The following is a 57,671-nucleotide window of genomic DNA, read 5'->3' as shown; positions in this document are numbered from 1 at the left end:
CATGGCGTTCGAAGGTGGCTTCCAGGCGGCCCGCGGAGATCACGCCGATGCGATCGCAGATCAGCATCAGCTCGCGCAGGTCACTGGAGACCACGACCAGGGCCTTGCCCTGGCGGGTGAGTTCGGCCAGCAGGCCATAGATCTCGAACTTGGCGCCGACGTCGATGCCGCGCGTGGGTTCGTCGAACAGCATCACCTGGCAATCGCGTTCCAGCCAGCGCCCGATGACCACCTTCTGCTGGTTGCCACCGGAGAGTTCGCCCACCGGCTGGGTGCCATCGCTGCAGCGGATGCGCATGCCCTTGATATGGCGCTCGGCCAGGGCCGCTTCCCGCGTGCCACTGACCAGGCCCTGCCGGGCGACCTTGGCCATGTTGCCCAGGGCGATGTTGGCGCTGATCGGCTGGCTGAGCAGCAGGCCTTCGCCCTTGCGGTCCTCGGTGATGAGTGCGATGCCCTGGCGCACCACCTTGGCCGGCGAACCCAGGTCGACCGGCTTGCCGGCCAGGTGCACCGCGCCGGAATCGGCCTGATCGGCGCCGAAGATCAGTCGCAGGAGTTCGGTCCTTCCGGCGCCGATCAGGCCGGAAATACCATAGATCTCGCCAGCGCGGACGCTGAAGGAAACGTCCTGGACCTTGTCGGCGCGCGTGAGACCCTTGACCTCCAGCAGGGGCGGGCCGAAGCGGCGTTCGCCCATGTCGAGGTGCTCGCCGAGATCGCGGCCGACCATGAGGCTGACGATCTGCTCGGTGCCGTACTCCGCCATGGGCGCGTCGGCCACCAGCCGACCATCACGCAGTACCACCAGCTGCTGGGCGATGCGCTTGAGTTCTTCCAGGCGATGGGAGATGTAGACCAGGGCCACGCCCCGGGCGCGCAGGCGCTCGATCTGCTCGAACAGCAAATCCACCTCGCGCGAGGTGAGCATCGCGGTCGGCTCGTCGAGAATCAGCACCCGGCAATCGCCGATGAGGTTGCGGGCGATTTCCACCATCTGCTGGTGACCCACGCCCAGGTCGGCGATGGGGGTATCCGGATCTATGGCCTCCAGGCCGACCTGGGCCATGGCCAGCCGCGCCTGCTCGCGCAACTGGCGTCGGTCGATCCAGCCCAGTCGCCGGGGCAGGCGATTGAGAAAGAGATTTTCCGCCACGGTGAGGGTGGGCAGCAGGTTGAGTTCCTGCATGACCATCCGCACCCCCTGGGCTTCCGCCTCACGGCGGCTGCCCGGGGCATAGGGTCGGCCGAGGAAACTCAGCTCGCCGGTGGTGGGTTGCACCAGGCCACAGAGGATCTTGGACAGGGTGCTCTTGCCGGCGCCGTTTTCCCCGGTGAGCGCCAGCACCTGGCCGGCGCGCAACTCCAGGTCCACGCCGCCGAGTACCGGCTGGGCATAGGTCTTGCCGATGCAACGAGCGCTGAGGATGACCTCGGACGACATGGGGCTCTCCTTGGCTCAGGGCTGGGTGACGAGTTCGACCGGCGTCTCGATCACGCCGTCCTTGGCGCCGGTGGGCTCGCCCTTGACCAGCTTGAGCGCGGCGTCGATACCGAACACGGCCTGCTTGGCGGCGAACTGGTCGGCGGTGGCGAGGACGCGGCCGTCTTTCAGCATCGGGTGGATGGCCTTGATGTTGTCGTAGCCGACGATCTGCACCTGACCTTTCTTGCCGGCGGCCCGCACGGCGGAGACGGCGCCCAGCGCCATGCTGTCGTTGCCGGCCAGCAGGGCCTTCAGGTCGGGATACTCGTTGAGCATCGCCGCGGCGACGGCATTGCCCTTGTCGATTTCCCAGTTGCCGGACTGCACGCCGACGATCTTCATGCCGGCCGCTTCCATGGCGTCCTTGAAGCCCGCGGTGCGCTGCTGGGCGTTGGTGGTGGTGGAGACGCCTTCGATGATGCCAACCTGGTCACCCTGCTTGAGCTGCTTGGCGAGGTACTCGCCCACCAGCCGTGCGCCCTTGCGGTTGTCGGGGCCGACGAAGGGGATGTCCAGGGACTTGGACTTGAGCACCTCGGGATCCAGGCGGTTGTCGATGTTGACCACCTTGATACCGGCGTCGCTGGCCTTCTTCAGCACCGGTACCAGCGCCTTGGAGTCGGCCGGGGCGATGACCAGGGCATCGACCTTGGACACGATCATCTGCTCGACGATACGGATCTGGCTGGAGGTGTCGGTCTCGTCCTTGATCCCGTTCGAGATCAGGTCGAAGTCAGCAGAATGCTCTTTCTGATAGGTCTTGGCGCCATCTTCCATGGTCAGGAAGAATTCGTTGGCCAGGGACTTCATGACCAGCGCGACCTTGGGCTTTTCGGCGGCCGTGGCATGACTGGCGGTGAGCGGCAGGATCAGCGAAGCGGAGGCGAAAGCGATAGCCGCCAGCAGGCGGGCAGGGCGAAAGGCCAGCATAGGGGAATCTCCGAATTCTTATGGTTCTTGTGGTCGCGCAAACGTTTGCGCGTGATCGAGGATGTCCGCTTCGTTGGTAGCTGTCAACGCGAGCCACTACATGAATCGATTCAGCTCGCAGGGATGGCGGGTTGGCCCCGGCCACGCAGGCACCGGTATACTGGGCAATCGTATTCAACCAGGCGCCCGGCGCCCGAGAGTCTCTGCCATGTCCTTTTCCGAATCCGCCCTGAAGTCCCTCATCCGCGCCGTGCCCGATTTTCCCAAGCCGGGGGTGATCTTTCGGGACATCACGCCACTGTTCCAGTCGCCAGAGGGGCTGCGCGCTGTCATGGCGGAGCTGCTGGAGCGCTATCGTTCGGCAACCTTCACCCACGTCGGGGCGCTGGATGCGCGCGGATTCCTCATCGGCCCGATCCTGGCCTACGAACTGGGCAAGCCACTGGTGCTGTTCCGCAAGCAGGGCAAGCTGCCGGCCGAGCTGCTGACCGAGGTCTACAGCACCGAATACGGCGATTCGGTGATCGAGGTACACAAGGACAGCGTCAGTGCCGGTGATTCAGTGCTGCTGGTCGACGACCTCATCGCCACCGGCGGTACCCTGGTCGCCGCCGGCAATCTGATCCGCCGCCTGGGCGCCGAAGTCCACGAAGCCGCCGCCATCGTCGACCTGCCCGAACTGGGCGGCTCCAGGCGCCTGGAGGCCGCCGGCATCCCCACCTTCGCCCTGACGAGCTTCGCGCTGTCCGAATATTGAGTTTGCGTTGATCGCGGCCCTGGCGGTCCGCTGCCGCGGCCGCTCCTACAGGCGTACCGAACACCTGTAGGAGCGGCCCATGGCCGCGATAACGGCGCCGTACCTGACCGCAACGTCCTGCGGGTACCCAACTCCGTAGCGTGGAAAGCCGCGCAGCGCTTTCCACCTGGTGTGGTGCCCGTTCGTGGCCAAGGCTACGCCGTTGTCCGTCCTATGGTGATGCCTTTGCAGGCCTGACCGCATCGGCGGACCACCATGACTGTTACGGTTACTCAAATCGTAGGTTCGGTTGAGCGCAGCGAAGCCCAACAGCTCTTGCTCAGTGCCGGTCCCGTTGGGCTTCGACGATGGAGCCGTCTCAGCCCAACCTACTACGCTTTCTCGCAACCCTGGCAGCCTCTCGTCAAAGCCCAGCCGTAGGCTTTTTGGGCGCCAGCGGGTACAGATCCACCTCGTCCGCCAGCTTGGGCAGCTCGTCGAGGAAGGCGAGGGTGTGTGGCTGGTTGAAGTGGTCGTCCTGGGCGGCGAGCGAGATCCAGCGGGCCTGGACCACCCAGAGGTCATTGTCCTCGCTACCCTGGAATACCCGATAGTCCAGGCATCCCTCGTCCTGCACCGCCACAGCGGCGAGGTCCAGCAGGTGGGCGCCCAGCGCCTGGGAACGTTCGGGTTGGGCTCTGAACAGGGTGAGGCTGTAGACGTCCGCCATGGCGTGCAGGTCTCCTGGAGGTTCCAGGCTTCGACCCTGCAGGCGGGCGGACGTCGCGACCGACTCAGCGATTGATCAGGCTGAGGAATTCGGCGCGGGTGGCATCGCTGGCGCGGAACTGGCCAAGCATTACCGAGGTGACCATGGAGGAATTCTGCTTCTCCACGCCACGCATCATCATGCACATGTGCTGCGCCTCGATGACCACCGCAACACCGGCCGCACCGGTGACCTTCTCGATGGCCTCGGCGATCTGCCGGGTCATGTTTTCCTGGATCTGCAGTCGGCGGGCGAACATGTCGACGATGCGCGCCACCTTGGACAGCCCCAGCACCTTGCCCTTGGGCATGTAGGCGACGTGGGCCTTGCCGATGAAGGGCAGCATGTGATGCTCGCACAGCGAGTACAGCTCGATGTTCTTGACCAGCACCATCTCGCTGTTGTCGGAGGTGAAGAGTGCCTCGCCCACCACCTCTTCCAGCGTCTGCGTGTAGCCGCGGCAGAGGTACTGCATGGCCTTGGCCGCGCGCTTGGGCGTGTCCACCAGCCCCTCCCGGCCGATGTCTTCGCCGAGTCCGGTCAGGATCGAGGAGTAGTGCTGTTCGAGAGACATTTGGGTTCCTGTTTGTCGATAAGGAGGTTGGCGCTCGGATGAGACGTCACCCGAGTCGCGGAGTCACTCGTCGCGACCTTCGAGCATGGTGCGCTTGAGCAAGACATAAAGCGAGCCGGTGCCGCCGTGGCGGGGTAGGCAGGAGGTGAAGCCCAGCACCTGGGCGTGCTGGCGCAACCAGGTGTTGACGTGACTCTTGATCAGCGGCCGACGCCCATCCAGGCGCGCGGCCTTGCCATGGGTGATGCGTACGCAGCGGATCTCCAGGCGGGTGGCCTCGGCGAGAAAGTCCCAGAGGGTCTCCCGGGCTCTTTCCACGGTCATGCCGTGCAGATCCAGGCTGCCCTCGAAAGGGATCTGGCCGCTCTTGAGGCGCTTCAGCTGGGTGTCCTGGACGCCATCGCGGCCCCAGTAGAGTTCGTCCTCGGCGCCTACATCGATGACGAAGGCATCGCTCAGGCCATCCACCCGGGTCGTGGTCGAGGTCCTGGTCGCATCGGCCCGGCGCTGGGCGATCTGGCCCAGGTCGGCGCGCGACTTGCCGGTGTCGGCGCGATCCTGCCTGAGCGGACGGATCCCGCGGGTGAAGTCAGCGAAAGAGGCATCGTCGTCGTGCATGGCGTTCTCCGGTATAGGACGTCATTCTACCGGCGGGTCAGGACTCGTGCAGCAATCGGCTCACCGCGGCCAGCGCGGCCCTTTGCCGCTCGGGCCAGTCGCCGGCGATTTCCAGCACCGGCTGGCCGTGGGTCCGCAGCCAGTCGCGGCACTGGACGAAGAATGCCAGGCGCTCGGTGAGCTCCGGCTGGCAGCGCTGACCGTCGTCCTGCCAGGCGACGTCGCGCGGATCGAGCAGCAGGTGCAGGTCGTAGCGACGGGCCAGCAGCGCCGGCTCCAGCCAGGTGGGCGCCGCATCAAACAGCAGGCGACTCCACAGCAGGTTGCTCAGCAGATGGGTGTCCAGCAGCAGCAGGGCCGGCGCAGCGCGCCGTGCCTGGTCTTCGCGGCGCAATTGCTCGCGGGCGATGAGCTCCACATCCGCCAGGCGGGTGTCGGTGCCATGCTCCTCGCAGTATTCGCGAACGTACTCGTCGACCCGGACACCGCCGAATCTCTCGCTCAGTATCGTCGCCAGCCAGGATTTGCCACTCGATTCGGGGCCGGTCAGGACCACCACCTTCATCGTGCGGTCGCCAGGGCGCGGCGCCAGTCCAGCCAGCCATAGGCGGCGAGGCCGACGAAGACCGCATAGAGAATCGCGGTGGGGTAGAGGCCCTTGTAATAGAAGAGGCCCACATAGATGACGTCCAACACGAACCACAGCGCCCAGCATTGCAGCCGCTTCTGCGCCATCCAGAACTGGGCGACCAGACTGAAGCCGGTGAGCGCCGCATCCAGCCAGGGCAGGGCGGCGTCGGTATGGGTGCCCATTAGATAGCCGAGGGCAAGGCTACCCAGCGCACCTACGGCCAGACCCGCCAGCAGGGGCCTCGCCGCGAGCGAGCTGACCACCCGGCCCTGGTGCCGCTGGCCGCCTCTCAGCCATTGCCACCAGCCATAGAGCTGCAGCACGGCATATATGCACTGCAGCAGCATGTCGGAATACAGCTTCACGTCCAGGAAGATCCAGGCGTAGAGCACCACCATCACCAGGCCGATGGGCCAGGCCCAGATGTTCTGGCGGACCGTCAGCCAGACGGCGATCACCCCCAGAACGGCAGCCAGCAGCTCCACGGGCGACATGCCCAGCAGGGTGGTGAGGGACTCCAGAAACGACATGCTTCACATCCGGAAAGATTGAATTGGTCATTGTACGGCACCTAATGGCCGTCTATCGGTCTCTTCAACCGGTCTCGCTCTGGTAAGGTGCCGGGCGCTGACTTCAGCACGTGCTGTCTTGGGTACCGCGAAGGGCTGAGCCCTGCGGAGCGTCACGGTTCTAGCCCCGTTGCCGCCGGAGCCTGCAGCTCCGGCTACCTGCAAATGTTTCACTTGGATGGAGTAATACCATGGACCTATGGAGTGCCTTGCAGGCGCTGATTCTGGGGATAGTCGAGGGCATCACCGAGTTTCTGCCGGTTTCCAGTACCGGCCACCAGATCGTGGTGGCCGACCTGATCGGCTTTCGCGGCGATACCGTCATCGCCTTCAACATCGTGATTCAGCTGGCGGCCATCCTGGCCGTGGTCTGGGAGTACCGCTTCAAGGTCTTCGAGATCGTCACCGACCTGCCACGCAAGTCCTATGCGCAGCGGTTCACCGGCAATCTGATCGTCGCCTTCCTGCCCGCCGCGGTGCTGGGCGTGATCCTCGGCGACCTGATCCACGAATACCTGTTCAACCCCATCACCGTGGCCTTCGCCCTGGTGATCGGCGGTGTGATCATGATCTGGGCGGAAAAGCGCAAGCATCGCATCCGCGTGGAAGAGGTGGACGACATGCGCTGGCATGACGCCCTCAAGGTCGGCTGCGCCCAGTGCCTGGCGATGATTCCGGGTACCTCGCGCTCCGGTTCCACCATCATCGGCGGCCTGCTCTTCGGCCTGTCGCGCAAGGCGGCCACGGAGTTCTCCTTCTTCCTGGCCATGCCGACCATGGTGGGTGCGACCGTCTACTCGGTCTACAAATACCGCCACATGTTCGTTCCCAGCGATGCGATGATCTTCGCGGTCGGCTTCGTCACTTCCTTCATCTTCGCCATGCTGGCGGTGAAGGCACTGTTGAAGTTCATCGGCAACCACAGCTACGTGGTCTTCGGCTGGTACCGCATCGTCTTCGGACTGCTGATCCTGGCCACCTGGCAATTCGGCTGGATCGACTGGCACGCGGCCAAGGCCGCCGGGTGAAACCCGAGAAGGAACAGCAGAGCCGGCGCAAGCCGGCTCGTGCGTCTACGCAGAACGCTTCCCCCAAGGCTGCCAAGCGGGCAGGGCCGCTGACGCCCTACCAGCAGCGCGCGGCCATCGCCCGCCAGGACATGCTGGCGCTGCTGCAGATCGCGGTCTTCATCCTGCCCCTGGTAGGCATGCTGTCCCTGGCCTTCGGCCGTGGCGTGCTCTGGCCGTTGCCGCTCTATCTGATCGCGAGCATCGTCACCTACCTGCTCTACAAGCACGACAAGCAGCGCGCCCGCGACAAGGGCTGGCGCGTGCCAGAGCGCATGCTGCACCTGGGCGAATTGCTCGGCGGCTGGCCGGGCGCCCTGATCGCCCAGCAGCGATTCCGCCACAAGACCGTCAAGCTGAGCTTTCGGCTGGTGTTCTTCGCCATCGTCGCCCTGCACCAGCTGCTCTGGCTGGATGTGCTCTGCGGCGGCTTTCTGCATCGTCACCTGCGGCTCTGAGATCAGCCAGGCGGCATGGGTGCGAGTGATGGGCTAGGCTTGGCGGGCGAAAGCCCCCGTTGCCCAGGAGCCCCACGTTGCGAACCCCCCTGTCGATCCTTACGCCTCTCTTCCTGTCCCTGACTCTGGCCGCCTGCAGCCAGAGTCGCGAGACCTCCTTGCCCACGGCCCCCGAGGCCGGTTCCGGTTACCGCCCTGGGCTGGCGGCCAGCGAAGCCACCCGGCAGATGGCGGCGGCGGCCAACCCTCTGGCCGCCGAGGCAGGGCGGGAGATCCTGCGCCAGGGTGGCTCGGCCATCGATGCCGCCATCGCCATGCAGGCGGTCCTGACCCTGGTCGAGCCGCAATCCTCGGGGATTGGCGGCGGCGCCTTCCTGCTCTACTGGGACGGTCGCAAGGTCCAGGCCTACGATGGTCGCGAGACCGCCCCGGCGGGCGCCACGGAAAGGCTCTTCCTGCATGCGGACGGCAGCCCCATGGCCTTCGAGGAGGCGCGTATCGGCGGTCGTTCGGTCGGGGTGCCCGGGGTGCTGCGCGCCTTGGAGCTGGCGCATCGCGACCACGGCAAGCTGGCCTGGCAGGTGCTGTTCGAGCCGGCCATCCGCCTGGCCCGCGAGGGTTTCCCGTTGTCGCCGCGGCTGCACAACCAGCTTGTGCACGATCCCTTCCTCAAGCAGTCGCCCGGCATGGCCGCGCTGTACCTGGATGCCGGAGGGCAGGTGAAGCCAGTGGGCACCCGGCTGCGCAATCCCGAGTTGGCCGCTACCCTGGCGCTGATCGCCCGGGAAGGCGCCGGCGCGCTCTATCGCGGCGACCTGGCCCAGGCCATCGCCCAGGCCGTGCAGCAAAGCCCCAATCCTGGCAGCCTGGGTGTCCAGGACCTGGCCGGCTATCGCGCCAGGACCCGTACGCCACTGTGCACCGACTACCAGCGCTGGCGTGTCTGCGGCATGCCACCGCCCGCCGGCGGCATCACCGTGGCCCAGACCCTGGGCATTCTCCAGGCCCTGGAAGCCCGAGATCCGGCCTGGGCCCTGGCGCCGCTGCGGCCGGTGCCGACCGCTCTGCCGGCGGGCCAGGAGCCGCGTCCCGAAGCCGTGCATCTGATCGCCGAGGCCGAGCGCCTGGCCTACGCCGATCGCGCCCAGTACGTGGCAGATCCGGAGCTGGTGCCGGTCAACGTCAAGGGCCTGCTCGATCCGGGCTATCTGGCCAGTCGCGCCCAGCAGGTCGGTGAGCGCAGCCTGGGCAAGGCCGCGCCGGGTGTTCCGCCCGGACCCACCCTGGCCTGGGCGCCGGATCGCTCGCCCCTGCGCGTCTCTACCTCGCAGGTCGTGGCCGCGGACGCGTGGGGCGGCGCCCTGTCCATGACCACCACGGTGGAGAGCTACTTCGGCTCCCACCTGATGGTGAAGGGCTTCATGCTCAACAACCAGCTGACGGACTTTTCCTTCGTGCCCCGCGAGAAGGGCTTGCCGGTGGCCAATCGGGTCGAACCGGGCAAGCGTCCGCGCTCGACCATGTCGCCCACCCTGGTATTCGATCGCCAGAGCGGCGACCTGTTAGCGGCTCTGGGGTCGCCGGGTGGCTCCCAGATCGCCGGCTATGTGGTCAAGACCCTGGTCGGCTTGCTGGACTGGCAGCTGGATCCTCAGGCGGCGGCGGGTCTGCCGAATTTCGGTAGCCGCAATGGCCCTACCGAGCTGGAACGTGGCGAGACCACCCCGGCCTTGCGCCAGGCGCTGGAGCAGCGCGGACATCAGGTGCGCGAGGACGAGATGACCAGTGGCATCCAGGTCATTCGCCGGGTCGGATCTGGCTGGCAGGGAGGTGCCGATCCGCGGCGGGAGGGCGCGGCGCTGGGGGACTAGGCGGAGGCCTAGACGGTAAAGACGTTCTCACCCCAGCCTGCTCCCAGGCGGGGAGGAGGCGATTGGACGGGGTTGGGCGTTTCGGAGGAGGTTTGCAGGGAAGAAGACGCCGGACCGGATGAACGGGCCGGCGTCTGCGCCATCACGCCGGCTGGTCGAGTTGCAGCACGCGGGTGGTGCGCTCGCGCACTTCGCGTAGCAGCTCCGGTTCTTCCGCCAGCTTGTGGCCGAAGGCCGGGAACATGGTGCGCAGCTTGGCCTGCCACTCTTCGCTCTGATAACGGCTGGGGAAGCAGCGTTCGACCAGGGTCAGCATGATGGACACCGAGGTGGAAGCGCCAGGGGATGCGCCCAGCAGGGCGGCGATGGTGCCGTCGCCGGAGGCGACGATCTCGGTACCGAACTGCAGGACACCGCCTTTCTGCGGATCCTTCTTGATGATCTGCACCCGCTGGCCCGCCACCTCCAGGCGCCAGTCCTGCTTGCGCACGGCCGGGTAGAAGGCGCGCAATTCCTCGACGCGCTGGTCGAAGGACTGCAGCACCTGGCCGACCAGGTAGCGGGTCAGCGGCATGTTGTCTCGCGCCACGGCGAGCATGGGGCCGATGTTGCCCGACTTGATCGACTTGGGCAGGTCGAGGAAGGAACCGCGCTTGAGGAACTTGGTGGTGAAGCCGGCGAAGGGCCCGAACAACAACGACTTCTTGCCATCCACCACCCGGGTGTCCAGGTGCGGCACCGACATCGGCGGCGAGTTGACCCCGGCCAGGCCGTAGACCTTGGCCTGGTGGCGCTCGACGATGTGCGGATCGTCGCAGCGCAGCCATTGGCCGCTCACCGGGAAGCCACCGTAGCCGGCGCCTTCGGGGATGCCGGACTTCTGCAGCAGGGGCAGGGCCGCGCCACCGGCGCCGAGGAAGACGAACTTGGCGATCAGCGTGCGGGTGGCACCGGAACGACTGTCCTCGATGGTCAGGCGCCAACGCTGATCCGCTTCGCGGGTCAGGTCCACCACCTTCTGGTTGTAGCGGACCTGGGTGCCGGGGCGGGTCTGCAGGTGACCCAGCAGGCTCATGGTCAGGGCGCCGAAATTGACGTCGGTGCCACCGGCCACATGGGTCGCCGCCACGGCTTCGGTAGCCGGACGGCCTTCCATCACCAGCGGCATCCACTCGCGCAGCTTGGCGTGATCCTCGGAATACTCCATGCCATCGAAGCAGGCGTGGTCCTTGAGGGCTTCATAGCGCTTGCGCAGGAAGGCGATGTCCTTGGCGCCATGCACGAAGGACATGTGTGGCACCGGGCTGATGAAGGCGCGCGGCGAACCGAAGTGGCCTTCCTCGACCAGGTAGGACCAGAACTGCCTGGAGGCCTCGAACATGCCGTTGATGCTGAGGGCCTTGGTGACGTCGATGCTGCCGTCCGCCTTTTCGGGCGTGTAGTTCAACTCGCAGAGGGCCGCATGGCCGGTTCCAGCGTTGTTCCAGGGGTTGGAACTCTCCGCCGCGCCTACGTCGAGCAGTTCGAGGACCTCTACGGTACTCGTGGGCTCCAGCTCCTTTAGCATGACCGCCAGGGTCGCGCTCATGATTCCCGCGCCGACGAAAACGAAATCCGACTCTTCGTTACCACTGTGCATTCATCGTACTCCTGAGACAGTGTCTCGCTTTACACCTGAGGGAGAGCGGGCGTCGGAGCCCGACCTCGAGTTGGGCAACCCCCGGCTGGCCGCGAACGGACGGGCAGGGGTGGGCAACCGGTAGGGCATGGCAGTCAGTTGCGACAGCGGCCGTCCGGCAATGTTCTGATTTATTGAGTGGGGGCCAAGCGTCCTGGCGAGCCGGGGGAAGCCGGTGCCAGGCGGGGCGATCAGGATGCGACAGGGAACCCGTCGAGCGTGCCGGAAGGGGGCGCTACGTGTTACGAGACGTGGCAGGAGACTCCTGGTCTCCCGGCGCAAACGATAGGTGATGATCGCGGCGATCCTGGTCGAGTACCCGTTTCGGTGCGAAATGATACCTAGGGTAACTGCTTAGGGCACCATCTATTTTGCTCGTGTAGTGGGTGGCGCGACCCACTACACGAACCCCGGGGTCAGCCGTTGATGCCCTGGCTGCGCAGGTAGTCGTCGTAGCTGCCGCTGAAATCGACCACACCGGTCTCGCTCATGTCGAGGATGCGGGTCGCCAGGGACGAGACGAATTCGCGGTCGTGGCTGACGAAGATCAGGGTGCCCGGATAGTTTTCCAGCGCCAGGTTCAGCGCCTCGATGGATTCCATGTCCAGGTGGTTGGTGGGCTCGTCCATCACCAGCACGTTGGGCTTCTTCAGGATCAGCTTGCCGAACAGCATGCGCCCCTGTTCACCACCGGAGATGACCTTGATCGACTTCTGGATGTCGTCGCTGGAAAACAGCATGCGGCCCAGGGTACCGCGTACCATCTGCTCGCCGCCCTGAGTCCATTGGCCCATCCACTCGAACAGGGTGGCATCGTCGGCAAAGTCTTCGGCATGGTCCTGAGCGAAGTAGCCCACGTCGGCGCTGTCGGTCCACTTCACTTCACCGCTCTGGGGGGCCATCTCGCCCACCAGGGTGCGCAGCAGGGTGGTCTTGCCAATGCCGTTGGGGCCGATGATGGCGACTCGCTCGCCGGCTTCGATCTGCAGACCCAGCCGCTTGAACAGCGGGGTACCGTCAAAGCCCTGGGTGACGTTTTCCAGGGTCACCGCCTGGCGGTGCAGCTTCTTGTTCTGCTCGAAGCGGATGAAGGGGCTGACGCGGCTGGACGGCTTGACCTCGTCCAGCTGGATCTTGTCGATCTGGCGCGCCCGGCTGGTGGCCTGCTTGGCCTTGGAGGCGTTGGCCGAGAAGCGGCTGACGAATTGCTGCAGTTCGGCGATCTGGGCCTTCTTCTTGGCGTTGTCCGACAGCAGGCGCTCGCGCGCCTGGGTGGCGGCGGTCATGTACTCGTCGTAGTTGCCCGGGAACAGGCGTAGCTCACCGTAGTCCAGGTCGGCCATGTGGGTGCAGACGCTGTTCAGGAAGTGGCGGTCGTGGGAGATGATGATCATGGTGCTGTTGCGCGCGACCAGGATGCCTTCCAGCCAGCGGATGGTGTTGATGTCCAGGTGGTTGGTCGGTTCGTCGAGCAGCAGCAGTTCCGGATCGGAAAACAGTGCCTGGGCCAGCAACACCCGCAGCTTCCAGCCGGGGGCGACGGCGCTCATGGGACCGAAGTGCTGGTCCTGGGGGATGCCCAGGCCGAGCAGCAGCTCGCCCGCCCGCGCTTCGGCGGTGTAGCCGTCGTATTCGGCGAACTGCACCTCAAGCTCGGCCACGGCCATGCCGTCGTCTTCGCTCATTTCCGGCAGCGAGTAGATGCGGTCGCGCTCGGCCTTGACCTTGGCCAGCTCGGCGTGGCCCATGATCACGGTATCGATGACCGTGCAGTCCTCATAGGCGAACTGGTCCTGGCGCAGCTTGCCCAGGCGCACGTTGGGTTCGAGCATCACCTGCCCGCCGGTGGGCTCGAGATCGCCCCCGAGAATCTTCATGAAGGTGGACTTGCCGCAGCCGTTGGCGCCGATCAGGCCATAGCGATGGCCGTTGCCGAATTTGACGGACACGTTCTCGAACAGCGGCTTGGCGCCAAACTGCATGGTGATGTTAGCGGTGGAGATCAAGGGGGTACCTATCAGGGACTAAAGGCGTCGCCGGAACTGACGGTACCGATTCGATACCGACACCGAGCTTGGCAATCTTGCTCAGAACTGAACCTGGCCGACTCAGCGAGCGTAGGTGGAAAGGAAGTCTGGAGGAGGATTTCCAGCTGTAGGCCATGAAGCCGATGCTCATGCCGGACATTGGGTTCATTGTCGCATAGGTCCGCCAGTGCTGATAAGGCCGCTGTCGGGGCGAAAGGGCTGCTGCGACTCGCCATTGCGCCAGCGATGTTCGGACCGCTGGTGATGATGGTCACGGAACGACACTCGCCAGGACCCTGCTCATGCTGCACTGATGTCGCCATCCCAGGAGCAGGATATGTCCGAGCAAACGAAAAGCCGAATAGATGCTGGAGCACCGCGGGAAGAGTCGCCGCCTACGCTGGAAGAAACCCAGGCCCGGAATGCCGAGCTGCGGCAGCAGAAGATGGCGAAGGAACGTCAGCAGGCGCTGTCGCAGTGGTCGCGAACCGCTGAAGAGAATGGAAAGCAGGCGCCTTGAGCCTGGGACCATCGGTAATAGTGGCCACTGAACAGGTAACCCCGGTAGCGCCTCTAATACAGTGAGGCCAATATTGGTCTCACTGTGAGGTGACCCATGATCACAACCACCAGTCATTGGCAAAGATTCAGTTCGCCCCAGGCTCCCGGAATGATCGCGAGGGCGATGTTCGGGATCGACGCCCAGCTCGCCGCGTCGCAAGGTGGGCAGGCGACAGAGCCCGCTCCGGCTGAGCCATTGAAACCCGATGACACCGATGTCGCCGACCCATCTGTCCCCGCGCCTGACGATCCGTCAGCGCCCGAGCCTGGTGAAGCCGATGACCAGGAGCCAGCGCCCCGGTAGCCCCTACCCGAGCCGTGAAAGAGCCCAGCCTTGGTGCTGGGCTCTTTCACGAACGGCGGTGGGTAAGGGAGCGCCGCTAACGAGGGCGGCGGATCGCGATAGGCGCTGATAGGTAATTGCCAGGCTGACTCTATAGGCTTGCCTCGACGTGTTCTTCTCGGTTCAAACGAGCGCCTCGCTGAGGCATGGCCTCCAGGCATAAAAGCCTATGTTCTTTAGGTTTATGTCAGGGTGGCCTGGCTATTCTCCACATTCATCATGATGTCCCTTTCCATCAGCCATATAGGGCTAACCCTTCTCCAAAAATCGTAGAGCAACAAGGTTGGGTTGGGTGATGCAATCGGCAACGTCGAAAACAATCGGTATGCTGTAAGTGTAGGCTGCCGACCAAGCTATCCGTTTTATATAAGGCGAAGCGGTTAATAGGCAATGACATTCCTTGCTGGAGATTGCCGCGCATGAGCGACTACCGAAGAGCGGCTTATGCGGGTTGATCGCCGCTTCGTTATTCCTTGCCCGGCTTTTCCTTGAGATCAAGTAAAAAGCGGAACGCACTTTGAACGGTGGTCTGCCGATCCTGTATTTCAGCGATGCACAGCGTCAGCATATCCCTGAGCGCTTCTGAGTCAGAAGTGCCATGGCATTCGTAGATTTGCCGCAATAGCTGATTGATTGCATCTTGTTCGGCGGCGTATCGCTCCAGCAGCAGAAGGCCATGTGTCCGGTCCTGTTCGTTCATTCGACGTTCTCCGGTACCTGTTGATAGGGCTACAGAAACAGTGTCGCGACGGTTAGAAAATAGCCTGAAGCCAAGGCGCCGGATGGATGGTCAGGGACAGCACGGAAAGCGGTATGTCAAAAAGATGAAACGTTTCAGTAGTTTTACCCCGGGGGCTCCATGAACAGGCTGAAAAAGGCGTTGGAAATGCTGGATCCACCGGTGAAGCATTTCATCGAATACCGGGGTGAAGATGTTTTGCTGACGCTCCTGGATCCTAGGGTGCCAGCAAAGGTATCTCGCCTGATTGTCAAACGCACGGTGTTGAATGTCGAAGCACTTAATATCATGGTGCTGTACGCCGTCAACGAACTTCGCCTTAAAGGCTCCCATTTACCGTTGCAAGCCGATACGGTGCTCATTGGCGGTAAGGCTCCGTAATCCTGGCCAAGCGGCGAATTGCTAATTGACCATTACCTTCCAATCGCTTCTTATCGATATCGCCGTGTGCGCATACTCGTCATGGCCGGCAGGTCTTTCATCCGTCCCTGGCGACAGCAAGGGTTGTCGGTCGTATTGATAATGTCGCCTTGGCTATCCTCTTCAGCAGCAGCTCTGGACGGCTCGCGTCTACCGGGGTCTATCTGGGCTACCGTCGCCCGCTGAATTCTGCGTCTGCCCAGCAGACAGCTGCAGATCCTGTCTACGGTCTTCAAGGCGATGGTAGCGGTACCACCTGCCAGACGGCCTCGGTCAATTGATCCAGGGTCCAGGGTTTATGGAGGAAGGGCACACCGGCGGGAATGTCACTTCTCAACCCGGCATAACCGGACATCAGCACGAAAGGCACCCCGGGCCAGCGTTCATTGACGATCTTCGCCAGCTGGATGCCATCGATCACGCCTGGCATCCGCACGTTGGACACCACCACGTTGACCTGTTGCCAGTGCAGTTCGAGAAACTGCAGGGCGGCATCGGCAGTGCCAAAGGTCTCCACATGGAAGCCTTCCTGTTTCAGGACCTCACGGACCAGCGCTTGCAGCAGCAACTCGTCTTCCGAAACGACCGCGAGCAGATTCGAGGTGTGAGGGGGGCGGGCGTTGGTATCCATGGGCGACCTTTCCTGAGTGGAGAATCTCTTCAGTCTAGTCAGGCCTGGGCCTTGCGCCTGGCCAATCGCCAGGATCCGCGGCCGCACCTGCTGCCAAGCTTGGCGAAGCCTGCCCTAGAACGGCACCGGCCGCTCTGGCGTGCACCAGTCAGTTGCCTGCCATCCGGCGACGTGCGGTAGGGACCTGGATGAAACATCTGGCGCTGCCGACCTACTAATCTCTGAGACCTACCGGCACAGGAGCCACGGCATGATCCTTTCTCTCTCTCCCGCGCCCGACACAACCTCGCCGCTGGCCCTCTGGCTGGGTGGCGATCAGGCACCGCTCAACGATTCCGACATGGCCGACGAGGAAATCGATACCGAGATCCCAGACGAAGTGGTCGAGAACCTGACCGAACCCGCCAAGCCGCCAGCACCGATCCCGGATCCCGGTCCGCTGTAGGCGCTGCAGGGAGCCGACTGGCGACATCAGCTGAGTGATTAGCCGGTGCCTGGCGCTGGCGTTGCCAGCCGGTCAGGCTGGCGCCAGGTCCGGCCGCTCACGCAGTGCGCGGCGGTAGAGCAGGGCGCTGAGGCCCAGGCCGGCCAGGGCCATGAGGCCGGCGAACAGGAAGATGGCACTGAAGCCGAAGCCATTGGCGATGGCCCCCGCCAGCGGCCCGGTGATACCGAGCGCCAGGTCCAGGCACAGCGAGTAGGCGCCCAGCGCGGCACTGCGATTGGTGGGCGGTACCTTGACGATGGCCTCCACGCCCAGGGCCGGATAGACCAGTGACAACCCGAAGCCGGCCATGGCCGCGCCGATCAGCGCCATTTGCGGGGTGACCGCCAGCCAGAGCAGCAGCAGACCCAGGGTCTCGACGGTGAAACAGGCCAGGGCGACCCGAAAGCCACCCAGCTTGTTGATGGTGCCGGCGAACAGCAGCCGCGCACAGATGAAGGCTGCGCCGAAGGCAGTGAGGCAGAAGGCGGCGTTGGGCCAGCCATTGCTCGCATAGTAGAGCGTGACGAAGGTGGCGATGGCGCCGAAACCGACGGAGCTCAGCAGCAGGCAGAGACCGAAAGGACTGATCCGCCAGAACACCTTGTGAAAGGGCAGTCGCTCACCGGGAATCACTGGCGCCGGTTCCTTGTTCCAGGCCAGTGCCAGGCCCAGGGCGCCCAGCAGCGCGATGGCCACGCCCAGGCTCCACAGGCCCAGGCCGGCGACCATGGCCACGCCCAGCGGCGCGCCGATCGCGAGGGCGCCGTAGGCGGCGATGCCATTCCAGGAGATCACCTTGCTCACATGCTGCATGCCGACGCTGCCCATGCCCCAGCTCAGGCAGCCGGTGCCGATCAGGGCCTGTGACATGCCGAGGATGACCCGGCCGACGATCAGCAGGCCCAGGCTGAGGCCAGGCACGCTCTGCAGCGAAGTGGCCAGCAGGGTCAGCACGCCACAGGCGACGCAGCCGAACAGGCCGTAGATCACCCCGCGCTTGGCGCCGATGCTGTCGGCCAGCTTGCCGGCCAGGGGGCGGGTGAACAGCGTGGCGAGGTACTGGATACTGATCGCCAGGCCCGCGATCACCGAGCCGTAGCCGAGATCGTCATGCACGTAGCCCGGCAGGATCGCCAGCGGCAGGCCGATCGCCAGGAACAGCAGGAAGCTGAAGACGACGATCGAGACGATGCGCAGCGTGATGGCGAGCGAGGTAGCGGGAGGGGCGGTCGTGGTCATGGCTGTTCTCGAGAGGACTCGTCGAATCGGCAGAGGAGGCGGACGCTGAGGGCCAGGCCGGCGAGCGCGGCCAGGGCGGCGCAGAGAAAGCTGGCGGCATAGCCGAAGTGGGTGGCCACGGCGCCGATCAGGGGGCCGGTCACTGCCAGCGAAAGGTCGATGAATACCGAATAGCCGGCCAGGGCGGCGCCCCGGTTGGAAGACGGAACCCGCTGCACCGCTTCCACGGCGAGCGCCGGGAACACCAGCGAGAAACCGATCCCGGTGAGGGCGGCGCCCACCAGGGCGGTGGTCACGCTGGGGGCTAGCCAGAGGACGGCCAGACCGACCGCTTCCACCGCCAGGCTGACGATGGCGACGCGAAAGCCGCCGTGGCGGTTGATGGCGTTGGCACAGACCAGGCGCACACCGATGAAGAAGCAACCGAACACGGTCAGGCACAGGGCCGCGCCGCTCCAGCCCTGACTGGCGTAATAGAGGGTGATGAAGGTCGCCAGGGTACCGAAGCCGATGCCGCCCAGCGCCAGGCCAAGGCCGAAGGGCAGGACCCGACCCAGCACGGTGGTGAAGGGCAGGCGTTCGCCGCGCACCGGAACGATCGGCGGACGGGGTTTGGCGATGCGATAACCCATGGCAGCCAGCCCGATGATGCTGACGCCCATGATCCACAGCCCCAGGGTATCCACCAGGGCCACGCCCAGCGGCGCGCCTATGGCCAGGGCGCCGTAGCTGGCGACGCCATTCCAGGAAATCACCTTGGCGGTATTGGTCGGGCCGACCCGGCCGATCGCCCATGAGATGGCACCGGTGCCTGACAGGCTTTCGGCGCAACCCAGCACCAGTCGGCCGAGCAGCAGGGCGGTGAGGCTGACCCAGGGCCAGGCTTGCAGAAGCACCGAGGCCAGCATCAGCACGCCACTGAGGCCGCAGCCGAGCATGCCGTAGAGCACCGACTGCTTGGCGCCCACGGTATCGATGATGCGTCCGGCGTGGGAGCGCGAAAACAGCGTCGCCAGGTACTGACTGCTGATCACCAGGCCGGCGATGATGGAGTTGAAGCCCAGCTGGTCATGCACGTAGCCCGGCAGCACGGCCAGGGGGATGCCGATGGTAAGGTAGGCGATAAAGGTAAAGAGCACCGTGCCCAGGGTAATGCGGGTGGCCAGAGCGGGTGAGGGTACGGGCGGTAGGCTGGCGGTCGACATCGGACTCGAGAGGTTGTCTGACAATGTGGGATAGATTGCTTTCGTCCGGTAAAGGTCACATGCGATGACATTTTTTGTCCATGCGCGCGAGGAAGCGAAACGAGCGCCAGATCCTACTTGGGTCGGTTTCCTGCTGTTGGTCGCCATGCCCTGCTGGGCAGCGGAACGGATCGACGTGCGGATCGGTGAGCAGCGCCTGGCCGTAGAGGTGGCGACCACACCTGCGCAGCGGGCTCAGGGACTCATGGGGCGACCGCCACTGGACGCCCGCGAAGGGATGCTGTTCGTCTTCGCCGGGGATGACGAACGTTGCCTGTGGATGCGCGATACCCCCAGCGCACTGGCCGCCGCCTTCATCGACAAGAGTGGCAGGATCCTCAATACCGTCGAGATGCAGCCACTCACCGATACCCATCATTGCTCAAAGGCCCCGGCGCGCTACGCGCTGGAAACCCAGGCCGGCTGGTTTTCAGGGCATGGGATCAAGCCAGGCGCACCTGTACAGGGGCTGGAAAAGGTCGCGCCTGCCTCCCGGTAGTCCTTCGATGTGGTATCAGGATTATTTTATATTTTTCATATAAATCAATAAGTTATGTTGACTTTATAACCTTAAGTAGAATCTGCTTTTAATATGTTACTTTAAGTTTTTTAGGCGTATGAGTTGCCTGGCGGCCTCTGTGCCTGCACTGGCGGCTGGCGCCATATGGGTGTGCTGCACCTCTTCCCGTTGCTGGCATGACGCCCTGCCCACTATTGAATCCAGGCCTCGACACGCCGGTTCTTCACTCGGCCGTTGGGCGACAGTCCCGCAACGGGTAGCTGGTCGCCGAGAGAAAGCACTTCGCCGGCAAAGGCCTGCTGGTGACGCAATGCCGTGGCGACCGCGGTGGCCCGCAGGCGCGCCAGCAGGGCTGCGCGTGCCGGATCTTCGGTGGCATCGTTGAAGCCCACCAGAATCAGCTGCCGACCGGTATTTTCCGGCTGGCGCATGAAGGCGGCCAGCCGCTCGACATCACGCAGCGCCTTGTTGTCCAGGCGCGCACTGCCGGCGGTGAAACGGAAGTTGACGGTGAGGCGCTGCGCCCGGCGCGCCAGTTCGCCGTAAGCCGTTGGCATGCCGCGGGTGTCGTCCATGGTCAGAGGCTCGATGCGCTGGGCGACGAAGCCGCTTTGTTGCACCACCGCCTGACCCGCCGGGGTCTGGCTGAATTCCAGCAGGCGCTGCGCCCAGTCCGAACGATGAGCCGGCGGCGCATAGAGGAAGAGCCGGCGGGCAAGCGGATAGTCCTCGGTGGCGATGCTGGCTTCGCTCGGCGCTATGGCGCGGCCTTCACCGTCGCGCAGGGCGAGCTTTGGCGACCCGGCAGCCGCTGCCAGGCTGGTGAAGCCTATGCCGGCAGGATCCTCGGCCACCCGCTGGGCCAATTCTTCGTTGGATTCGAAGCGCCTGGCGGCGGCGCTCAGGCGTTTGCCGGCGGGAGTCAACACCAGCTCGCGAAAGGTGTCGTAGGTGCCCGAGCGATCATCCCGCGCATAGAGCCGGATCGGGCCGGGCTTGCCGCCCAGTTGCTGCCAGTCGTCGATGGCGCCGGAGAAGATCTGCGCCAGCTGCTGCAGATCGAGTTCCCGCAGCGGATTGCCGGGATGCACGATGATCGCCAGGCCGTCCAGGCCGATGACGTACTCCCCCTCCTTGCTGCGCAGGTCACCCAGACCGGCCAGGGTGTTCGCCTCGCTATCGGTGACCGGGCGCGAGGCGGCAGCGAGATCGGTTGTGCCCGCGGCCAGGGCGGTGAAGCCGGTACTAGAACCATGGGCCGCGATCTGCACGGCCACGCTAGCGCCGTTCGGGGCGCGCGCCACCAGCTGCCATTCATCCATCACCGCGGTGGGCACTACCTGGGGATCGCGGTAGCCGCGCTCGGCGAGCAGGGCCGCGACCAGGCGCGGACCCAGGCGGGCGTTGATGGTATTGGAGCCCTGCAGACGCAGGAGGGTGGTTGGGCTGTCGCTGGCCAGCAGGGGGGAAGACAGCAGCGGAAGCAAAGTCGCGAGCATCGCTCGCCGCAGCAAGGCGCGACGGAATACCGAAGCAGAGCAGTTCATGGGTCGGCCTCGAGCCTAAGGCGAGGCCGACACCTTAGGAGCGTCGCATGACGCCGATATGACAGGACCTCACGTCAATTCCAGCCAGATCGGCGCGTGGTCGGAGGGTTTCTCCATGCCGCGGATGTCGTAGTCGACGCCGGCGGAGACGATACGCTCCTGCAGGATCCGCGAGGCCAGGATGGTGTCGATGCGCAGGCCGCGCTTGGGTTCGTCTTCGAAGCCGCGACTGCGATAGGGGAACCAGCTGAAGCGGTCGTCGACCTCAGGGTGCAGCTGGCGGTAGCTGTCGATCAGGCCCCAGCCGAGCAGGCGCTGCATCCATTCGCGCTCTTCCGGCTGGAAGCTGCAGGCGCCGGTACGCAGCCAGCGCTTGGCATTCGCGGCGCCGATGCCGATGTCGCGATCCTGGGCCGAGATATTGAAGTCGCCCATGAGCAGCAAGGGCGTGTCCGGAGAAAACCGCTCTTCAAGTAGATTCTGAAGATCCGCGTAGAACTTCCTCTTACCAGGAAATTTTGTCGGGTGGGCTATATTCTCGCCCTGAGGAAAATAGCCGTTCATGATCACCAGTGGCTGACCCTGGCGATCCGCGAAGACGCCATAGATGAATCTCTTCTGGGATTCTTCACCGTCGTCCGGAAAGCCCTTGTGCAACTCCAGGGGTGCCAGGCGTGACAACAAGGCCACGCCGTAGTGACTCTTCTGGCCGTGGTAGTGCACGTGATAACCCAGGGCCTCCACCTCTGCCAGGGGAAACTGGTCATCCGCGACCTTGGTTTCCTGAAGGCCGATCACATCCGGATCATAGCGTTCTATGATGGCAGAAAGTTGATGAGGTCTTGCGCGCAAGCCGTTGATATTGAAGCAAACTACCTTCATGTCGCCCTCCCGAAATATGGATGGCCCTAGCCTAGCAGAAAGCCTCTCGCCGAAACCGCCACCTGGCGAACCCTGGCCACTCCCGTTTGTCTCACAGCGCAACGCCCGTTAGCATCCCTGTATGAATAAGCCGAACGCTCTACGTCGCGCCCTGATTGGAATTTGTTGTCTGCACGGGGTGGCCTGGGCGGCACCGGCCGAAGTCAGCGTTCGCGTCCAGCCCGCCAATAACGCGTTGCGAGACAACATTCAGGCCTATATCGGCTCGGTCGAGGGACGGGATGCAGCCGGGCTGCAGCGCCTGCGTCCGGCGACGGAACGGCAGGCCGAACAGGCAGCCCAGGCCCTTGGCTACTACCACGCGCAGATCGAGACCCGGGTCGAGCCGGGGGAGACGCCACGGCTAGTGGTCGAGGTACGGCCGGGCGAGCCGGTCAGGCTGCGCAACGTCGATATCCGCATCGAAGGCCCGGCGCGCGAGTTGCGCGCCTTTCGCCAGCCGATACCGGCCGGACTCAAGGCGGGCCAGCCGCTGAACCAGGGCCTCTACGAAGACGCCAAGAGCCTGATCCAGAATCAGGCGCAGCGTTATGGCTTCTTTCGTGGCACCTTCACCGAGCATCAGCTGCGTATCGATCCCGCCACCGGCTTTGCCGATATCGCCCTGGTATTCGCCAGCGGGCCACGCTTTGTCCTCGGCAAGGTGTCCTTCGAAGGGGATGCGCCCTTCGATCCCGATCTGCTCCAGCGCATGGTGCCGTTTGCCCAGGGCACGCCCTACGATTCCGAGCTGATCGCCGATTTCCAGAGCAATCTGCTGGCCAGCGGCTTCTTCGATGGCGCACGGCTCGACACCTATCCCAAGCAGGAAGGCGCCGCCGAGGTGCCGGTGACGGTCACGCTACGGACCCGCAAGCCACGGACCTTCGGCTTCGGCCCCGGCTATTCCACCGATGTCGGACCAAGGCTGAGATTCACCTGGGAAAACCACTGGCTCAATCCCCAGGGCCACAGCCTGGGTGCGGAAGCGGAGTTGTCGGCGCCCCGCCAGAGCATTGCCACCTGGTACGACATTCCCGGGCAGGACCCGATCAATGACAAGTTCCGCTTCGCTGGCGGCTACCAGTACGAGCAGATCGCCAACGACGACTCCCTCAGCCAGTTGCTGACCGTGGGTCCCGAGTGGCATCGCAAGTTTCCCAACGGCTGGGAGCGGGTACTCTCGCTCAAATGGCGCAACGAAAGCTATCGGCTGGGTAATGACGAAGGCACCTCCAATCTGGTGATGCCCGGGGTGGATTTCTCCCTGTTGCGCAGCGACAACCGCATCGACCCCAATCGCGGCTACCGCCTGCAATTCGGCGTGTCGGCGGCGAAGGAAGGACTGTTCTCGGATGCCAACATGATCCATGCCACGGCGCTGGCCCGTGGGCTGATCACCGTGGGCGACGGGCACCGCTTCCTCGGGCGCCTGCAGCTGGGTGGCAACTTCACCAACGGCTATAACAAGGTGCCGCCGTCGCTGCGCTTCTTCGCCGGCGGCGATCAGAGCGTTCGCGGCTACGACTACCAGACCCTGTCGCCGGAAAACGATGAAGGTGACTATGTGGGAGGCCGGTATCTCGTCGCGGGCGGCGTCGAATACCAGTATCCCCTGCGGGACAAATGGCGCCTGGCGACCTTCATCGACCAGGGCAGCGCCTTCAACGACCTCAACAATTACGAACTCAAGACCAGCGTCGGCATAGGCGTACGCTGGGTCTCGCCGGTAGGGCCGATCCGTGTCGACCTGGCCCACGGCCTCGACGAACCCGGCGGCATCCGCCTGCACTTTTCCATAGGACCTGAGCTGTGAAGTCGGTAGGTGGTGTCATCCTTGGCGTGCTGGCGACCCTGCTCGGTGGGCTGATCCTGCTGCTGGCTTTGGTACTGGGCAACGACAGCGTCAGCCGTCTGCTGCTGGAACGGGTCCCGGGGCTAACCCTGGTTGATTTCAAGGGCCGCCTCGGTGGCCACTGGCAAGCCCGGCAGCTGGTCTGGGACGGTGGTGCTACCCGGGTGACGGTCGAGGCGCCCGAGTTCGCCTGGCGGCCCGGTTGCCTGCTCCGGTTGCAGCTGTGCATCGACACCCTAACCGCTTCGCGTATCGCCATCGACCAGGCGCCCAGTCCCGAGCCTGCGCCCGAGCAGAGTGGGCCCATCCAGTTGCCCAGCCTCGGCTTGCCGTTGGGGGTGCAGCTGGGCGAGGTGCGAATCGGCGAGATCCGCTACAACGGCGCCGAACAGGCTCGCGACCTGGCGCTCCAGGCGCGCTGGCAGGCTGATGGCATCGCCATCGAGCGGCTGGCCGGCGTGGCCCACGGCATCACCCTGGATACCCACGGCCGGCTGCAACCGAGTGGCGCCTGGCCACTGCAGTTGCAGGGCACCCTGGGTCTGCCCGCGCCGGAGGCCGCGCCCTGGTCGCTGGCGCTCAAGCTGGACGGTGAATTGCAGAAGACCTTGCAGCTGGAGGCCGACAGCAGCGGTTATCTGCCCGGACGCCTGAGCGGCACGGTGCAACCGCTGGTGGAAAACGTCCCGGCCGACCTGCAACTGGTGGCCGATGGCTTCAAGGCGGCCGCCAGCCTGCCCGATACCCTGCGACTGAACGATCTCAAGCTGACCGCACGGGGCGACCTGGCCGGGGGCTACGCCCTGGTCGGCCAGGCCCGGTTGCCGGGCGAGGGCGGTCCGGTGGAGCTGAATCTGGATGGCCGCGTCGATGCCCGGGGCGCGCGAATCGCCGCCCTGCGCCTGCAGGCCACGCCCGAACAACGGGTGGTGCTGGCCGGACAGGTCGACTGGCACGAGGGATTGGCCGCCGATGCCACGCTGGACTGGCGCGACTTCCCCTGGCGGCGGCTGTATCCCATGGCGGAGCCCCCGGTGAGCCTGCAGCGTCTGCAAGGCGAAGTGGCCTATCGGGATGGCGCCTACCTGGGCAATCTCAAGGCCGCCGCCACCGGCCCGGCCGGCGCCTTTACCCTGGCCACCCCCTTCAGTGGCGACACCACCCAGCTCAATCTGCCGTCCCTGGATCTCCAGGCCGGCGAGGGGCGGGCGCAGGGCAAGGTCAATCTGGGCTTCACCGACGGCGTCAGCTGGCAGGTGGCGCTGGACCTGAGCCGCCTCGATCCGGCCTTCTGGGTGGCCCAGCTACCCGGCAGCCTGGGCGGTCCGCTGCGCAGTTCGGGCGCCTTCAAGGATGGTCGCCTGCAGCTGGATGCCGATCTGGACCTCAAGGGTCGACTGCGCAACCAGCCGGCCGTGCTGGCGGCCAAGGCCAGGGGCGCTGGCGAGCAATGGCAGGTATCCGAGCTCGACATCCGCCTGGGCGACAACCGGATTCGGGGGCAGGGCGCCCTCGACCAGCGTCTGCAAGGTCAGCTCCAGCTGGACCTGCGCCGCCTGGCCCAGCTCTGGCCCGATCTTTCCGGAAGCGCCCAGGGCCGCCTGGACGTGGCCGGGACCCTCAAGGCGCCTGCCGGCCAGTTGCGCCTCGACGGTCGCCAGCTGGCCTATGCCGACAACCACATCAGCAGCCTCGCGCTGGCCGCCACCCTGGATGATCGCCAACGCGGCACGCTGGATCTGACCGCCCAGGGGCTGCAGGCCGCCGGTCGCGATTTCGGGGTCCTGCGCCTGCAGGGGCAGGGGGATCGCCGTCAGCAGCAGGCGGATCTCTCGCTCAAGGGGTCGCAACTGAACCTGATGCTCGCAGCCGGTGGCACGCTGGCCGACAACGGGGACTGGAAGGGGCAGCTGTCTCGTGGATCGGTCGCGGCCAGCGGCCAGAACTGGACCCTGCAGACCCCGGCCCGCATCGAGCGTCTGAACAGTGGTCGTCTGGAGCTGGGTCGCCACTGCTGGCGCTCCGGCGCGGCCAGCATCTGTGGCGACGATCAGCAACTGCTGCCCGATACCCGTCTCGCCTGGCACCTGCGCGCCTTCCCGCTCGCCAGTCTGCAACCGCTGCTGCCGCCGGAGCTGGCCTGGCAGGGCACCCTCGACGGCGATGTCGATCTGCGCCTGCCCAAGGCCGGACCCGATGGCGAAATCCGGCTGCAGGCCGGGCGGGGCAGCCTCAGGCTGCGTGACGCTGCCGGTCAGTGGCAGACCTTCAGCTACGACAGCCTGGACGTTACCAGCGCCCTGAAACCGCAGCAGGTCGACACCCAGGTGCGTCTGACCAGTGCCGATCTTGGCCGGCTCGACGTCCAGGCCCGGCTGGATCCCCATGATCCGAGCCAGGCGCTGGCCGGTCGCTTCCAGTTGCAGGGCCTGAATCTGGCTCTGGGCAAGGCCTTTGTCGAAGGCATCGAGCACCTCGAAGGCAAGATCAATGGCGCGGGCGAGCTGGGAGGGACGCTGCTGCAACCGCGCGTTAATGGCCAGATCCAGCTCAGCGGCGGCGACATCGGCGGTGGCAGCGTACCGACGCGCCTGCAGGATCTCGGCCTGACCGCCCGCATCCAGGGCGATAGCGCCGTGCTCGACGGCGGCTGGCGCAGCGGGACCCAGGGGCGTGGCCAGATCCAGGGCAGCGTCGGCTGGGCCAATGGCCTGGACGTCAACGTGGCGGTCACCGGCGACAAGCTGCCGGTCAACGTCGAACCCTATGCCCAGCTGGAAGTGGCGCCCAATCTCAAGATCCTGATGAAGGACGGTCGTCTGGCCCTGGCCGGCGAGGTGCGGGTGCCGCGCGGGCGCATCCGGGTCCAGCAGCTGCCGCCGTCCACGGTCAAGGTGTCGGACGATGCCGTTATCGTCGGCCAGGAGGCGCCGGCCAGGCAGCAGCCGATGCAGATCGCCATGGACGTCGATGTGCTGGTCGGTTCCGACAAGCTCACCTTCGATGCCTTCGGCCTGTCCGCCGAAATCGTCGGCAAGGTGCATATCGGCGACAATCTCGACACCCGCGGCGAGCTGAATCTGCGCAACGGACGCTACAACGCCTATGGTCAGCGCCTGACCATGAGACGCGCCCGACTGTTCTTCCAGGGCCCCATCGCCCAGCCCTATATCGACGTGGAGGCCGTGCGGGTGGTGCAGGAGCAGAATGTCACCGCGGGCCTGCGGCTCTCGGGCTTTGCCCAGCAGCCGCGCATCGAGGTGTTTTCCGAGCCGAGCATGAGCCAGGAGCAGGCGCTGGCCTACCTGGTACTGGGTCGCCCGCTGTCCAGCGGCAGCGAAGGCGACAACAACGTGCTCGGCCAGGCGGCGCTGGCCCTGGGCCTGGCTGGCAGTTCCGGCACCGCGGGCGCCCTGGCGCAGCGGTTGGGCATTCAGAACTTCCAGCTGGATACGGCGGGTTCGGGGGACAAGACCAGTGTGGTGGCCTCGGGCAATCTCACCGACAGATTGTCGGTGCGCTATGGGGTCGGGGTATTCGCTTCGGCGAACACCGTGGCCCTGCGCTACCAGCTCACCCGCCGGCTCTATCTCGAGATCGCCAGCGGGCTGGCCAATTCCCTGGATTTCTTCTATCGCCGCGATTTTTGAAGCAGGGGTGCGTAACGCTTTGATCGCTTGCGGAAAACGTGTTTACTCCCTGTCCCGTCTCATGAGAAAGGAGCCGTTCATGGCAACCGTCAATTTGCGTGGCAACCCGGTCGAGGTGCAGGGCAACCTGCCGCAGCCTGGTCAGCAGGCCCCGGCGTTCAGCCTGGTCAATGGCGATCTGCAGGACATCACCCTGGCCAGCCTCGCCGGCAAGCGCAAGGTGCTCAACATTTTCCCCAGCGTCGATACCCCGACCTGCGCGGCCTCGGTACGCAAGTTCAACACCGAAGTCGACAAGCTGGATAACACCCTGGTGCTGTGCATCTCCGCCGACCTGCCGTTCGCCCAGAAGCGTTTCTGCGGTGCGGAAGGCCTGGAGAAGGTGATGAACCTCTCCACCCTGCGTGGTGCCGAATTCCTGCAGGACTATGGCGTCGCCCTGGCCAGCGGTCCGCTGCAAGGCCTGGCGGCCCGCGCCGTGGTCGTGCTGGACGAGCAGGACAAGGTGCTGCACAGCGAGCTGGTGCCCGAGATCGGCCAGGAGCCGGACTACGCGGCCGCACTCGCCGTCCTCGTCTGATCGCCGACAACCCACCGCCCAGCGCGGTGGGCGCTTCGAAGCGGGCAGGCGCCTTTTGTGTCTGCCCGTTTTGCTTTAGGTAAAATCGCAGTAAAGGCGCTGGTTAGCCGTCTCGCTACTGCTTATCTTCCGCCTTCCCCAGCGTGCACGTATTCTCCGATGGTCGACTCTTCGCTCCGCTCTTCCCCCCGTCGCCGACTCGTCTGGCTGCTCGTCCTCGTCTTGCTGGCGGCCGCTGGTGGCTGGTACTGGTATCACCAGCACGGACAGAAGAACGAGGCCGCCGCTGGCAAGGGCGTGCGCTCCCCCTTTGGCATGACCGGGCCGACCCCAGTGCGCGTGGTGGCGGTCGAACAGCGCAGCTTTCCCATCGTGCGCAGGTCGATCGGCACGGTGACCGCGCTCAATACGGTGAATGTCCGCACCCGGGTTGCCGGTGAGCTGGTACGCGTCGCCTTCGAGGAAGGCCAGAAGGTCAAGGCCGGCGAGTTGCTGGCCACCATAGATCCACGACCCTATCAGGTGGCGCTGCAGCAAGCCGAAGGCACCCTGCAGCAGAATCAGGCGCAGCTGCGCAACGCCGAGCTGGACCTCAAGCGCTACCAGGGTCTGTTCCGGGAAGACAGCATCGCCAAGCAGACGCTGGATACCCAGGAAGCCCTGGTCAACCAGTATCGCGGTACCCTCAAGAACAGTCAGGCGGCGGTGGCCGATGCCAAGCTGAATCTGGCCTTCACCCAGATCAAGGCGCCTATCGCCGGCCGCGTCGGCCTGCGTCAGCTCGACGGCGGCAACCTGCTGTCCGCCAACGACAGCACCGTGGTGGCCGTGATCACCCAGACCCAGCCGATCTCGGTGGTCTTCACCCTGCCGGAAAGCCAGCTCGGCGAACTGCTCAAGCGCGCCCGCGCCGGCCAGACCCTGGCGGTCGAAGCCTGGGATCGCGGTGGCTCGCGCAAGGTCGCCGATGGCACCCTGCAGAGCTTCGACAACCAGATCGACACCGCCACCGGCACCCTCAAGTTCCGCGCCCGCTTCGCCAACGGCGACGAGGCGCTGTTCCCCAATCAGTTCGTGACCGTCCGGGTGCGCGAGCAGGTGCTGGATCAGGCGCTGGTGGTGCCTTCGGCGGCCATCCAGTTCGGCTCCAATGGCACCTTCGCCTATGTGGTGGGGCCCGACAACAAGATTCAGGTCCGCAGCCTCAAGCTGGGTCCGGATGACGGCAGCCTGACCGTGGTCACCGAAGGCCTGGCCGCTGGCGACCGCGTGGTGACCGAAGGCACCGATCGGCTGCGCGAGGGCAACGAGGTGGAAGTGGTCACCGGGGCTTCGGCGGCGCCCAGCGAACCGGCCAAGCCGGCGGTACGCAAGCCCGGCAAGACTCAGGGCTGATCGGCCGCGATGGATATCTCGCGCCCCTTCATCCTGCGCCCGGTCGCCACCACCCTGTTGATGGTGGCCCTGCTCATCGCCGGCCTGCTGGCCTATCGGCTGCTGCCGGTCGCGGCCTTGCCGCAGGTGGACTATCCCACCATCCGCGTGCTCACCCTCTATCCCGGCGCCAGTCCCGATGTCATGACCAGCGCCGTCACCGCGCCGCTGGAGCGCCAGTTCGGCCAGATGCCGGGCCTGTCGCAGATGGCCTCGACCAGCTCCGGTGGTGCCTCGGTCATCACTCTCAGATTCAACCTGGAACTGGACCTTTCGGTCGCCGAGCAGGAAGTCCAGGCCGCGATCAACGCGGCCAACAACCTGCTGCCCAACGATCTGCCGGCGCCACCGGTGTACAACAAGGTCAATCCGGCCGATACGCCCATCGTCACCCTGGCGATCAGCTCCAGGACGCTGCCGCTGCCCACACTCTACGACCTGGTTGACACCCGCATGGCGCAGAAGCTCGCCCAGGTGACCGGGGTCGGGATGGTCAGCCTCGCCGGCGGCCAGCGCCCGGCGGTGCGCATCCAGGTCGATCCGGACAAGCTCGCGGCCCATAACCTGACCCTGGCCGACGTGCGCAGCCTGGTCACCAGCGAGAACACCAACCAGCCCAAGGGCAGCTTCGACGGCCCCACCCGGGTCGCCACCCTGGACGCCAACGACCAGCTGCGCGATCCCAAGGCCTATGGCGACCTGATCCTCAACTACGCCGACAACGGCGCCCTGCGTCTGGGGGATGTGGCCACCATCGCCCAGGGCGCGGAAAACGACCGCCTGGCCGCCTGGGCCAATCGCAGCGGTGCCATCCTGGTCAACGTCCAGCGCCAGCCTGGCGCCAATGTCATCCAGACCGTCGACCGCATCCAGGCGCTCTTGCCCAGCCTCAGGGAAAGCCTGCCGGCCGGTCTCGACATCGCCGTGCTCAGTGACCGTACCGAGACCATCCGCGCCGCCGTCACCGACGTCCAGCACGAGATGCTGCTGGCGGTAGGGCTGGTGGTGATGGTCACCTTCGTCTTCCTGCGCCGGTTCAGCGCCACCCTGATTCCCTCGGTCACGGTGCCGCTGTCGCTGATTGGCACCTTCGGCGCCATGTACCTGGCCGGTTTCTCGCTGAACAACCTGTCGCTGATGGCCCTGACCATCGCCACCGGCTTCGTCGTCGACGATGCCATCGTCATGCTGGAAAATATCTCGCGGCATCTGGAGGAGGGCGCCAGTCCGCTGGAGGCCGCGCTCAAGGGGGCCCGGCAGATCGGCTTCACCCTGGTGTCCCTGACCGTTTCGCTGATCGCGGTGCTCATCCCGCTGCTGTTCATGCAGGACGTGGTGGGCCGACTGTTCCGCGAATTCGCCATCACCCTGGCGGTGGCGATTCTCATCTCCCTGGTGATCTCGCTGACGCTCACACCGATGATGTGCGCGCGGCTGCTCAAGCGCGAGGAGGCCGGCGAGCACCGGCTGGTCTGGCTGGAGCGGCTGATCGCCGGCTATGGCCGGGCGCTGCGCTGGTCGCTGGCCAACCGGGCGCTGATGCTGCTGCTGGCGGTGGCGACCTTCGTGCTCACCGCCGTGCTCTACCTGCTGGTGCCCAAGGGCTTCTTTCCGGCCCAGGACACCGGCTCCATCCAGGGCATCACCGAGGCGCCCCAGTCGATCTCCTTCCGCGGCATGAGCGAGCGCCAGCAGGCGCTGGCCGAGGTGGTACTGCAAGACCCGGCGGTGGCCAGTCTGTCTTCCTATATCGGCGTCGACGGTGACAACGTCACCCTCAACAGCGGTCGCATGCAGATCAATCTCAAGCCGCAGGGCGAGCGCGACGTCACCGCCCAGGAGGTCATCGACCGGCTGCGGCCCGCGGTCGCCAAGGTGGTGGGCATCACCCTCTACATGCAGCCGGTGCAGGACCTCAGCGTCGAGGACCGGGTCAGCCGGACCCAGTACCAGCTGAGCCTGGACTCGCCCGATGCCAGCCTGCTCGACACCTGGGTGCCGCGCCTGATCGAGACATTGCACGAGCGCCCGGAACTCACCGATGTCACCAGCGACCTGCAGAACAAGGGGCTGCAGCTGTACCTGACCATCGATCGCGACGCCGCGGCCCGCCTCGGCGTGCAGGTCTCGGCCATTACCGACGCCCTCTATGACGCCCTCGGTCAGCGGCAGATCTCGACCATCTATACCCAGGCCAACCAGTACCGGGTGGTGCTGGCCAGCGCCGCCGCCGACAGCCTGGGACCGGATGCCCTCAGCCAGGTCTGGGTCAAGGCGGGCAGTGGCTCCTCGTCCAGCAGCGGCAGCAGTGGCACCGGCACCGCCAGCACCACCGAGACCACCACGGACACCAGTCGCGCCCCGGTGCGGCTGTCCAGCCTGGTGAAGATGGAGCAGCGGCCGACCCGGCTGGTGATCAACCACCTGAGCCAGTTCCCGGCGGTGACCCTGTCGTTCAACCTGGCCAATGGCGTTTCCCTAGGCGCCGCGGTGGCGGCCATCGACGCGGCCAAGCAGGAGATCGGCCTGCCGGTGGGCATCAATACCCACTACCAGGGCGCGGCAGCGGCCTTCCAGGCTTCGCTGTCCAGTACCCTGCTGCTGATCCTGGCGGCGGTGGTGGTGATGTATATCGTCCTGGGCGTGCTCTATGAGAGCTTCATCCACCCGCTGACCATCCTCTCGACGCTGCCCTCGGCGGCCATCGGCGCGCTGCTGGCGCTGCTGCTCACCGGCAATGACCTCGGCCTGATCGCGGTGATCGGCATCATCCTGCTGATAGGCATCGTCAAGAAGAACGCCATCATGATGATCGACTTCGCCCTCGATGCCGAACGCCACCAGGGACTGCAGCCGGAGGAGGCCATCTACCAGGCGGCGCTGCTGAGATTCCGGCCGATCCTCATGACCACCCTGGCGGCGCTGTTCGGCGCGGTGCCGCTGATGCTGGCCACCGGCGCCGGCGCCGAGTTGCGCCAGCCGCTGGGCCTGGTGATGGTCGGCGGCCTGCTGGTGAGCCAGGTGCTGACGCTGTTCACCACCCCGGTGATCTACCTGGCCTTCGACAGCCTGGGCGAGCGCCTGGGTCGACGCAGGGCGGTCTGAGGTGAATCTCTCGGCGCCCTTCATCGCCCGGCCGGTCGCGACCCTGCTGCTGAGCCTGGCGTTGCTGCTGCTGGGCGCCATCGCCTTCCGGCTGTTGCCGGTGGCGCCCCTGCCGCAGATGGACTTTCCGACCATCACGGTCTCGGCGACCCTGTCCGGCGCCAGTCCCCAGGTGATGGCCTCCAGCGTCGCCACGCCGCTGGAGCGTTCCCTGGGCACCATCGCCGGCATCAGCTCCATGACCAGTCGCAGCAGCCAGGGCTCGACGCAGATCATCATCCAGTTCGATCTGGACAAGAACGTCAACACCGCTGCCCGCGAGGTGCAGGCGGCCATCAACGCCTCGCGCAACCTGCTACCGAGCGGCATGCGCCAGATGCCGCGCTATCGCAAGGTCAATCCGTCCCAGGCACCCATCATGGTGTTTTCGCTGACCTCCAAGACCTTGAGCAAGGGCGAGCTCTACGACCTGGCGTCCACGGTGCTGGCCCAGAGCCTGTCCCAGGTCAGCGGCGTGGGCGAAGTGCAGATCGGTGGCAGCTCCCTGCCGGCGGTGCGCGTCGAGCTGGAACCGCGCCAGCTGGAGCATTACGGGCTGGCGCTGGACGACGTCCGCACCGCCATCAACAGCGCCAACCAGCGCCGCCCCAAGGGCGCGGTGGCCAATGACGAACACAACTGGCAGATCCAGGCCAACGACCAGTTGTTCAAGGCCGCCGACTATGCGCCCCTGATCATCCGTTACCAGGATGGCGCGACGTTGCGCCTGCGCGATGTCGCCAAGGTCAGCGATGCCGTGGAAGACCGCTACAACGCCGGTTTCTACAACGACCAGAGCGCCGTGCTGCTGGTGGTCAACCGGCAGGCCAACGCCAACATCATCGAGACCATCGCCGCGCTCAAGGCGCGCCTGCCGGCACTGGAAGCCATCGTGCCGGCCAGTGCCCGCCTGGAAGTGGCCATGGACCGGTCGGGGGTGATCAAGGCCACCCTCCACGAGGCGGAGCTGACCCTGGTGATCGCCGTCTTCCTGGTGATCGGCGTGGTCTGGCTGTTCCTCGGCCGGCTGCGCAGCGCGGTGATCCCGGCCCTGGCGGTACCGATCTCCCTGGTGGGCACCTTCGCCGTCATGTACCTGCTCGGCTTCTCGCTCAATACCCTCTCGCTGATGGCCTTGATCCTGGCGGCGGGGCTGGTGGTGGACGATGCCATCGTGGTGCTGGAAAACATCGCCCGGCACATCGACAACGGCATGGCGCCGCTCAAGGCCGCCTACCAGGGCACCCGCGAGGTGGGCTTCACCCTGCTGTCGATGAACGTCTCGCTGGTGGCCGTTTTCGTGGCCATCCTCTTCATCGGCGGTATCGTCGAGAAACTGTTCCGCGAATTCTCCCTGACCCTGGCCGCCGCCATCCTGGTCTCTCTGGTCGTGTCCCTGACGCTGACGCCCATGCTCTGCGCCCGCTGGCTAAGGCCCCATGATCCCGCCAACGAGAGCCGGTTGCAGCGCTTCAGCGAGCGTGCCCATCGCCGCCTGGTGGCCGGCTACGACCGGACCCTCGGCTGGGCATTGCGCCACCGCCGGCTGACGCTGCTGAGCCTGATCGCCACCATAGCGCTCAACGTGCTGCTCTATGTCGTGGTACCCAAGACCTTCATGCCCCAGCAGGATACCGGGCAGCTGATCGGTTTCATCCGTGGCGACAATGCCCTGTCGTTCCAGGTCATGCAGCCGAAGATCGAGATCCTGCGCAAGTCGTTGCTGGCCGATCCGGCGGTGGCCAGCGCCTCCGGCTTCGTCGGCAGCTCCGGCTCCGGTAGCGGGGTGAACAATGCGGTGATGCTGATTCGCCTCAAGCCCATTGCCGAGCGCAAGCTGGATGCGCAAAAGGTCATCGAGCGCATCCGCGCCAATGCTCCCAAGGTGCCGGGCGCCCAGCTGTTCCTCATGGCCGACCAGGACCTGAGATTCGGTGGGCGCCAGCAGAGCACCTCGTCCTATGAGTACAACCTGCTCTCGGGCGACGTCGGGCTGCTGGAAACCTGGCAACCCAAGGTGCTGGCCGCACTCAAGGCGCTGCCGGAGCTGACCGCGGTGGACGGACGCGAGGGCAGCACTCAGCAGATCACCCTGCAGATCGACCGCGAGAAGGCCAAGCGCCTCGGCGTTGACATGGAGACGGTCGCCGCGGTGCTCAACAACTCCTTCGCTCAGCGGCAGATCTCGACCATCTATGAGCCGCTCAACCAGTACAAGGTGGTGATGGAGATCAATCCGCGCTATGCCCAGGACCCGACCGTGCTCGAGCAGGTGCGCGTCATCACCGCCAGCGGCGCTCAGGTCCCGCTGTCGGCCTTCGCCTACTACACCAACAGCCTCGCCGAGGACCGGGTTACCCACGATGGCCAGTTCGCCTCGGAGAGCATCAACTTCGACCTGGCGCCGGACGTCAGCCTGGAACAGGCGACCCGGGCGGTGCAGCGCGCGGTGGCGGCCATCGGCTTGCCGACCGATGTCCAGGGTCGCCTGGGTGGATCCGCCAACATCTTCGCCAGCACGGTGTCAGGGCAACCGCTGATGATTCTCGGCGCCCTGGTGCTGGTCTATATCGTCCTGGGCGTGCTCTACGAGAGCTACGTGCATCCCCTGACCATCCTCTCGACGCTGCCGTCGGCCGGGGTAGGGGCCTTGCTGGCCATCCAGCTCACCGGTGGCCAGTTCAGCCTGATTTCCATGCTCGGCCTGTTCCTGCTGATCGGGGTGGTGAAGAAGAACGCCATCATGATGGTGGATCTGGCCCTGCAGCTGGAGCGCCAGCAGGGACTGACGCCCGAGGAGGGCATTCGCCAGGCCTGTCTACTGCGCCTGAGGCCCATCCTGATGACCACCATGGCCGCCATCCTTGGCGCCGTGCCGCTGCTGATCGGCAATACCGAAGGCGCGGAGATGCGCCAGCCACTGGGCCTGGTGATCGTCGGGGGCCTGGTCTTGAGCCAGATCCTCACGCTCTACACCACCCCGGTGGTCTATCTCTATTTCGAACGCCTGCGCCGCCGCGTCAATCGCTGGCGCGGCATCCGTACCGACGCTGCCCTGGATACGCCGCTATGACCCCAATCCTGCGCCTGCCGACGCTGACCCTGGCTCTGCTGCTGGCCGGCTGTACCCTGGGCCCGGATTACCAGCGGCCCGCCACCCCGGTGCCGGTCGCCTACCGCCACGCCGAAGGCTGGCAGGCGGCGGCGCCCAAGGATCTGGAGGTCCGTGACGACTGGTGGCGTCGCTATGATGATCCGACCCTGGATCGCCTGATGGTCCAGCTGAACCAGCGCAACCAGAGCCTGGCCCAGGCCGAGGCGACCTATCGGCAATCCCTGGCCCTGGTCAGCCAGGCGCGGGCCTCGTTGTTCCCGACCCTGTCCAGCAGCCTGGGCGCCACCCGCTCCGGGCGCGGCGGTGGTTCGGGTAGCAACACCGTCATCCGCAACTCCAATGGCACCAGCAGCACCTTCAGCAGCGGTGGCACAAGCACCATCAGCAATGCCTACGACGCTAGCCTGGGGGTGAGCTGGGAGCTGGATCTCTGGGGGCGCGTAAGGCGCCAGGTGGAGGCGGATCGGGCGTCCGCCCAGGCCAGCGCCGCGGAGCTGGCAGCCACCCGTCTCAGTCTGCAGACGCAACTGGCGACCAACTACCTGCAGGTGCGGGTGCTGGATGCCCAGCAGCGGCTGCTCGACGCCACCGTGGCCACCTACGAGCGTTCCCTGCGCCTGACCCAGAACCAGTACCGCGCCGGCATCGTCACGCCGGCGGACGTGGCCCAGGCGACCACCCAGCTGAAGAGCACCCAGGCCGACGCCATCGATCTCAGGTACCAGCGTGCCCAGCTGGAAAACGCCATAGCGGTGCTGGTCGGCGAAGTCCCGGCCAATTTCCAGCTGGCCGCGGTCAAGACGATTCCCGAGTTGCCGCCGCTGCCGAGCGCCGTGCCCTCGACGCTGCTCGAACGGCGTCCAGACATCGCCCAGGCCGAGCGCCAGGTCATGGCCGCCAATGCCGCCATCGGCGTCGCCGAAGCCGCCTATTATCCCGACCTGACCCTGAGTGCCAGCGGCGGCTACAGCGCCAGCCAGTGGGGCAATCTGATCAGCACGCCGAATCGCTTCTGGTCGATCGGGCCATCCTTTGCCCTGTCGCTGTTCGATGGTGGCCTGCGCCGGGCCCAGGTGGAGTCCGCCGAAGCCAGCTACGATGCCAGCGTCGCCGGCTATCGCCAGACCGTGCTCGCCGGCTTCCGCGAGGTGGAGGACTATCTGGTGCAGCTGCGCACCTACGGCGACGAAGCCGGCGTGCGCCAGGAGGCCCTGGATGCCGCGCGCCGCGCCCTGCAACTGGCCGAGAACCAGTACCAGGCCGGGCTGATCGGCTATCTCGACGTGGTCACCCTGCAGACCACCGCGCTCAGCAACGAGCGCACCAACCTGACCCTGCTGGGCAGCCGCCTCAGTGCCAGCGTCCAGCTGATCGCTGCGCTCGGCGGTGGCTGGGATGGCAATCTCACCCCGCCGGCGCCGCCGCGGCGGCCTTGATCCCGGGCACAAAAAAGCCGGGCGATTGCCCGGCTTTTTCACGACTGGCGCTTAGTTGGGGAAGAGTTCGCCCAGCTTCATGCTCAGCATCATGTTGCCTTCGACACGCAGCTTGCCCGACATGAAGGCCTGCATGCCGTCGGTTTCGCCGTTGACGATGCCGGCCAGGGTGTCCTGGTCCATGATCAGGGTGCAATCCGGGTCGGCGGCGTCGCCTTGCTGGACGTCGCAGGTGCCGTCCTTGACGACCACGTAGTAGTTGTCACCGCCCTCGACGTCGAATTGATAGGTGAGATCCAGGCCGGCCGCGGCGGAGGGGTCGAACTTGCTCTTCAGGGTGGCGATGGCTTCGGCTGCGCTCATGGCGAGGGTCCTTGTGGTCTTTTTCGATGAGGCCCACTCCAGCGGGAGGGGCAGGGCACTCGACCGAGGGTAGGGGGCGACAGGAGACCTGTCAACGGATATTCATACGCTTGTTTGAAAGCCTGGGGCGCGCGCACGGCCTGATCGCGGCCAATGGCTAGCCGGTGCCGGAAGACCGCCGGGAGTCGCCGAGTTTCTATCGGTCGGGCGACTCGGTATGCTGGGCAGGGCACTGCTGCCGCCATCCTAGGAGAGTCCGTGGAGTTTCTTGCCGACTATGCCAGTTTCCTGGCCAAAACCGTCACCGTGGTGGTTGCCATCATCGCCGTGCTGCTGTTCACCGCCGCCGTCCGCGGCCGCAACCGGCGCAGTTCCGCTGGCCAGTTGCAGGTGCAGAAGCTCAACGACTTCTATCGCGATCTGCGGCTGAGATTGCAGCAGAGCGTTCTGGGCAAGGAGGCCTTCAAGGCCCTGCGCAAGCGCGAGACCAAGGCCGAGAAGAGCAAGCGTAAGAGCGAGACCGGCAAGTCGCGGGTCTATGTGCTCGATTTCCATGGCGACATCAAGGCCACGGCCAACGAACACCTGCGCAACGAGATCACCGCTGTCCTGACCCTGGCGACGCCCAAGGACGAGGTGGTGGTGCGGCTGGAAAGCGGCGGTGGCCTGGTGCACAGCTATGGCCTGGCCGCCTCGCAGCTGGCGCGCATCCGCCAGGCGGGAATTCCTCTGACCATCTGCGTCGACAAGGTGGCCGCCAGTGGCGGCTACATGATGGCCTGCATCGGCGACCGTATCCTCTGCGCGCCCTTCGCCATCCTCGGCTCCATCGGTGTGGTTGCCCAGTTGCCCAACGTCCACCGCCTGCTGAAGAAGCATGACGTGGACTTCGAGGTCTTCACCGCCGGCCAGTACAAGCGCACCGTCACGGTGTTCGGCGAGAACGATGAGAAGGGCAAGGAAAAATTCCAGCACGATCTGGATACCACCCATGTGCTGTTCAAGAATTTCGTTGCCCACTACCGGCCGCAGCTCAATATCGACGAGGTCGCCACCGGCGAGGTCTGGCTCGGCCAGGCCGCGCTGGGCAAGCAGCTGGTGGACGAGCTGCGTACCAGCGACGAATACCTGGCCGAACGAGCCCAGGTGGTCGAAGTCTTTTCGCTGCGCTTCGTCGAGAAGAAATCGCTGCCCGAACGCCTGGGCATGGCCGCGAGCCTCGGCATCGATCGTCTGGTGAGCACCTGGTGGGAGCGCCTGGCCGAGTCGACCCGCTGGCGCTGAGGTCCAAAGGACTGGCGGCCGATAACAAGACTCCAACGGAGGTTCTGCGATGAGCAATTTTCAGGCGCTCTGGGTGACCGAAGGGGCCCATGGTGCTTTCCGGCAAGAGGTGGTGACGCGCAGCCTGGACGACCTGCCCGCGGGCGAGGTGCTGATCCGGGTGCGCTATTCCTCGCTCAACTACAAGGACGCCCTGTCGGCCATCGGCAACCGCGGCGTGACCCGACGCTATCCCCACACCCCGGGCATCGACGCGGCCGGCGTGGTGGAACACTCCAGTGCCGGCGAATTCGCCGTGGGCGATGAGGTCCTGGTCACGGGCTATGACCTGGGCATGAGCACGCCGGGCGGCTTCGGCCAGTACATCCGGGTGCCGGCCGCCTGGGTGATCCGTCGCCCGGACAATCTCGGCCTGCGTGAGGCCATGGTGCTGGGCACCGCGGGTCTCACCGCGGCGCTGTGCGTCGAGAAACTCGAACAGATGGGCCTGACCCCGGAGGCCGGCACCGTGCTGGTCACCGGGGCCAGTGGTGGCGTAGGCAGTCTGGCGGTCAAGCTGCTGGCACGCCTGGGCTACCACGTGGCCGCCTCCACCGCCAAGCTGGAGCGCGCGGAGTGGCTGCATCGCCTGGGTGCCCGGCAGATCCTCGACCGTGCCACCCTGGCCGATGGCGTCGGCAAGCCGCTGCTGGACCAGCAGTGGGCCGGGGCGGTGGATACCGTCGGTGGCGACATCCTCTTCAATGTCATCAAGTCGCTGGAATACGGCGGCAGCGTGGCCTGCTGCGGCATGACCGCCGGCACCACCTTCGCCGCCGGGGTCTTTCCCTTCATCCTGCGCGGGGTGAATCTGCTGGGCGTGGATTCCGTCGAGTTGCCATTGATGGCCAAGGCAGCGCTCTGGGACAAACTCTCGGTGCAGTGGAAGCTGGACGACCTGGACAGCCTGACCCGCGAGGTCGGCCTTGCCGAGCTGCCCGACACCATCAGCCAGATCCTGGCGGGCAAGATGGTGGGACGCGTGGTGGTCGATCTCGGTTGAGCGAAGGCCGGACAAAAGAAAACCCGCCGCGGCGGGTTTTCTTTTGCGTTCGCGGCGCTCAGGCCTGGCGACGGCGGAACAGCGGCTCCGCTTGGTCTACCGCGCCCTGGTAGGTCACGCTGAAATCGCGCAGACCGGCCAGGGCCGCTTCCGGATCGCGGTCGGCGCGGACCACATAGGCATCGAAGCCGCAGCGCTTGAGAAAGAACAACTGATCCTGCAGCACATCGCCGATGGCGCGCAGCTCGCCGGTCCAGCCGAAGCGTTCGCGCAGCAGCCGGGCATAGGAGTAGCCGCGACCGTCCACGAAGGCCGGGAAGTTGATGGCGATCAGATCGAAATGCGCGAGGTCGCCGGCAATGCTCTCCGGCTCTTCGTCGCTGTCCAGCCAGATGCCCAGTTTGCCGTCGCGGCAGGTGAGGGCATGGCCGTGCTCCAGCCACAGGGCGGCCGGGATGATCACGTCGTCGCTGTTGGGGACGTCTACCAGGGCGACGTCCTTGGGCAGCAGGTGCCAGTTGTCGGTGACCAGCTGGTCGCCCTTAATGATTCTTTGCATAGACGCGCTCCTTGAAGGGGTCGATACCGATACGGCGGTAGGTGTCAATGAAGCGCTCGTCTTCGGTGCGTTGCTCGACGTAGACGTTGATCAGCTTGCCGATCACCTCGGGCATCTGGTCCTGGGCGAAGGAGGGGCCGAGGATCTTGGCCAGGGTGGCGTCGCGGCCGGCGTCGCCGCCTAGGGACACCTGGTAGAACTCCTCGCCCTTCTTGTCCACGCCGAGGATGCCGATGTGGCCGACGTGGTGGTGACCGCAGGCGTTCATGCAGCCGGAGATGTTGAGGTCCAGCTCGCCGATGTCGAACAGGTAGTCCAGGTCGTCGAAACGACGCTGGATGGCTTCGGCGATGGGGATCGACTTGGCGTTGGCCAGGGAGCAGAAATCACCGCCCGGGCAGCAGATCATGTCCGTCAGCAGGCCGATGTTGGGGGTGGCGAAGCCGTGTTCGCGCAACGCGTGCCAGAGTTCCAGCAACTGGTCCTGGCGGACGTCGGCGAAGATGACGTTCTGCTGGTGCGAGGTGCGCAGCTCGCCGAAGCTGTAGCGATCGGCCAGCTCGGCCATGGCGTCCAGCTGGCGATCGGTCACGTCCCCCGGCGCGACGCCGGTGGACTTGAGCGACAGGGTCACGGCGACATAGCCCGGACGCTTGTGGCGGAAGGTGTTGCGCTGGCGCCAGCGGGCGAAACCGGGTTGCTCGGCGTCCAGGCGGGCGAGGGCGGCGTCCTGGTCCTGCAGCTCGGCATAGGGCGGATCTACGAAGAAGGCGGAGACCCGCGCGACCTCGGCGTCGGTCAGAGTGATGGGGCCGTCCTTGAGGTGGGCCCACTCGGCCTCGACCTTTTCGGCGAAGGCGTCGGCGCCCAGGGCCTTGACCAGGATCTTGATGCGCGCCTTGAACTTGTTGTCGCGGCGGCCGTAGCGGTTGTAGACCCGCAGGGTGGCTTCCAGGTAGCTGAGCAGGTGCTGCCAGGGCAGGAATTCACGGATGAATTCACCGGTGTGGGGAGTACGGCCCTGGCCGCCGCCGACCAGCACGCGGAAGCCCAGCTCGCCGGCCTCGTTGCGCACCGCCTCCAGGCCGATGTCGTGCACCTCGATGGCGGCGCGATCCAGGGCGGCGCCGTTGACGGCGATCTTGAACTTGCGCGGCAGGAAGGCGAATTCGGGGTGGAAGGTCGACCACTGGCGGATGATCTCGCACCAGGGGCGCGGATCGATCAGTTCGTCATGGGCGACGCCGGCGAACTGGTCGGTGGTGGTGTTGCGGATGCAGTTGCCGCTGGTCTGGATGGCGTGCATCTGCACGGTGGCCAGCTCGGCGAGGATCTCGGGGACGTCTTCCAGCTCCGGCCAGTTGAACTGGAAGTTCTGCCGGGTACTGATGTGGGCGTAGCCCTTGTCGTAGTCACGGGCGATCTGCGCCAGCTTGCGCACCTGGGTGGTGTTCAGCAAGCCATAGGGCACGGCGACGCGCAGCATGGGCGCATAGCGCTGGATGTAGAGACCGTTCTGCAGGCGCAGCGGGCGGTATTCTTCGCCACCCAGCTCTCCGGCCAGGAAGCGGCGGGTCTGGTCGCGAAACTGGGCGACACGCTCTTCGACGATCCGCTGATCGTACTGATCGTAAACGTACATGGTCATCCTGCTGTCAGGCGGCGCGCACGGCTGCGCGTGATCGAAGTCTTGGGCACCCAGGGGGCGCTCTGACGACTTTTCTAGGCCGTGCACGATAGCAGCAGGTCTATATGCTTAAAAGCGATGTTTCTTTATATATAAATCTATTCCGGCGATAAGCGGAAAGCGGGTGGGCGGCGCCGGATACCGCATTATGAATGCCGTGGTTGATCAAACGTCACGAGCGGTTGTCAGGCGGCTACGCGCGGCGCGCAGGAACCGGACCGGGTTCGCGCACGAGTGGACGATCGGTACATGAGGATTCCCGAGCACTGCACGCGCCCGCCTGGCGGACGCGCAGTGGTTTTGGCAGCCGCGGTTAGTTCAGGCCCAGCTTGCCGCGCAGGGTGGAGAGGTCTTCCGCCAGGGTGTTGACCGGACCGACCAGGGCCTTGCGATCACGCTCGCTGACCTTGTCGTAGGTCTCGAAGCCGCCGTCCTTGGTCTTGTACTTGGCCAGGATCTTGTCGACCGTGGCGAAGTTCTTGTCGACCTTGGCGACGAAGGCCTGGTCCTGCTTCGCGATCTGCGGGCGGAACAGGTCGACGATCTTCTTGGCGCCATCGACGTTGGCCTGGAAGTCATAGAGGTCGGTGTGGCTATAGCGCTCTTCCTCGCCCGACACCTTGGTCGCCGCCACTTCCTCCATCAGGGCCGCGGCGCCACCCACCACCTTCTCCGGCGGGAAGGTCAGGCCGTCGACGCGGGCCTGCAGGTCCTTGACGTCTGCCAGCAGCTTGTCGGCGACGGGGCCCTGGCCTTCGGTGGTGTTCTGGGTGAAGAGGGCGTGCTCCAGGCGATGGAAGCCGGTGAAGTCCTCGGATTTGACCCCTTGTTCGTGATCGTCTTCGCGGGAGTCGATGGCGGCGTCCAGGTCGCTGAAGAGTTCGGCGATGGGCTCGACCTGCTCGTAGGAGACCCGCGTCGGGGCATAGAGCTTGCGCGCGGTGGCCAGGTCGCCGCGCTTGACCGCCGCGGTGAAGGCCTGGGTCTGCTCGGTGAGCTTGGCCAGGTTGTCGGTGACATAGATCTTGTAGTCGGAGATGGGGCCGACCAGATCCAGCGGCGAGTTGGCAGCGAAGGCCGGCGTGGCGAGGGCCAGACCGAGGGCAACGGCGAGGAACGAGCGTTTCATTCGACTTCTCCTGTCGAGGTTTTAAAGCGATGCGGCGGCCAGCAGGCTGCGGCCGAGGTAGTCCTTGGCATCGGTGATCCCCGGCAGGACGAAGAAGTAACCGCCGCCGATGGGCTTGATGTATTCCTCCAGGGGTTCGCCATCCAGACGTTTCTGCACGGCGATGAAGCCCTGTTCCAGATTGGCTTGGTAGGCGATGAACAGCAGGCCCATGTCGAGTTGGCCGTTCTTGCGCACGCCGTTGGAGTAGTTGAAGGGGCGGCGCAGGATCAGGTTGCGCTGGCTCTCCGCGGTGCGGGGATTGGCCAGGCGGATATGGGCGTCTAGCGGCGTGACCTTGCCCTTGGGATCGCTGGCGTAATCCGGCACATCGGTCTCGTGACCGCCGGCCATGGGGGCGCCACTGGCCTTGCGCCGACCGAAGATGGCTTCCTGCTCCTGCAGCGGGGTGCGATCCCAGCGCTCGACGAAATTGCGGATGATGCGCACCGCCTGGTAGCTGCCCTGGGCGGCCCAGGGGGGCTCGCCGCTGCCGGGCTGGACCCAGACGATCCGGTCCATCGCCTGGGCGTCGGTGGAATCGGGGTTGGCCGAGCCGTCGCGAAAGCCGAGGAAGTTGCGCGCGCTTTCCGCCGGTTGTCCGGGTGGCGGATCCTGCACTGGCACGCTGCCTTCCTGCTTCCAGCGGATCGCCAGCAGGTCGGGCAGATTCTTCAGAATGTCGCGCAGGGCGTGGATGTTGGTGTCCGGTGTGTTGGCGCAGAACTGCAGGCAAAGATCGCCGTGGCAGCAGTCCGCTTCCAGGGCGTCATTGGGAAAGCCGGTCATGCGCTGCAGCTGGCGCGGCTTGACCGAGCTCAGGCCGAAACGGTCATCGAACAGCGACTCGCCCACCGAGACGGTAATGGTGAGGTTGTCCGGCGTCACCACCGGGCCGAGGATGCCGGAATCCAGTGGCGGCAATCTGGGGTCGACCTCCGGTACCGGGCCGCCCTGCATGAGAAAGCGGATGCGCTCGTCGAGGGTACGCAGCAGCCGTTCCAGGTCCTCACGATCACTGGCCAGCACATCGAAGGCCACGACCATCCCGGCCGCCGGCCGTGGGGTGACGATGCCGCTCTGGTGCCGGCCAAGGAACGCCTGGCGCTGGTGGGTATTGGCGCTGCCGGGGGCACGGGTCACCTCGGCGGTGCTGGCCGCCCTGGCGTGCATCGGGCAGAGCCCGGCACCGGCCAGGGCCACGCCGGCAGCGCCGAGGCCACCCAGCAGGCGGCGACGGTCGATATTGGGCTGATCGGGAGCGGACTTCTTCATGGCGTGGTCCTGGTCGCGGCCAGGCCGAGGGCCGGGGCGACCTGGTCGAGGGAGTCGGCCAGGGCCCGGGCCGCGGCGGCGATGCGCTGGCGGTCGTCAGGGGAAAGAGAAGCGTAGGGACGCTGGACATCGCCCAGGGCCGCGGCCAAGGCGTTGGCCTGGGTATCCAGGCGTTGCTGCAGCTCGGGATGACCCTTGCCGAGCAGCGGGCGCAGCAACTCGATCACCTTGCGGGTGCCATCCAGATTGGCGGCGAAACCGGGCAGGACGAGCTGGCTGTAGCGTTCTTCCTCGCCCGAGATCCGGGTGCTGGCCAGGTTGTGCAGCAGGCGTGCGGCGTTGCCGCTGAGTTGCTCGGGCGGCAGCGACTGGCCGAGCAGGGCATCGCGCAGGGCGGCGGCGTCCTGTTGCAGGCGGGTGGCCACCGGTTCCAGGTCCCGAGTGCTGTTGCCGGCGAAGAGGCCTTGTTCGAGGCGATGGAAGCCACCGAAGGCCGGATCCTGTTCGCGCTTTTCGTAGTAGTCGGCGCGGGCGTTGAGGCGATTGTCCAGTTCGGCGAAGCGCTGCGCGGTCGCCGCCAGGCGCTGGTAGGGCAGGCGGGCAGTCGCATAGGCGGCGCGCGCCTGCTCCAGGTCGCCCGCGGCCAGGGCCTGCTGCAGGGTGCCGATGCCCTGCAGCAACAGGCGACTCTGCTGATTCAGGTAGACGCGGTATTCCGACAGCGGGCCGACGAACTGGGTCAGGGTCGGGCCCGCCTTGCTGGCGGCTTCCGAAGCGGCCGTCGGGAGTACCTTCAGCGTGCCCCGCGGATTGCTCAGCAGACCGCAGGTGATGGCGTAGTCGCCGGGGGCCAGGGTGGCATTGATGACCTGGCTTAGCCCGGGGGCGATGTTCTCGCGCTCCTCGACCACCAGGACGCCATCGAGAATTTCCCACTCCACCGCCCGGTCCGAGCGGTTGACGATACGGAAGCGCGCCGGCCCGGCCGGCACTTCCAGGGCGTTGGGCTCGCAGCGATTGGCCAGGATGTCGACCTTGATTTCGCCGTCGGCCACGGTTGCGTGACGCTCGCCTGCAGAACGCGAGGCGTAATAGAAGGCGGCAGCCGCGACGATCAACAGCGTCGCGGAGCCGACCACCGCCAGGCGCATGGCCGTGGAGCCCTGCTTCGGCGAATGGGGGTTGGCGTTGTTCAAGACGGGCGCTCCAGCGAGGTAGGGGAGGTTATGGCGGGGCGCTGGGGCGGCGCCGGGGTGCGGAAGAACAGTGGCAGGGTGACCGCCAGGAACAGCAGATAGGCGCCGAGGGTGCTCACGGTCGGGGTGTCCTGGTAGCCGAACATGCCGGCCAGCACCGTGCCGACCGGGCCGTCGGCGGGCAGCACGTGGCTCCAGTCGAACAGCACCTGCTGCAGCGAATTCCACAGGCCGGCTTCATGCAGCGCCTTGACCGAGTTGGTGAACAGGCCGGCCGCGACGAAGAGGATGAACAGGCCGGTGAAGCGAAAGAACTTGCCCAGGTTCAGTCGCACGCCGCCGGTATAGAGGCCGTAGCCCACCGCGATGGCGATGATCAGGCCCAGCAGGGCCCCCAGGGGCGCACCGGGGCCGGCGCTCTGCTGGAAGATGGCGAGCAGGAAGAACACGGTTTCCAGGCCCTCGCGGGCCACCGCCAGGAAGACCATGCCGATCAGGGCATAGACCTGGTTGCGCGAGGCGGACAGGGCGTTTTCCAGGGAGTCGTGCAGTTCGGTCTTGATCGAGCGCGCTGCCTTGCGCATCCAGAACACCATGGAGGTGAGGATGGCCGTGGCCGCCAGCCCGACTACCGCTTCGAACAGTTCCTGCTGACGCTGCGGGAATTCGGCGCTGGCCAGTTGCAGCCCGGCGCCCACGAACAGGGACAGGGCGGCGGCCAGCATCACACCGATCCATACGGCGGGCATCCAGTGGCCACGCCCGGTGCGCTGCAGATAGCTGGCGATGATGCCAACGATGAGCGCCGCTTCGATGCCTTCGCGGAGCATGATCAGAAAGGGAACGAGCATGAAAGCTATCACCGACGGAAGCTAAGGGCGCAGAGGCGCCCGGAGGTCGGTGATTTGTATCACAATGATTCGGATTGTTAAATGCGGATGATTCTCGTGCGTTGTGGATCCGCCGACTGGTTGGCAGCGGATCGGGGTGCAGGCGCGCGTCAGGCCTGGAAGACCACGGCGGTATCCGGTGCCTTGCCGGTGGCGAAGCGACGGATCTCCCGCCAGTTGCGCAGATCGACCACTGCCAGCTGGTTGTCTTCCAGCGCCGCGAACAGCCGCTCGCCGCGGGGATCGAGGTTGAGTCCGGGCACCGCGCTGCCCATGGGCAGATAGGCCACTTCGGCGAGGGTGTCGGGCCGCAGCAGCGAAAGACTCTTGTCCGCCAGATTGGAAACCAGCAGGCGGCCATCGGGCAGGGCGGCTACCCGTACCGCTTCGCCACGCAGCTTGATCTGGCGGATCGGCGCCAGGTCGCGGGCATCCAGCGCATGGAGGATGCCGGCGAAACGGTCGAGTACATAGAAGGTACGCTCGTCCGGACTCAGGCAGCAGCCCTCCGGCGCCTGGCCGAGATATTTCTTCACCGGCAGCACGGCGGGATTGTGCGCGTCCACCAGGATCACCAGGCCGCTCAAGGTGTCCGCGACATAGGCGCGGCGGCCGTCACGGGTCAGTACGAAGTAGTGGCTGCGAGTGCCGCCGACCGGGACGATCTGGCTGGGCGATTCGGCATTGGCGGGGCGATCGAAGCGGATGAGCAGCGAGTCGGTCTCGCTGAGCACATAGAGGCGACCCTGGTCGTCCAGGCGCATGCCGTGCAGGCGGTGATAGGGCGACAGGTCGATGGACCTCACCAGGCGGCGTTCGGCGAGATCTATCACGCTGACCTGGTGGCCGCCCTCGCCAGGCGCCTGCCAGCTCTTGACGCCATACTGGCCGACATAGGCATAGCGACCCTGGCGGTCGGCGACGATCTCATGGGGTTGCTCGGGCAATTCCAGGCTGCCGACGCGCTTGCCATCGGCCAGGCGATAGAAGCCGATGCCGGGAGCTTCCTTCTCGACCAGGGCGAGGTATTCATCGCCCGCTGCGAAGGCGTGGAGCGGATAGCCGCCCAGCAGGGGCAGGGCGGCACTGGCAGCCAGCAGGCCGAGTGTCTGACGGCGATTCAGGTGGGGCATGGACGGTCTCCCAAGGGGCAAGCCTCCCTGCCAGGGTCGAGCGAATCCGTGCTACTCGAATAGACCCTTGAACCAGGTCCAAACTCCGAAGGAGTAGTCGGGAAAGATGTCGATGCCCAGCGCGGACTTGAGCAGATAGAGCAGCAGCAGACCCACGAGGCCGCAGGCCAGCAGGATCACCGCCAGCACCGTGGCCTTGCCGAGCAGGGACAATTCCTGCTCCAGGCGCGAGAGTTGACGGTAGTTGCGACCGGCGAGGAAGACGAAGTAGTAACGGCGGTGCCAGAACTTGACGGTGCCGCGCAGATCGACGCTGTGCTTGCCCCAGCTGCGGGTGCCGAAAGCCAGTTTGAGGGCTTCCAGCTGCTCGTCGGTAAAGGATTCACGCAGCTCTTCGGGCAGGCGTTCCTTCAGACCGGCGATGAAGGGGTCGTGGCGTTTGATGCGATCCTGCATGGAAAAGCTTCCCTCTGAATGGTGCGAGTGCACTCTGAGGGGGCGCCCGGCCTGGCGTTCAGCCGCAACTGATGGGCGGGGCCACGCGCAGGATGATCGGTCAGGCGCCGACGCGTACGGGGCGCAGCACCTCCGCCCGGGCGCGCAACTGGCCACAACCGCCATCGACATCCTGGCCTGCGGAATTGCGCACCTTGGTCAGCAGGCCGCGGCTGTGCAGGTAGCGGACGATCTGTACGATGCGCTCGCCGTCGGGGCGCTGGTAGTCGTCCACTTCCAGGCTGTTGTAGGGAATGAGGTTGAGCACGCCGTACTTGCCCTTCATCAGTCGCAGCAATTCGTCCATCTCGTCCTGGCTGTCGTTGATGCCGGCGAGCAGCGTCCACTGGTACTGGATCGGATAGCCGATCAGTCGGGCATAGGCTTCACCCTGTTCGATCAGCTCGCCCGGTTCGTAGCGAGGCGCCTTGGGCAGCAGACGGGCCCGACGCTCGGTATTGGTGCTGTGCAACGACAGCGCCAGGGCCGGCCTGACCGTCTGTTGGGGCAGTCGTTCGAACACCCGCGGATCGCCGACGGTGGAAAACACCAGGTTGCGATGACCGATACCGCCGGCGGTGCCCAGCAGGTCGATGGCCTCCAGCACGTTGTCCAGGTTGTGTGCCGGCTCGCCCATGCCCATGAAGACCACCTTCTTAACCGCCCTGATGCGTCGCGCCAGGGCGACCTGGGCGACGATCTCGGCGCTGCCCACCTGGCGCAGGAGGCCGCTCTTGCCGGTCATGCAGAAGACGCAGCCTACCGCGCAGCCCACCTGGGACGACACGCAGAGTCCGTCGCGCGGCAGCAGCACGCTTTCCACCGCCTGGCCATCGCCCAGGGTCACCAGCATCCGCGCCGAACCGTCGGCACCGGGATGTGCCGAGGTGACCCGCGCCAGCCCCTCCAGGCGCTCGGTCAGCGCCGGGATGGCGTTGCGTACGTCCAGCGGCAGGAAGTTCTCCGCCTGCTGCCGCCGGGTGCCGGTGTCCAGGGGCAGCCCCTGGCACCAGGCACGCAGGATCCGGGCACTGTGCTTGGGCTTGGCGCCGGCATCGGCGAGCAACTGGACGACATCGGAAATACGCATGGGAAAAGGGCCGGTCGAGGGCGGGCGGCGATAATAGGACAGGGCAGGGATGCTATCCTAGTCCTTTGCAAGACGAGGACCCGTCATGAAGTTCATCCACCAGCGCGAGCATCTCAACGAGGGCGACCTGGTCGTCATCCAGAGTTCGGGGGTGTGCAACATCCGCCTGATGAACGATGCCAATTTCCGCAGCTTCAAGAACGGTGGCCGCCACTCCTACCACGGCGGTGCCTTCGATACCTTTCCGGCGCGAATCACGGTACCCAGTACCGGCTTCTGGAACATCACCCTGGACACCGTCACCAAGCGGCCGATCAGCGTGACCCGCAAGCCCGAGATCAAGCATTCGATCAAGATCGTCCGTCGCTCGCCTTCCGAGCTGCGTTGAGACCGCGGTCACCCGTCCCTGGGTGATCCTGGTGGCTATTTCGGCTGCAACTCCAGCAGCCGTGCCTTGGCACCGTCTTCCAGGATCCAGAGACTGCCGTTGGGGCCTTCCTCGACGTCGCGGATGCGCGTGCCCATGGCATAGCGCTCCACTTCGCGAGCCTCTTCGCCCTTGAGTTCGATCCGCACCAGCGCCTTGGACGACAGCCCGCCGATGAAGGCGTTGCCCTTCCAGGCGGGGAAGCGGCTGCCCTCGTAGATCATCAATCCGGCCGGTGAGATCACTGGCGTCCAGGTAATCTTTGGCGGAACGAATTCCGGGCGAGTGGAATGATCCGGGATCGGCTTGCCGCCGTAGTGGTCGCCGTTGGAGACCTCGGGATAGCCGTAGTTGCCGCCGCGCTGGATCAGGTTCAGCTCGTCACCGCCCTGGGGACCCATTTCCTGTTCCCACAGCCGGCCCTGGGCATCGAAGGCGATGCCCAGCGGGTTACGGTGGCCGAGCGACCAGACCTGTGCCGCCACGCCGCCCTGCTGGGCGAAGGGATTGTCCGCAGGCGTGCTGCCATCGTCGTTGAGGCGGATGAGCTTGCCCAGGTTGCCGCTCATGTCCTGGGCCGGGGTGAATTTCTGCCGCTCACCCGAGGTGATCCACAGCTTGCCGTCCGGGCCGAACCTCATGCGATGGCCATAGTGCCCGTTGCCAGTGACCTTGGGCGTCTGCCGCCAGATCACCCTGAGCTCGCCGAGCGAACCACTGCCGTCTTCTTTCAAGGTCAGCTTGGCCCGCGCCACGGCAGCACCCTGGGTGCCGTCCTCACTCGCTTCGGCATAGCTCAGGTAGATCAGCCCGTTGCTGGCGTATTGGGGATGCAGGATGACATCGCCCAGCCCGCCCTGGCCGGCGGCGACCACCTTGGGCACACCGCTGATGTCCTGGGCCTTGCCGGTCTGTACGTTCAGGTGCTTGAGGACGCCGCCTTTCTCGGTGACTAGCGCGGTGCCGTCGGGCAGGAAGGCGAGGGCCCAGGGCGCATCCAGGGTGGCCCGTGGCGTGGCGGTGAAGGGCCATTGAGCTTCACTCAGGACCTGGGGCGCGGCACTGGCATTCAGGGTGGCGAGACCGAGCAGGAGACTGCCGGCGGCTAGGGTAAGGCCTTTCATGGGCACGCGGTCCTCGTCGATGGAAGTCCCTACACCCTAGTAGGGACGCCCGCGAAAAGGGCCGCGTTTTTGTTACCTGAGGCGTCTGCCAGGCTAGTTGTCGTACCCCAGATTCGGCGCCAGCCACCGCTCCGTCACCGCCAGCTCCTGGCCCTTGCGCTCGGTGTAGCTGCCCACCTGATCCCTGTCGATCTTGCCCACGGCGAAGTACTGGGCCTCGGGATGGGCGAAGTACCAGCCGCTCACGGCGGCGGCGGGGAACATGGCGTAGTGCTCTGTGAGGAAGACGCCGCTGCGACCGGCCTCGTTGAAGCTGGCCCCGGGATCCAGCAGCTTGAACAGGGTGGCCTTCTCGGTGTGATCGGGGCAGGCCGGGTAGCCGGGAGCAGGGCGGATGCCCTTGTACTGCTCGCGGATCAAGGCCTCGTTGTCCAGGGTCTCGTCCGCGGCATAGCCCCAGTGCTCCTTGCGCACCTGCTCGTGCAGCCATTCGGCGCAGGCCTCGGCAAGGCGGTCGGCCAGGGCCTTCACCATGATCGAGTTGTAGTCGTCGCCCTTGCGCTCGTAATCCTTGGCCAGCTCTTCGGCGCCGATGCCCGCGGTGACGATGAAGCCACCCATGTAGTCGGTGACGCCGCTCTCCCTGGGCGCGACGAAGTCGGCCAGGGACAGGTTGGGCTTGCCCTCGGGCTTGATGGTCTGCTGGCGCAGGTGGTGCAGGGTGGCCAGCGGCCGGCCGTCCTCGCCATAGACTTCCAGGTCGTCGTCGCGCACCTGATTGGCCGGCCAGAAGCCGAACACGGCACGGGCCTTGATCAGCCTCTCGTCGATCAGCTTGCTGAGCATGGCCTGGGCGTCGTGGAACAGCGCGGTGGCCGCTTCGCCCACCACCTCGTCGGTGAGGATGCGCGGATACTTGCCGGCCAGGTCCCAGGAGATGAAGAAGGGGGTCCAGTCGATGTATTCGGCCAGTACCGCCAGGTCGATGTCTTCCAGCACCCGGGCACCGGTAAAGGTCGGTTTGGGTGCCTTGTAGCCGAGCCAGTTGAAGGCCGGCTTGTTGGCCACGGCCTTTTCGTAGGAGAGGCGTTCGGTGCGGGCGCTGCGGTTGGCGGTGCGCTCGCGGACCTCGACGTAGTCGGCGCGGGTACGCTCGACGAAGCCGGCCTTGAGTTCCTTGGACAGCAGCTGGGTAGCCACGCCCACGGCGCGGGAAGCGTCAGTGACATACACCACGGCATCGTTCCTGTACTGCGGCTCGATCTTGACCGCGGTATGGGCCTTGGAGGTCGTGGCGCCACCGATCATCAGCGGCAGGCTGAAGCCCTGGCGCTGCATTTCCTTGGCGACGTGGACCATCTCGTCCAGCGAGGGGGTGATCAGGCCGGACAGGCCGATGATGTCGCACTTCTCGGCGATGGCGGTCTGCAGGATCCTTTCCGCCGGGACCATGACGCCCAGGTCGACGATGTCATAGCCGTTGCAACCCAGCACCACGCCGACGATGTTCTTGCCGATGTCGTGGACGTCGCCCTTGACCGTGGCCATGAGGATCTTGCCCTTTGCCTCGGGCTTGTCGCCTTTCTCCGCCTCGATGAAGGGGATCAGGTGGGCCACCGCCTGCTTCATCACCCGGGCGGACTTGACCACCTGGGGCAGGAACATCTTGCCCGAGCCGAACAGGTCGCCGACCACGTTCATGCCGCTCATCAGCGGACCTTCGATGACCTCGATGGGGCGCGCGCACTGCTGGCGGCACTCCTCGGTGTCCTCGACGATATAGGTGGTGATGCCCTTGACCAGCGCATGCTCCAGCCGCTTGCCCACAGGCAGGCCGCGCCACTCCTCGGTTTCGGCTTCCTTGACGGCACCGCCGCCCTTGTAGTCGTCGGCGATGGCCAGCAGGGCATCGGTGCCGGCCGGGGTGCGGTTGAGCACCACGTCCTCGACCCGCTCGCGCAGCGCGGCCGGGATCTCGTCGTAGATCTCCAGCTGGCCGGCATTGACGATGCCCATGGTCAGGCCGTTCTGGATGGCGTGGTAGAGAAAGACCGAGTGGATGGCCTCGCGCACCGGGTTGTTGCCGCGGAAGGAGAAGGAGACGTTGGACACGCCGCCCGAGGTCAGGGCGTAGGGCAGGTTGTCGCGGATATAGGCGCAGGCGTTGATGAAGTCGACCGCGTAGTTGTTGTGCTCCTCGATCCCGGTCGCCACGGCGAAGATGTTGGGGTCGAAGATGATGTCTTCCGGCGGGAAGCCGACCTGGTTGACCAGGATGTCGTAGGAGCGCGCGCAGATCTCGTTCTTGCGCGCCTCGGTGTCGGCCTGGCCGTCTTCATCGAAGGCCATGACCACCACCGCCGCGCCGTATCTCTTGCACAGCCTGGCGTGATGGATGAAGGACTCGACGCCTTCCTTCATGGAGATGGAATTGACGATGCCCTTGCCCTGGATGCACTTGAGCCCGGCCTCGATCACCTCCCACTTGGAGGAGTCGATCATGATCGGCACCCGGGAGATGTCCGGCTCGGAGGCGATCAGGTTGAGGAAGGTGACCATGGCCGCCTTCGAATCCAGCATGCCCTCGTCCATGTTGATGTCGATGACCTGGGCGCCGGCTTCCACCTGTTGCTGGGCCACTTCCAGGGCCTCGGCGTAATTCTCTTCGCGGATCAGGCGGGCGAACTTGGCCGAGCCGGTGATGTTGGTGCGCTCGCCGACGTTGACGAACAGCGACTCGCGGCTGATGGTGAAGGGTTCCAGGCCGGAGAGGCGGCAGGCCTTGGGAATTTCCGGCAACGGGCGCGGCGCATGCTTGCCGACCGCCTCGGCGATGGCCTGAATATGCGCCGGCGTCGTGCCGCAGCAGCCGCCGACGATGTTGAGCAGGCCGCTGGCGGCGAATTCCTCGACCACCGCCGCCATCTGCTCGGGGCTTTCGTCGTATTCGCCGAAGGCATTGGGCAGGCCGGCATTGGGGTGGGCGGAGACGAAGGTGTCGGCCTTGGTCGCCAGTTCCTCGACGTAGGGCCGCAGTTCCTTGGCCCCCAGGGCGCAGTTGAGGCCCACGGAAAGCGGCTGGGCGTGGCGCACCGAGTTCCAGAAGGCTTCGGTGGTCTGGCCCGACAGGGTACGGCCGGAGGCGTCGGTGATGGTGCCGGAGATCATGATCGGCAGCTCGATGCCGACCTCCTCGAATACGCCCTGGACGGCGAAGATCGCCGCCTTGGCGTTGAGGGTGTCGAAGATGGTCTCGATCAGGATGAGGTCGGCGCCGCCTTCGATCAGGCCACGGGTGGCCTCGGTGTAGTTCTCCACCAGCACATCGAAGGTGACGTTGCGGTAGCCGGGATTGTTGACGTCCGGAGAGATGGAGCAGGTCCGACTGGTCGGGCCGAGCACCCCGGCGACGAAGCGTGGCCGATCCGGGGTCTCCAGGGTCTTGGCATCGGCCACTTCACGGGCGACCCGGGCGCCGGCCAGGTTCAGTTCGTAGGTGATCTCCTCCATGCCGTAGTCGGCCTGGGAGACGCGGGTGGCATTAAAGGTGTTGGTCTCGAGGATGTCGGCGCCGGCGTCCAGGTAGGCCTTTTCGATCTCGGCGATGATCCGCGGCTGGGTCAGCAGCAAGAGGTCGTTGTTGCCCTTGACGTCACTTGGCCAGTCGGCGAAGCGCTCGCCGCGGTAGTCCGCTTCCTCCAGCCGATAGCTCTGGATCATGGTGCCCATGCCGCCGTCGAGGATGAGGATGCGCTGCGCGAGGGCGTGGCGGAGGGCGGCGAGGCGAGAGCTGCGATCGGTCATGGGCATTCCACAGAGATGAAGAGACGCTGGACAAAGGGTGGCAGCATAGCAAAAGCCGGCAGCTGCTCCGGCATTGGCGGCGGGCCATGATGAACAGCGCTCATGCAGGGTCGGCGAGTCTTTCATGGCGTAAACGTCTGACGTTCTAGAGCGGCCGATGGGCAAGCCCTCGAAGTGCTGCTTTACTGACAGATGACCGACGTTTACTGTGCGTCAAAACTGCGTCATGGAAGGTGGCCGTGATTCCTCTGGTGATATGCGACGACTCGAACATGGCGCGCAAGCAGCTGGTTCGCTCCCTGCCTGAAGGCTGGGCGGTATCCATCACCCAGGCCACCAACGGCGAGGAAGCCCTCACGGCGCTGCGCCAGGGTCTGGGCCAGGTGATGCTGCTGGACCTGACCATGCCGATCCTGGATGGCTATGGCACCCTGGCGGCCATCCGCAACGAAGGCCTGGCGGTCAAGGTGATCGTCGTCTCCGGCGACGTCCAGGAGCAGGCGGTGGCCCGGGTGCGTGAACTGGGCGCGCTGGACTTCCTGCGCAAGCCCGCCGATCCCGCCGAACTGGCCGCGGTGCTCGCGCGCCACGGCCTCTACAGCCCCAATCCGGCAGTGCCGGCGGAGCCCGTCCCGCGCCCCGAGCTTGAGGTCAGTTTCCGCGATGCCTTCCGCGAGGTGGTCAACGTTTCCATGGGCCGTGCCGGGGCGCTGCTGGCCAAGGCGCTGAATGTCTTCGTCCAGCTGCCGATTCCCAACGTCAATATCCTTGAAGTCAGCGAACTGCACATGACGCTGGTGGACGCCCAGCGCGAGGATCGCCTCAGTGCGGTCTGCCAGGGCTACATCGGCGAGGGCATCGCCGGCGAGGCGTTGCTGATCTTCCATGATTCCGAATTCGACGACATGGCCCAGCTGGTGCGCTGGCGCGAGGCGGGGGAGTCCGGCGACATCGAGATGCTGCTGGACCTGTCGAGCATTATCATCGGCGCCTGCCTGGCCGGCATCGCCGAACAGTTCGACATCCGCTTTTCCCAGGGCCACCCGACCATCCTCGGTCATCATGCGTCCATCGACGAACTTATCGTCGTCAACAGGACGCGCTGGAAGAAGACCCTGGCGGTCGAACTCAGCTACAGCCTGGAAGGCCATAACGTCCACTTCGATCTGCTGCTGCTGTTCACCGAGGATTCGGTGAAACGCATCACCCGCAAGATCGGCTACCTGATGAGTTGAGCATGGCCGCACAGATCGATATCAACGAACTCCACTGGTTGCTGGACATCGTGCAGAACATCGATGTCGGCGTGGTGGTGCTGGATCTCGACTACCGCATCGAGGTCTGGAACAGCTTCATGGAAAACCATTCCGGGCGGATCCTGAGCGAGGTCAGCCAGCAGTCGCTGTTCGCCGTCTTCGCCGAGATCGACGAAGCCTGGTTTCGCGCCAAGGCCGAGAGCGTTGTGCTGCTGGGCACCCGGGCCTTTTCCATCTGGGAACAGCGACCCTACCTGGTCCACTTCAAGAGCTACCAGCCGATCACCGGCGTGGAAGCCTTCATGTACCAGAACGTGACCCTGCTGCCGCTGCGCGATTCCACCGGGGCCATCGCCCATATCTGCGTGGTGATCTACGACGTCACCGATGTCGCCATCAACAAGCGGCAACTGGAGCTTTCCAACGACAAGCTGCAGGAGCTGTCGCGTACCGATCGCCTCACCGGGCTGGCCAATCGCGGCTACTGGGAAGAGCGCCTCACCGAGGAATTCGCCCGGCACCAGCGCTATGGCGGCCGCCTGGCGCTGATGATGCTCGACATCGATCACTTCAAGCGCATCAACGATACCCACGGCCACGCCGTCGGCGACCAGGCGATCAAGGCGTTGGCCGCGGTGATCAAGACCCATGTGCGCAATGCCGACATCGCCGGGCGCTACGGTGGCGAGGAATTCGGCGTGGTGCTGCTCGACACCGGCGTGGAAGGCGCGCGGCTGCTTGCCGAGCGCCTGCGCGAGGCCGTGGAGGCGATGCGTCTCGATGTGCTGGGAACGCCCATCGCCTTCACCATTAGTATCGGCCTCACCGATCTGTCGGTGCCCCTGGGCAATCACGAGCAGATGATCCAGCAGGCGGACAAGGCGCTCTACGAGTCCAAGCACGCCGGGCGCAACCGGGTGACCAGTTTCGTGCAGCGGCTCGACTGAGACGATTATCCGACTGTTTCACTAGGGCTTTCGTCGCGGGGTGGGGTGGCGTAAACTTGGAACACCTGTTGAGGAGTGACCATGAGCGCCATCACGATTACCGACGCGGCTCAGGATTACCTGGCCGACCTGTTGGAAAAGCAGAACACCCCCGGGATCGGTATCCGCATCTTCATTACCCAGCCCGGCACCCAGTACGCCGAGACCTGCATCGCCTATTGCAAGCCCGGCGAAGAGAAGCCCGATGACCAGCCCGTAGGGTTGAAGAGCTTTACCGCCTACCTCGATGCCATCAGCCAGCCCTTCCTCGAAGACGCCCTGGTGGACTACGCCACCGACCGTATGGGTGGCCAGCTGACCATCAAGGCGCCCAACGCCAAGGTGCCGATGGTCAACGAGGACAGCCCGCTCAACGAGCGCGTCGACTACTACCTGCAGACCGAGATCAATCCGGGGCTCGCCAGCCACGGTGGCATGGTCAGCCTGGTGGACATCGTCGACGACAACGTGGCCGTGCTGCGTTTCGGTGGCGGCTGCCAGGGCTGTGGTCAGGTCGATCTGACCCTCAAGGATGGCGTCGAGCGCACCCTGCTGGAGCGGATCCCCGAGCTCACCGCCGTGCGCGACGTCACCGACCACACCAACCGCGAA

At 65.5% G+C, this 57,671-nt stretch carries 48 protein-coding genes (2 of these 48 only partly in view); 21 read left to right on the top strand and 27 right to left on the bottom strand.

The genetic code is table 11. The features are described from left to right. Both QE393_RS08820 and QE393_RS08815 read right to left on the bottom strand, forming a co-directional pair. Positions 1 to 1,444, bottom strand: the 5' portion of a protein-coding gene (locus QE393_RS08820) for a sugar ABC transporter ATP-binding protein (protein WP_273807226.1). It extends 113 nt beyond the left edge of the window; the window shows 1,444 of its 1,557 coding nt (coding positions 1–1,444); the start codon lies at positions 1,442 to 1,444; the stop codon falls past the left edge of the window. A 15-nt stretch (positions 1,445 to 1,459) separates the two neighbouring features. After that, positions 1,460 to 2,416 carry a sugar ABC transporter substrate-binding protein gene (locus QE393_RS08815; RefSeq protein WP_273807227.1) on the bottom strand — a complete coding sequence of 319 codons (957 nt, stop codon included), beginning with the start codon at positions 2,414 to 2,416 and terminating at the stop codon, positions 1,460 to 1,462. Between the two features lie 208 nt (positions 2,417 to 2,624). Between QE393_RS08815 and QE393_RS08810 the strand changes: the two genes are divergently transcribed. Continuing rightward, the gene (locus tag QE393_RS08810; protein WP_273807228.1) at positions 2,625 to 3,173 is read left to right on the top strand and encodes an adenine phosphoribosyltransferase; all 549 of its coding nucleotides are present in this window, start codon (positions 2,625 to 2,627) and stop codon (positions 3,171 to 3,173) included. A gap of 403 nt (positions 3,174 to 3,576) precedes the next feature. Here QE393_RS08810 and QE393_RS08805 read toward each other — a convergent pair whose 3' ends face one another. The 5 genes from QE393_RS08805 to pnuC form a co-directional block, all read right to left on the bottom strand. Beyond that, positions 3,577 to 3,882 (bottom strand): putative quinol monooxygenase, encoded by a 306-nt coding sequence (locus tag QE393_RS08805; protein WP_273807229.1) that lies wholly within the window; start codon positions 3,880 to 3,882, stop codon positions 3,577 to 3,579. A 64-nt stretch (positions 3,883 to 3,946) separates the two neighbouring features. After that, entirely contained in the window at positions 3,947 to 4,495 is a 549-nt protein-coding gene (gene folE / locus QE393_RS08800; RefSeq protein ID WP_133863117.1) for a GTP cyclohydrolase I FolE, read from the bottom strand. Positions 4,496 to 4,558: 63 nt separating this feature from the next. Continuing rightward, positions 4,559 to 5,113, bottom strand: coding sequence for a Smr/MutS family protein (locus QE393_RS08795; RefSeq protein ID WP_273807230.1), 555 nt, complete (start codon positions 5,111 to 5,113; stop codon positions 4,559 to 4,561). A 37-nt stretch (positions 5,114 to 5,150) separates the two neighbouring features. Next, a complete protein-coding gene (locus QE393_RS08790; RefSeq protein WP_273807231.1) occupies positions 5,151 to 5,678 on the bottom strand; it encodes an AAA family ATPase in 528 nt (175 codons plus the stop codon). Beyond that, positions 5,675 to 6,238: a nicotinamide riboside transporter PnuC gene (gene pnuC, locus QE393_RS08785; protein ID WP_310045620.1), complete on the bottom strand. Its 564-nt coding sequence runs from the start codon at positions 6,236 to 6,238 to the stop codon at positions 5,675 to 5,677. The genes QE393_RS08790 and pnuC overlap by 4 nt, the downstream gene beginning before the upstream one ends. Positions 6,239 to 6,504: 266 nt before the next feature. On the opposite strand from pnuC, the gene QE393_RS08780 reads away from it, so the two are divergent. From QE393_RS08780 to QE393_RS08770, 3 genes are all read left to right on the top strand, one after another. Then, positions 6,505 to 7,341: an undecaprenyl-diphosphate phosphatase gene (locus QE393_RS08780; protein WP_158896727.1), complete on the top strand. Its 837-nt coding sequence runs from the start codon at positions 6,505 to 6,507 to the stop codon at positions 7,339 to 7,341. Next, on the top strand, positions 7,338 to 7,838 hold the full coding sequence (locus QE393_RS08775) for a DUF1294 domain-containing protein (protein ID WP_310043061.1): 501 nt from the start codon (positions 7,338 to 7,340) through the stop codon (positions 7,836 to 7,838). The genes QE393_RS08780 and QE393_RS08775 overlap by 4 nt, the downstream gene beginning before the upstream one ends. Before the next feature lie 77 nt (positions 7,839 to 7,915). Beyond that, positions 7,916 to 9,709: a gamma-glutamyltransferase family protein gene (locus QE393_RS08770; protein WP_405046238.1), complete on the top strand. Its 1,794-nt coding sequence runs from the start codon at positions 7,916 to 7,918 to the stop codon at positions 9,707 to 9,709. A 142-nt stretch (positions 9,710 to 9,851) separates the two neighbouring features. Here QE393_RS08770 and mqo read toward each other — a convergent pair whose 3' ends face one another. Then, positions 9,852 to 11,348: a malate dehydrogenase (quinone) gene (mqo, locus tag QE393_RS08765; RefSeq protein WP_273807233.1), complete on the bottom strand. Its 1,497-nt coding sequence runs from the start codon at positions 11,346 to 11,348 to the stop codon at positions 9,852 to 9,854. Positions 11,349 to 11,803: 455 nt separating this feature from the next. Further along, a complete protein-coding gene (locus QE393_RS08760; protein WP_187979340.1) occupies positions 11,804 to 13,393 on the bottom strand; it encodes an ABC-F family ATPase in 1,590 nt (529 codons plus the stop codon). A gap of 358 nt (positions 13,394 to 13,751) precedes the next feature. Between QE393_RS08760 and QE393_RS08755 the strand changes: the two genes are divergently transcribed. Further along, entirely contained in the window at positions 13,752 to 13,934 is a 183-nt protein-coding gene (locus tag QE393_RS08755) for a hypothetical protein (RefSeq protein WP_273807293.1), read from the top strand. A gap of 850 nt (positions 13,935 to 14,784) precedes the next feature. Here the strand turns inward: QE393_RS08755 and QE393_RS08750 are convergent. Further along, positions 14,785 to 15,018 (bottom strand): hypothetical protein, encoded by a 234-nt coding sequence (locus QE393_RS08750; protein ID WP_273807294.1) that lies wholly within the window; start codon positions 15,016 to 15,018, stop codon positions 14,785 to 14,787. Between the two features lie 159 nt (positions 15,019 to 15,177). Between QE393_RS08750 and QE393_RS08745 the strand changes: the two genes are divergently transcribed. Continuing rightward, on the top strand, positions 15,178 to 15,438 hold the full coding sequence (locus tag QE393_RS08745; RefSeq protein ID WP_273807295.1) for a hypothetical protein: 261 nt from the start codon (positions 15,178 to 15,180) through the stop codon (positions 15,436 to 15,438). A 271-nt stretch (positions 15,439 to 15,709) separates the two neighbouring features. On the opposite strand, the gene QE393_RS08740 is transcribed toward QE393_RS08745, so the two are convergent. After that, a complete protein-coding gene (locus tag QE393_RS08740) occupies positions 15,710 to 16,108 on the bottom strand; it encodes a response regulator (RefSeq protein WP_273807296.1) in 399 nt (132 codons plus the stop codon). Between the two features lie 250 nt (positions 16,109 to 16,358). On the opposite strand from QE393_RS08740, the gene QE393_RS08735 reads away from it, so the two are divergent. Beyond that, a complete protein-coding gene (locus QE393_RS08735) occupies positions 16,359 to 16,553 on the top strand; it encodes a hypothetical protein (RefSeq protein ID WP_007158427.1) in 195 nt (64 codons plus the stop codon). Between the two features lie 72 nt (positions 16,554 to 16,625). Here the strand turns inward: QE393_RS08735 and QE393_RS08730 are convergent, their stop codons facing one another. Both QE393_RS08730 and QE393_RS08725 read right to left on the bottom strand, forming a co-directional pair. Further along, entirely contained in the window at positions 16,626 to 17,834 is a 1,209-nt protein-coding gene (locus QE393_RS08730; protein ID WP_273807297.1) for an MFS transporter, read from the bottom strand. Further along, positions 17,831 to 19,039: an MFS transporter gene (locus QE393_RS08725; RefSeq protein ID WP_273807298.1), complete on the bottom strand. Its 1,209-nt coding sequence runs from the start codon at positions 19,037 to 19,039 to the stop codon at positions 17,831 to 17,833. The genes QE393_RS08730 and QE393_RS08725 overlap by 4 nt, the downstream gene beginning before the upstream one ends. Positions 19,040 to 19,184: 145 nt before the next feature. On the opposite strand from QE393_RS08725, the gene QE393_RS08720 reads away from it, so the two are divergent. Beyond that, positions 19,185 to 19,577 carry a DUF192 domain-containing protein gene (locus tag QE393_RS08720; protein WP_273807520.1) on the top strand — a complete coding sequence of 131 codons (393 nt, stop codon included), beginning with the start codon at positions 19,185 to 19,187 and terminating at the stop codon, positions 19,575 to 19,577. A 212-nt stretch (positions 19,578 to 19,789) separates the two neighbouring features. Here QE393_RS08720 and QE393_RS08715 read toward each other — a convergent pair whose 3' ends face one another. After that, positions 19,790 to 21,145, bottom strand: a complete 1,356-nt coding sequence (locus QE393_RS08715; protein WP_273807299.1) for a substrate-binding domain-containing protein — start codon at positions 21,143 to 21,145, stop codon at positions 19,790 to 19,792. Positions 21,146 to 21,214: 69 nt separating this feature from the next. Beyond that, complete coding sequence (xthA, locus tag QE393_RS08710) at positions 21,215 to 22,027, bottom strand: exodeoxyribonuclease III (protein ID WP_273807300.1); 813 nt, start codon at positions 22,025 to 22,027, stop codon at positions 21,215 to 21,217. 121 nt (positions 22,028 to 22,148) lie between these two features. Here xthA and QE393_RS08705 point away from each other — a divergent pair, with 121 nt between their 5' ends. From QE393_RS08705 to QE393_RS08675, 7 genes are all read left to right on the top strand, one after another. Further along, on the top strand, positions 22,149 to 23,882 hold the full coding sequence (locus tag QE393_RS08705; protein ID WP_273807301.1) for an autotransporter assembly complex family protein: 1,734 nt from the start codon (positions 22,149 to 22,151) through the stop codon (positions 23,880 to 23,882). Continuing rightward, positions 23,879 to 27,571, top strand: coding sequence for a translocation/assembly module TamB domain-containing protein (locus QE393_RS08700; RefSeq protein WP_310043056.1), 3,693 nt, complete (start codon positions 23,879 to 23,881; stop codon positions 27,569 to 27,571). Before QE393_RS08705 ends, QE393_RS08700 begins: the two co-directional genes overlap by 4 nt. 79 nt (positions 27,572 to 27,650) lie before the next feature. Continuing rightward, complete coding sequence (gene tpx, locus QE393_RS08695; protein WP_310043055.1) at positions 27,651 to 28,151, top strand: thiol peroxidase; 501 nt, start codon at positions 27,651 to 27,653, stop codon at positions 28,149 to 28,151. A gap of 159 nt (positions 28,152 to 28,310) precedes the next feature. Then, positions 28,311 to 29,546 (top strand): MdtA/MuxA family multidrug efflux RND transporter periplasmic adaptor subunit, encoded by a 1,236-nt coding sequence (locus tag QE393_RS08690; RefSeq protein ID WP_273807304.1) that lies wholly within the window; start codon positions 28,311 to 28,313, stop codon positions 29,544 to 29,546. 9 nt (positions 29,547 to 29,555) lie between these two features. Continuing rightward, positions 29,556 to 32,690 carry a multidrug efflux RND transporter permease subunit gene (locus tag QE393_RS08685; protein WP_273807305.1) on the top strand — a complete coding sequence of 1,045 codons (3,135 nt, stop codon included), beginning with the start codon at positions 29,556 to 29,558 and terminating at the stop codon, positions 32,688 to 32,690. A gap of 1 nt (position 32,691) precedes the next feature. Continuing rightward, positions 32,692 to 35,802, top strand: coding sequence for an efflux RND transporter permease subunit (locus QE393_RS08680; RefSeq protein WP_273807306.1), 3,111 nt, complete (start codon positions 32,692 to 32,694; stop codon positions 35,800 to 35,802). Beyond that, the gene (locus QE393_RS08675; RefSeq protein WP_273807307.1) at positions 35,799 to 37,280 is read left to right on the top strand and encodes an efflux transporter outer membrane subunit; all 1,482 of its coding nucleotides are present in this window, start codon (positions 35,799 to 35,801) and stop codon (positions 37,278 to 37,280) included. Before QE393_RS08680 ends, QE393_RS08675 begins: the two co-directional genes overlap by 4 nt. 51 nt (positions 37,281 to 37,331) lie before the next feature. On the opposite strand, the gene QE393_RS08670 is transcribed toward QE393_RS08675, so the two are convergent. Next, entirely contained in the window at positions 37,332 to 37,643 is a 312-nt protein-coding gene (locus QE393_RS08670) for an SCP2 sterol-binding domain-containing protein (RefSeq protein ID WP_273807308.1), read from the bottom strand. A 258-nt stretch (positions 37,644 to 37,901) separates the two neighbouring features. On the opposite strand from QE393_RS08670, the gene sohB reads away from it, so the two are divergent. Together sohB and QE393_RS08660 are read left to right on the top strand one after the other, a co-directional pair. Continuing rightward, on the top strand, positions 37,902 to 38,927 hold the full coding sequence (gene sohB / locus QE393_RS08665) for a protease SohB (RefSeq protein WP_273807309.1): 1,026 nt from the start codon (positions 37,902 to 37,904) through the stop codon (positions 38,925 to 38,927). A 49-nt stretch (positions 38,928 to 38,976) separates the two neighbouring features. Then, positions 38,977 to 39,969 carry a YhdH/YhfP family quinone oxidoreductase gene (locus QE393_RS08660; RefSeq protein ID WP_273807310.1) on the top strand — a complete coding sequence of 331 codons (993 nt, stop codon included), beginning with the start codon at positions 38,977 to 38,979 and terminating at the stop codon, positions 39,967 to 39,969. Between the two features lie 58 nt (positions 39,970 to 40,027). Here QE393_RS08660 and QE393_RS08655 read toward each other — a convergent pair whose 3' ends face one another. From QE393_RS08655 to QE393_RS08615, 9 genes are all read right to left on the bottom strand, one after another. Then, a complete protein-coding gene (locus QE393_RS08655) occupies positions 40,028 to 40,528 on the bottom strand; it encodes a DUF934 domain-containing protein (RefSeq protein WP_310043054.1) in 501 nt (166 codons plus the stop codon). Beyond that, on the bottom strand, positions 40,512 to 42,170 hold the full coding sequence (locus tag QE393_RS08650) for a nitrite/sulfite reductase (RefSeq protein ID WP_310043052.1): 1,659 nt from the start codon (positions 42,168 to 42,170) through the stop codon (positions 40,512 to 40,514). Before QE393_RS08650 ends, QE393_RS08655 begins: the two co-directional genes overlap by 17 nt. Positions 42,171 to 42,528: 358 nt before the next feature. Further along, entirely contained in the window at positions 42,529 to 43,344 is an 816-nt protein-coding gene (gene efeO, locus QE393_RS08645) for an iron uptake system protein EfeO (protein ID WP_273807313.1), read from the bottom strand. Positions 43,345 to 43,365: 21 nt separating this feature from the next. Then, complete coding sequence (efeB, locus tag QE393_RS08640; RefSeq protein WP_273807314.1) at positions 43,366 to 44,658, bottom strand: iron uptake transporter deferrochelatase/peroxidase subunit; 1,293 nt, start codon at positions 44,656 to 44,658, stop codon at positions 43,366 to 43,368. Further along, on the bottom strand, positions 44,655 to 45,809 hold the full coding sequence (gene efeO / locus QE393_RS08635) for an iron uptake system protein EfeO (protein ID WP_310045618.1): 1,155 nt from the start codon (positions 45,807 to 45,809) through the stop codon (positions 44,655 to 44,657). The genes efeB and efeO (QE393_RS08635) overlap by 4 nt, the downstream gene beginning before the upstream one ends. A 41-nt stretch (positions 45,810 to 45,850) precedes the next feature. Beyond that, entirely contained in the window at positions 45,851 to 46,705 is an 855-nt protein-coding gene (efeU, locus tag QE393_RS08630; protein ID WP_310043050.1) for an iron uptake transporter permease EfeU, read from the bottom strand. A 149-nt stretch (positions 46,706 to 46,854) separates the two neighbouring features. Further along, positions 46,855 to 47,877, bottom strand: a complete 1,023-nt coding sequence (locus QE393_RS08625) for a twin-arginine translocation pathway signal protein (RefSeq protein WP_310043048.1) — start codon at positions 47,875 to 47,877, stop codon at positions 46,855 to 46,857. A gap of 51 nt (positions 47,878 to 47,928) precedes the next feature. Further along, entirely contained in the window at positions 47,929 to 48,333 is a 405-nt protein-coding gene (locus tag QE393_RS08620; protein ID WP_273807317.1) for a 3-phosphoshikimate 1-carboxyvinyltransferase, read from the bottom strand. A 100-nt stretch (positions 48,334 to 48,433) separates the two neighbouring features. Then, entirely contained in the window at positions 48,434 to 49,462 is a 1,029-nt protein-coding gene (locus tag QE393_RS08615) for an RNA methyltransferase (protein ID WP_273807318.1), read from the bottom strand. 85 nt (positions 49,463 to 49,547) lie between these two features. Between QE393_RS08615 and QE393_RS08610 the strand changes: the two genes are divergently transcribed. Beyond that, complete coding sequence (locus QE393_RS08610) at positions 49,548 to 49,850, top strand: DUF1883 domain-containing protein (protein ID WP_133863084.1); 303 nt, start codon at positions 49,548 to 49,550, stop codon at positions 49,848 to 49,850. 35 nt (positions 49,851 to 49,885) lie between these two features. Here the strand turns inward: QE393_RS08610 and QE393_RS08605 are convergent, their stop codons facing one another. Then, positions 49,886 to 51,013, bottom strand: coding sequence for a PQQ-dependent sugar dehydrogenase (locus QE393_RS08605; protein ID WP_273807319.1), 1,128 nt, complete (start codon positions 51,011 to 51,013; stop codon positions 49,886 to 49,888). A gap of 93 nt (positions 51,014 to 51,106) precedes the next feature. Next, on the bottom strand, positions 51,107 to 54,823 hold the full coding sequence (metH, locus tag QE393_RS08600; RefSeq protein ID WP_273807320.1) for a methionine synthase: 3,717 nt from the start codon (positions 54,821 to 54,823) through the stop codon (positions 51,107 to 51,109). Between the two features lie 266 nt (positions 54,824 to 55,089). Between metH and QE393_RS08595 the strand changes: the two genes are divergently transcribed. From QE393_RS08595 to nfuA, 3 genes are all read left to right on the top strand, one after another. Beyond that, positions 55,090 to 56,052: a response regulator gene (locus tag QE393_RS08595; RefSeq protein WP_405046237.1), complete on the top strand. Its 963-nt coding sequence runs from the start codon at positions 55,090 to 55,092 to the stop codon at positions 56,050 to 56,052. A 2-nt stretch (positions 56,053 to 56,054) separates the two neighbouring features. Next, positions 56,055 to 57,020 (top strand): diguanylate cyclase, encoded by a 966-nt coding sequence (locus QE393_RS08590; protein WP_273807322.1) that lies wholly within the window; start codon positions 56,055 to 56,057, stop codon positions 57,018 to 57,020. Positions 57,021 to 57,101: 81 nt separating this feature from the next. Then, positions 57,102 to 57,671 carry the 5' portion of a Fe-S biogenesis protein NfuA gene (gene nfuA / locus QE393_RS08585; protein ID WP_133863080.1) on the top strand. It continues 15 nt past the right edge of the window, so the window shows 570 of its 585 coding nt (coding positions 1–570); it begins with the start codon at positions 57,102 to 57,104; its stop codon lies off the right edge, out of view.

It is taken from the genome of Pseudomonas sp. SORGH_AS_0211 (genome assembly GCF_031453455.1).
GTDB classification, from domain to species: domain Bacteria; phylum Pseudomonadota; class Gammaproteobacteria; order Pseudomonadales; family Pseudomonadaceae; genus Chryseomonas; species Chryseomonas aestiva.
This window is presented reverse-complemented; position numbering and strand designations above follow the sequence as displayed.

Coding starts and splice junctions, on each gene's coding strand:
- QE393_RS08655 (WP_310043054.1), bottom strand. CDS start 40,528: ATGCAAAGAATCATTAAGGGCGACCAGCTGGTCACCGACAACTGGCAC.
- QE393_RS08615 (WP_273807318.1), bottom strand. CDS start 49,462: ATGCGTATTTCCGATGTCGTCCAGTTGCTCGCCGATGCCGGCGCCAAG.
- QE393_RS08740 (WP_273807296.1), bottom strand. CDS start 16,108: ATGGATACCAACGCCCGCCCCCCTCACACCTCGAATCTGCTCGCGGTC.
- QE393_RS08625 (WP_310043048.1), bottom strand. CDS start 47,877: ATGCCCCACCTGAATCGCCGTCAGACACTCGGCCTGCTGGCTGCCAGT.
- QE393_RS08690 (WP_273807304.1), top strand. CDS start 28,311: ATGGTCGACTCTTCGCTCCGCTCTTCCCCCCGTCGCCGACTCGTCTGG.
- QE393_RS08715 (WP_273807299.1), bottom strand. CDS start 21,145: ATGAACTGCTCTGCTTCGGTATTCCGTCGCGCCTTGCTGCGGCGAGCG.
- QE393_RS08750 (WP_273807294.1), bottom strand. CDS start 15,018: ATGAACGAACAGGACCGGACACATGGCCTTCTGCTGCTGGAGCGATAC.
- QE393_RS08755 (WP_273807293.1), top strand. CDS start 13,752: ATGTCCGAGCAAACGAAAAGCCGAATAGATGCTGGAGCACCGCGGGAA.
- QE393_RS08725 (WP_273807298.1), bottom strand. CDS start 19,039: ATGTCGACCGCCAGCCTACCGCCCGTACCCTCACCCGCTCTGGCCACC.
- QE393_RS08610 (WP_133863084.1), top strand. CDS start 49,548: ATGAAGTTCATCCACCAGCGCGAGCATCTCAACGAGGGCGACCTGGTC.
- efeB (WP_273807314.1), bottom strand. CDS start 44,658: ATGAAGAAGTCCGCTCCCGATCAGCCCAATATCGACCGTCGCCGCCTG.
- efeU (WP_310043050.1), bottom strand. CDS start 46,705: ATGCTCGTTCCCTTTCTGATCATGCTCCGCGAAGGCATCGAAGCGGCG.
- folE (WP_133863117.1), bottom strand. CDS start 4,495: ATGTCTCTCGAACAGCACTACTCCTCGATCCTGACCGGACTCGGCGAA.
- xthA (WP_273807300.1), bottom strand. CDS start 22,027: ATGAAGGTAGTTTGCTTCAATATCAACGGCTTGCGCGCAAGACCTCAT.
- mqo (WP_273807233.1), bottom strand. CDS start 11,348: ATGCACAGTGGTAACGAAGAGTCGGATTTCGTTTTCGTCGGCGCGGGA.
- QE393_RS08780 (WP_158896727.1), top strand. CDS start 6,505: ATGGACCTATGGAGTGCCTTGCAGGCGCTGATTCTGGGGATAGTCGAG.
- QE393_RS08810 (WP_273807228.1), top strand. CDS start 2,625: ATGTCCTTTTCCGAATCCGCCCTGAAGTCCCTCATCCGCGCCGTGCCC.
- QE393_RS08730 (WP_273807297.1), bottom strand. CDS start 17,834: ATGACCACGACCGCCCCTCCCGCTACCTCGCTCGCCATCACGCTGCGC.
- tpx (WP_310043055.1), top strand. CDS start 27,651: ATGGCAACCGTCAATTTGCGTGGCAACCCGGTCGAGGTGCAGGGCAAC.
- efeO (WP_273807313.1), bottom strand. CDS start 43,344: ATGAAACGCTCGTTCCTCGCCGTTGCCCTCGGTCTGGCCCTCGCCACG.
- QE393_RS08745 (WP_273807295.1), top strand. CDS start 15,178: ATGAACAGGCTGAAAAAGGCGTTGGAAATGCTGGATCCACCGGTGAAG.
- QE393_RS08675 (WP_273807307.1), top strand. CDS start 35,799: ATGACCCCAATCCTGCGCCTGCCGACGCTGACCCTGGCTCTGCTGCTG.
- QE393_RS08815 (WP_273807227.1), bottom strand. CDS start 2,416: ATGCTGGCCTTTCGCCCTGCCCGCCTGCTGGCGGCTATCGCTTTCGCC.
- QE393_RS08595 (WP_405046237.1), top strand. CDS start 55,090: ATGGCGCGCAAGCAGCTGGTTCGCTCCCTGCCTGAAGGCTGGGCGGTA.
- QE393_RS08660 (WP_273807310.1), top strand. CDS start 38,977: ATGAGCAATTTTCAGGCGCTCTGGGTGACCGAAGGGGCCCATGGTGCT.
- pnuC (WP_310045620.1), bottom strand. CDS start 6,238: ATGTCGCCCGTGGAGCTGCTGGCTGCCGTTCTGGGGGTGATCGCCGTC.
- QE393_RS08805 (WP_273807229.1), bottom strand. CDS start 3,882: ATGGCGGACGTCTACAGCCTCACCCTGTTCAGAGCCCAACCCGAACGT.
- QE393_RS08620 (WP_273807317.1), bottom strand. CDS start 48,333: ATGCAGGATCGCATCAAACGCCACGACCCCTTCATCGCCGGTCTGAAG.
- efeO (WP_310045618.1), bottom strand. CDS start 45,809: ATGCGCCTGGCGGTGGTCGGCTCCGCGACGCTGTTGATCGTCGCGGCT.
- QE393_RS08685 (WP_273807305.1), top strand. CDS start 29,556: ATGGATATCTCGCGCCCCTTCATCCTGCGCCCGGTCGCCACCACCCTG.
- QE393_RS08590 (WP_273807322.1), top strand. CDS start 56,055: ATGGCCGCACAGATCGATATCAACGAACTCCACTGGTTGCTGGACATC.
- QE393_RS08605 (WP_273807319.1), bottom strand. CDS start 51,013: ATGAAAGGCCTTACCCTAGCCGCCGGCAGTCTCCTGCTCGGTCTCGCC.
- QE393_RS08790 (WP_273807231.1), bottom strand. CDS start 5,678: ATGAAGGTGGTGGTCCTGACCGGCCCCGAATCGAGTGGCAAATCCTGG.
- QE393_RS08795 (WP_273807230.1), bottom strand. CDS start 5,113: ATGCACGACGACGATGCCTCTTTCGCTGACTTCACCCGCGGGATCCGT.
- QE393_RS08650 (WP_310043052.1), bottom strand. CDS start 42,170: ATGTACGTTTACGATCAGTACGATCAGCGGATCGTCGAAGAGCGTGTC.
- QE393_RS08670 (WP_273807308.1), bottom strand. CDS start 37,643: ATGAGCGCAGCCGAAGCCATCGCCACCCTGAAGAGCAAGTTCGACCCC.
- metH (WP_273807320.1), bottom strand. CDS start 54,823: ATGCCCATGACCGATCGCAGCTCTCGCCTCGCCGCCCTCCGCCACGCC.
- QE393_RS08705 (WP_273807301.1), top strand. CDS start 22,149: ATGAATAAGCCGAACGCTCTACGTCGCGCCCTGATTGGAATTTGTTGT.
- QE393_RS08720 (WP_273807520.1), top strand. CDS start 19,185: ATGCCCTGCTGGGCAGCGGAACGGATCGACGTGCGGATCGGTGAGCAG.
- QE393_RS08735 (WP_007158427.1), top strand. CDS start 16,359: ATGATCCTTTCTCTCTCTCCCGCGCCCGACACAACCTCGCCGCTGGCC.